General features: G+C 71.4%; 49 protein-coding genes and 3 pseudogenes (1 of these 52 cut by a window edge). 25 read left to right on the forward strand and 27 right to left on the reverse strand.

All coding sequences use genetic code 11. The features are described from left to right. Positions 1-181: 181 nt before the first annotated feature. The gene (locus tag ABZ622_RS16565) at positions 182-460 is read left to right on the forward strand and encodes a hypothetical protein (RefSeq protein ID WP_360543653.1); all 279 of its coding nucleotides are present in this window, start codon (positions 182-184) and stop codon (positions 458-460) included. 34 nt (positions 461-494) lie between these two features. Here ABZ622_RS16565 and ABZ622_RS16570 read toward each other — a convergent pair whose 3' ends face one another. Both ABZ622_RS16570 and ABZ622_RS16575 read right to left on the reverse strand, forming a co-directional pair. Then, positions 495-1,262 carry a hypothetical protein gene (locus ABZ622_RS16570; protein WP_360543655.1) on the reverse strand — a complete coding sequence of 256 codons (768 nt, stop codon included), beginning with the start codon at positions 1,260-1,262 and terminating at the stop codon, positions 495-497. Positions 1,263-1,373: 111 nt separating this feature from the next. Beyond that, entirely contained in the window at positions 1,374-1,952 is a 579-nt protein-coding gene (locus tag ABZ622_RS16575) for an ATP-binding protein (protein ID WP_360543657.1), read from the reverse strand. 259 nt (positions 1,953-2,211) lie between these two features. Here ABZ622_RS16575 and ABZ622_RS16580 point away from each other — a divergent pair, with 259 nt between their 5' ends. Beyond that, entirely contained in the window at positions 2,212-3,636 is a 1,425-nt protein-coding gene (locus ABZ622_RS16580) for a helix-turn-helix transcriptional regulator (protein WP_360543659.1), read from the forward strand. 32 nt (positions 3,637-3,668) lie between these two features. Beyond that, positions 3,669-4,858 (forward strand): annotated as a pseudogene (locus ABZ622_RS16585) (dihydrofolate reductase family protein). 298 nt (positions 4,859-5,156) lie between these two features. Here ABZ622_RS16585 and gcl read toward each other — a convergent pair. Next, positions 5,157-6,932, reverse strand: coding sequence for a glyoxylate carboligase (gene gcl, locus ABZ622_RS16590; RefSeq protein ID WP_360543661.1), 1,776 nt, complete (start codon positions 6,930-6,932; stop codon positions 5,157-5,159). Positions 6,933-7,302: 370 nt separating this feature from the next. Here gcl and ABZ622_RS16595 point away from each other — a divergent pair, with 370 nt between their 5' ends. The 3 genes from ABZ622_RS16595 (at position 7,303) to ABZ622_RS16605 (ending at position 8,881) form a co-directional block, all read left to right on the forward strand. After that, positions 7,303-8,013, forward strand: coding sequence for a hypothetical protein (locus ABZ622_RS16595; protein WP_360543962.1), 711 nt, complete (start codon positions 7,303-7,305; stop codon positions 8,011-8,013). A gap of 17 nt (positions 8,014-8,030) precedes the next feature. Further along, entirely contained in the window at positions 8,031-8,585 is a 555-nt protein-coding gene (locus ABZ622_RS16600) for a GNAT family N-acetyltransferase (protein WP_360543663.1), read from the forward strand. Between the two features lie 77 nt (positions 8,586-8,662). Beyond that, positions 8,663-8,881, forward strand: a complete 219-nt coding sequence (locus tag ABZ622_RS16605) for a hypothetical protein (RefSeq protein WP_124721328.1) — start codon at positions 8,663-8,665, stop codon at positions 8,879-8,881. A gap of 22 nt (positions 8,882-8,903) precedes the next feature. Here the strand turns inward: ABZ622_RS16605 and ABZ622_RS16610 are convergent, their stop codons facing one another. Both ABZ622_RS16610 and ABZ622_RS16615 read right to left on the reverse strand, forming a co-directional pair. Then, complete coding sequence (locus ABZ622_RS16610; protein ID WP_360543665.1) at positions 8,904-10,511, reverse strand: AMP-binding protein; 1,608 nt, start codon at positions 10,509-10,511, stop codon at positions 8,904-8,906. After that, complete coding sequence (locus ABZ622_RS16615; protein WP_360543667.1) at positions 10,508-12,184, reverse strand: AMP-binding protein; 1,677 nt, start codon at positions 12,182-12,184, stop codon at positions 10,508-10,510. The genes ABZ622_RS16610 and ABZ622_RS16615 overlap by 4 nt, the downstream gene beginning before the upstream one ends. 131 nt (positions 12,185-12,315) lie before the next feature. On the opposite strand from ABZ622_RS16615, the gene ABZ622_RS16620 reads away from it, so the two are divergent. Continuing rightward, a complete protein-coding gene (locus ABZ622_RS16620; protein ID WP_360543669.1) occupies positions 12,316-13,158 on the forward strand; it encodes a LuxR C-terminal-related transcriptional regulator in 843 nt (280 codons plus the stop codon). Between the two features lie 25 nt (positions 13,159-13,183). Here ABZ622_RS16620 and ABZ622_RS16625 read toward each other — a convergent pair whose 3' ends face one another. Beyond that, positions 13,184-14,326 carry a winged helix DNA-binding domain-containing protein gene (locus ABZ622_RS16625; RefSeq protein WP_360543671.1) on the reverse strand — a complete coding sequence of 381 codons (1,143 nt, stop codon included), beginning with the start codon at positions 14,324-14,326 and terminating at the stop codon, positions 13,184-13,186. A gap of 127 nt (positions 14,327-14,453) precedes the next feature. Here ABZ622_RS16625 and ABZ622_RS16630 point away from each other — a divergent pair, with 127 nt between their 5' ends. Further along, positions 14,454-15,329 (forward strand): DMT family transporter, encoded by an 876-nt coding sequence (locus ABZ622_RS16630; RefSeq protein WP_360543673.1) that lies wholly within the window; start codon positions 14,454-14,456, stop codon positions 15,327-15,329. A gap of 139 nt (positions 15,330-15,468) precedes the next feature. Further along, positions 15,469-15,894, forward strand: a complete 426-nt coding sequence (locus ABZ622_RS16635) for a cold shock domain-containing protein (protein ID WP_360543675.1) — start codon at positions 15,469-15,471, stop codon at positions 15,892-15,894. A gap of 13 nt (positions 15,895-15,907) precedes the next feature. On the opposite strand, the gene ABZ622_RS16640 is transcribed toward ABZ622_RS16635, so the two are convergent. Continuing rightward, positions 15,908-16,138 carry a DUF6296 family protein gene (locus ABZ622_RS16640; protein WP_360543677.1) on the reverse strand — a complete coding sequence of 77 codons (231 nt, stop codon included), beginning with the start codon at positions 16,136-16,138 and terminating at the stop codon, positions 15,908-15,910. Positions 16,139-16,374: 236 nt separating this feature from the next. On the opposite strand from ABZ622_RS16640, the gene ABZ622_RS16645 reads away from it, so the two are divergent. Together ABZ622_RS16645 and ABZ622_RS16650 are read left to right on the forward strand one after the other, a co-directional pair. Beyond that, positions 16,375-16,827 carry a DUF5709 domain-containing protein gene (locus tag ABZ622_RS16645; RefSeq protein WP_360543679.1) on the forward strand — a complete coding sequence of 151 codons (453 nt, stop codon included), beginning with the start codon at positions 16,375-16,377 and terminating at the stop codon, positions 16,825-16,827. A gap of 140 nt (positions 16,828-16,967) precedes the next feature. Beyond that, positions 16,968-17,336, forward strand: a complete 369-nt coding sequence (locus ABZ622_RS16650) for a nuclear transport factor 2 family protein (RefSeq protein ID WP_360543681.1) — start codon at positions 16,968-16,970, stop codon at positions 17,334-17,336. A 3-nt stretch (positions 17,337-17,339) separates the two neighbouring features. Here ABZ622_RS16650 and ABZ622_RS16655 read toward each other — a convergent pair whose 3' ends face one another. From ABZ622_RS16655 to ABZ622_RS16670, 4 genes are all read right to left on the reverse strand, one after another. Then, the gene (locus ABZ622_RS16655) at positions 17,340-17,840 is read right to left on the reverse strand and encodes an SRPBCC domain-containing protein (RefSeq protein WP_360543683.1); all 501 of its coding nucleotides are present in this window, start codon (positions 17,838-17,840) and stop codon (positions 17,340-17,342) included. A gap of 94 nt (positions 17,841-17,934) precedes the next feature. Then, complete coding sequence (locus ABZ622_RS16660) at positions 17,935-18,852, reverse strand: alpha/beta hydrolase (protein WP_360543685.1); 918 nt, start codon at positions 18,850-18,852, stop codon at positions 17,935-17,937. A gap of 30 nt (positions 18,853-18,882) precedes the next feature. Then, on the reverse strand, positions 18,883-20,133 hold the full coding sequence (locus tag ABZ622_RS16665; protein ID WP_360543687.1) for a beta-ketoacyl-[acyl-carrier-protein] synthase family protein: 1,251 nt from the start codon (positions 20,131-20,133) through the stop codon (positions 18,883-18,885). Then, positions 20,130-20,363: an acyl carrier protein gene (locus ABZ622_RS16670; protein WP_360543689.1), complete on the reverse strand. Its 234-nt coding sequence runs from the start codon at positions 20,361-20,363 to the stop codon at positions 20,130-20,132. The genes ABZ622_RS16665 and ABZ622_RS16670 overlap by 4 nt, the downstream gene beginning before the upstream one ends. Positions 20,364-20,665: 302 nt before the next feature. On the opposite strand from ABZ622_RS16670, the gene ABZ622_RS16675 reads away from it, so the two are divergent. The 9 genes from ABZ622_RS16675 to ABZ622_RS16715 all read left to right on the forward strand — a co-directional run bounded on the left by ABZ622_RS16675 (position 20,666) and on the right by ABZ622_RS16715 (position 32,065). Next, on the forward strand, positions 20,666-21,382 hold the full coding sequence (locus tag ABZ622_RS16675) for a nitroreductase family protein (RefSeq protein WP_360543691.1): 717 nt from the start codon (positions 20,666-20,668) through the stop codon (positions 21,380-21,382). A 221-nt stretch (positions 21,383-21,603) separates the two neighbouring features. Then, on the forward strand, positions 21,604-23,157 hold the full coding sequence (locus tag ABZ622_RS16680) for an N-acetylmuramoyl-L-alanine amidase (protein ID WP_360543693.1): 1,554 nt from the start codon (positions 21,604-21,606) through the stop codon (positions 23,155-23,157). A gap of 310 nt (positions 23,158-23,467) precedes the next feature. Then, positions 23,468-24,922 (forward strand): MFS transporter, encoded by a 1,455-nt coding sequence (locus tag ABZ622_RS16685; protein WP_360543695.1) that lies wholly within the window; start codon positions 23,468-23,470, stop codon positions 24,920-24,922. A gap of 100 nt (positions 24,923-25,022) precedes the next feature. Then, complete coding sequence (locus ABZ622_RS16690) at positions 25,023-26,594, forward strand: FGGY family carbohydrate kinase (RefSeq protein ID WP_360543697.1); 1,572 nt, start codon at positions 25,023-25,025, stop codon at positions 26,592-26,594. Between the two features lie 73 nt (positions 26,595-26,667). Further along, complete coding sequence (locus ABZ622_RS16695) at positions 26,668-28,341, forward strand: glycerol-3-phosphate dehydrogenase/oxidase (RefSeq protein ID WP_360543699.1); 1,674 nt, start codon at positions 26,668-26,670, stop codon at positions 28,339-28,341. Then, on the forward strand, positions 28,338-29,891 hold the full coding sequence (locus tag ABZ622_RS16700; RefSeq protein ID WP_360543701.1) for an FAD-binding oxidoreductase: 1,554 nt from the start codon (positions 28,338-28,340) through the stop codon (positions 29,889-29,891). Before ABZ622_RS16695 ends, ABZ622_RS16700 begins: the two co-directional genes overlap by 4 nt. A gap of 70 nt (positions 29,892-29,961) precedes the next feature. Then, positions 29,962-30,621, forward strand: coding sequence for a glycerol-3-phosphate responsive antiterminator (locus tag ABZ622_RS16705; protein WP_360543703.1), 660 nt, complete (start codon positions 29,962-29,964; stop codon positions 30,619-30,621). A 5-nt stretch (positions 30,622-30,626) separates the two neighbouring features. Next, entirely contained in the window at positions 30,627-30,929 is a 303-nt protein-coding gene (locus ABZ622_RS16710) for a putative quinol monooxygenase (RefSeq protein WP_360543705.1), read from the forward strand. Continuing rightward, a complete protein-coding gene (locus ABZ622_RS16715; RefSeq protein ID WP_360543707.1) occupies positions 30,926-32,065 on the forward strand; it encodes a zinc-binding dehydrogenase in 1,140 nt (379 codons plus the stop codon). Before ABZ622_RS16710 ends, ABZ622_RS16715 begins: the two co-directional genes overlap by 4 nt. A gap of 153 nt (positions 32,066-32,218) precedes the next feature. Here the strand turns inward: ABZ622_RS16715 and ABZ622_RS16720 are convergent, their stop codons facing one another. Both ABZ622_RS16720 and ABZ622_RS16725 read right to left on the reverse strand, forming a co-directional pair. Next, the gene (locus ABZ622_RS16720; RefSeq protein WP_360543709.1) at positions 32,219-32,650 is read right to left on the reverse strand and encodes a nuclear transport factor 2 family protein; all 432 of its coding nucleotides are present in this window, start codon (positions 32,648-32,650) and stop codon (positions 32,219-32,221) included. 106 nt (positions 32,651-32,756) lie between these two features. Next, positions 32,757-33,336, reverse strand: a pseudogene (locus tag ABZ622_RS16725) (dihydrofolate reductase family protein). Positions 33,337-33,517: 181 nt separating this feature from the next. Here ABZ622_RS16725 and ABZ622_RS16730 point away from each other — a divergent pair. Beyond that, a complete protein-coding gene (locus ABZ622_RS16730; RefSeq protein ID WP_360543711.1) occupies positions 33,518-34,564 on the forward strand; it encodes a hypothetical protein in 1,047 nt (348 codons plus the stop codon). Positions 34,565-34,630: 66 nt separating this feature from the next. Here the strand turns inward: ABZ622_RS16730 and ABZ622_RS16735 are convergent, their stop codons facing one another. After that, complete coding sequence (locus ABZ622_RS16735) at positions 34,631-35,152, reverse strand: DinB family protein (RefSeq protein WP_360543713.1); 522 nt, start codon at positions 35,150-35,152, stop codon at positions 34,631-34,633. 235 nt (positions 35,153-35,387) lie between these two features. Between ABZ622_RS16735 and ABZ622_RS16740 the strand changes: the two are divergent. Continuing rightward, a pseudogene (locus ABZ622_RS16740) lies at positions 35,388-36,614 on the forward strand (MFS transporter); the annotation flags it as partial. A gap of 20 nt (positions 36,615-36,634) precedes the next feature. Here ABZ622_RS16740 and ABZ622_RS16745 read toward each other — a convergent pair. The 12 genes from ABZ622_RS16745 to ABZ622_RS16800 all read right to left on the reverse strand — a co-directional run bounded on the left by ABZ622_RS16745 (position 36,635) and on the right by ABZ622_RS16800 (position 52,314). Further along, entirely contained in the window at positions 36,635-37,366 is a 732-nt protein-coding gene (locus ABZ622_RS16745; RefSeq protein WP_360543964.1) for an urease accessory protein UreD, read from the reverse strand. A gap of 89 nt (positions 37,367-37,455) precedes the next feature. Continuing rightward, positions 37,456-38,166 carry an urease accessory protein UreG gene (ureG, locus tag ABZ622_RS16750; RefSeq protein WP_360543966.1) on the reverse strand — a complete coding sequence of 237 codons (711 nt, stop codon included), beginning with the start codon at positions 38,164-38,166 and terminating at the stop codon, positions 37,456-37,458. 91 nt (positions 38,167-38,257) lie between these two features. Then, complete coding sequence (locus tag ABZ622_RS16755) at positions 38,258-38,923, reverse strand: urease accessory UreF family protein (RefSeq protein WP_360543715.1); 666 nt, start codon at positions 38,921-38,923, stop codon at positions 38,258-38,260. After that, positions 38,923-40,626, reverse strand: coding sequence for an urease subunit alpha (locus ABZ622_RS16760; protein WP_360543717.1), 1,704 nt, complete (start codon positions 40,624-40,626; stop codon positions 38,923-38,925). The genes ABZ622_RS16755 and ABZ622_RS16760 overlap by 1 nt, the downstream gene beginning before the upstream one ends. 44 nt (positions 40,627-40,670) lie before the next feature. Next, complete coding sequence (gene ureB, locus ABZ622_RS16765; protein ID WP_360543719.1) at positions 40,671-40,991, reverse strand: urease subunit beta; 321 nt, start codon at positions 40,989-40,991, stop codon at positions 40,671-40,673. Then, positions 40,988-41,290 (reverse strand): urease subunit gamma, encoded by a 303-nt coding sequence (locus tag ABZ622_RS16770; protein ID WP_360543721.1) that lies wholly within the window; start codon positions 41,288-41,290, stop codon positions 40,988-40,990. Before ABZ622_RS16770 ends, ureB begins: the two co-directional genes overlap by 4 nt. Before the next feature lie 244 nt (positions 41,291-41,534). Continuing rightward, the gene (locus ABZ622_RS16775; protein WP_360543723.1) at positions 41,535-45,293 is read right to left on the reverse strand and encodes a S8 family serine peptidase; all 3,759 of its coding nucleotides are present in this window, start codon (positions 45,291-45,293) and stop codon (positions 41,535-41,537) included. Between the two features lie 104 nt (positions 45,294-45,397). Then, positions 45,398-46,549 (reverse strand): XdhC/CoxI family protein, encoded by a 1,152-nt coding sequence (locus ABZ622_RS16780; protein WP_360543725.1) that lies wholly within the window; start codon positions 46,547-46,549, stop codon positions 45,398-45,400. A 54-nt stretch (positions 46,550-46,603) separates the two neighbouring features. Then, a complete protein-coding gene (locus tag ABZ622_RS16785; RefSeq protein ID WP_360543727.1) occupies positions 46,604-48,055 on the reverse strand; it encodes an NCS2 family permease in 1,452 nt (483 codons plus the stop codon). Positions 48,056-48,440: 385 nt separating this feature from the next. Then, positions 48,441-50,825 (reverse strand): xanthine dehydrogenase subunit D, encoded by a 2,385-nt coding sequence (gene pucD / locus ABZ622_RS16790; protein WP_360543729.1) that lies wholly within the window; start codon positions 50,823-50,825, stop codon positions 48,441-48,443. Positions 50,826-50,827: 2 nt separating this feature from the next. Beyond that, entirely contained in the window at positions 50,828-51,421 is a 594-nt protein-coding gene (locus tag ABZ622_RS16795; RefSeq protein WP_360543731.1) for a (2Fe-2S)-binding protein, read from the reverse strand. Positions 51,422-51,423: 2 nt separating this feature from the next. After that, positions 51,424-52,314: a xanthine dehydrogenase family protein subunit M gene (locus ABZ622_RS16800; RefSeq protein WP_360543733.1), complete on the reverse strand. Its 891-nt coding sequence runs from the start codon at positions 52,312-52,314 to the stop codon at positions 51,424-51,426. 261 nt (positions 52,315-52,575) lie between these two features. On the opposite strand from ABZ622_RS16800, the gene ABZ622_RS16805 reads away from it, so the two are divergent. Continuing rightward, positions 52,576-54,327: a PucR family transcriptional regulator ligand-binding domain-containing protein gene (locus ABZ622_RS16805; protein ID WP_360543735.1), complete on the forward strand. Its 1,752-nt coding sequence runs from the start codon at positions 52,576-52,578 to the stop codon at positions 54,325-54,327. A 162-nt stretch (positions 54,328-54,489) separates the two neighbouring features. Next, entirely contained in the window at positions 54,490-55,275 is a 786-nt protein-coding gene (locus tag ABZ622_RS16810) for a hypothetical protein (protein WP_360543737.1), read from the forward strand. A gap of 67 nt (positions 55,276-55,342) precedes the next feature. Here ABZ622_RS16810 and ABZ622_RS16815 read toward each other — a convergent pair whose 3' ends face one another. Beyond that, positions 55,343-56,092, reverse strand: a complete 750-nt coding sequence (locus tag ABZ622_RS16815) for a GntR family transcriptional regulator (RefSeq protein ID WP_360543739.1) — start codon at positions 56,090-56,092, stop codon at positions 55,343-55,345. Positions 56,093-56,238: 146 nt separating this feature from the next. Between ABZ622_RS16815 and ABZ622_RS16820 the strand changes: the two genes are divergently transcribed. Then, a protein-coding gene (locus ABZ622_RS16820; RefSeq protein ID WP_360543741.1) for a (2Fe-2S)-binding protein crosses the window boundary here: on the forward strand, positions 56,239-56,785 show its 5' portion. The gene runs 302 nt beyond the window's last position; the window shows 547 of its 849 coding nt (coding positions 1-547); the start codon lies at positions 56,239-56,241; the stop codon falls past the right edge of the window.

Consider the following 56,785-nt stretch of genomic DNA (forward strand, 5'->3'; position numbering starts at 1 on the left):
TCCACGGCGGCCTCCCCGGCCTCGATGTCACTCATCACGTCAGTCATCAACTGTCGCTTCCAGCTCGGGAGTTACACCGTTGACCGTACAGACCCGAGCTGGTTGCCGCCCTGGACTGCGATCGGCTGGGAGTCGCCCGTACGCGGAAGAAGTCGTTCGTACAGCGCAGGTGTAGTTCGGGGTGGAGGGCGTGTTCGACCTGGAGCGGGTGGCGACGTTCGTGGCCGGCTATCAGTCGGTGATGTCTTTGGAGTCGGCCCATCTGGCAGACACCGCGCGCCGCCTGTGGTGGAAGCGGATGACGGACTTCTGGCAGCTGGAGTTCCACTACGACCGGAACGACGACTCCTGCGATGAGCTGTACATCGCCGACGAGGCGCTTCTGCACTGGTGGACGGAGCGGCTCGACGTGGTGGAGCGGACGTTCGCCGGTTCTGCCCAGGTCCCCAACTCCCCATGAGAAGCGGGGAAGCGCGGCATCCACGATGTACCCATCAGTTGCCGGGCCGGACCGAGCCTGCCGATGCGGTGGTCCGGTGCAGCGTGTCCGCAAGGAGCAGCGCGTCGTCGGCATCCAGGTAGTCGAAGCGGATGCGGTTGCCGCCGTGCCGACCCAGACAGTGCCCGCAGGTGGGCACCGACTCGACAAGCAGCACATCGCCGGTCGCGGTAACCACGCGCTGCAGCTCCCGGGCGAACCGCTCGTGGTCGTGCCAGTCCCCGAGGTCCAGGTCGCACAAGACCGACTCGTTACCGCCGAGACTGCGGCAGAGGAGCGTGGCCGCGCCCGTATCGAACATGCCGATGTCGATGAGGGCCCGGCTCCCCATGGTCTGGATGTCCAGATGCCGCTCGACGCCGATGCGGGCAAGAGCGCGATGCAGCTGCAATGCCGCGTTCTGCACCTCGGTGAGACCAGTCTCCAACAGTCGCCCGAGGGCTCGGACTTCCTGTCCCGAAGGCAGGGTGAGAAGCAGCTCGTGGCCGGGGCAAGGCAGCGGCTCTTCGAGGCGTGCCACCTCGACGGTGATGCCTTCGGCGAGCAAGTGGGCCCGCACGTCTCCGTGCGTCCAGGGGTGAGCGGCCGAGGGTGTCAACCGCAGGCGGCAGCCACCCACCGCGGGGCCTTCCTCCAACTCGAAGCCGATACCGGCGTACTCCAGGACAAGCTTCAGCGCGCGAGCCGTGGCCACCGCGGCCGTCAGCGAGTTTGTCATCGAATAGTCCTCGTCAGGTAGGTCGAACACCTGCTTGTGGTTCACAGGGTCTTGGCTTGCTTATGTGGTGGTCAGTGGCTCGGGGACTTCCTGCGCGGGCGGAAGACGGTGTCCGCAGCTCGGTGGCGCAGTCGCCCAGGCAGTCGGTCGGCGCACTCAGAGATCTTTGATGCCGACGAGTACGCGACCGATCAAGTTCGGGTCGGCCCGTGCATCTTTGGACGCCGGGAGGCCATCCGTTGCGGGCTGGCCCGGGGACGACGCCGAAGCGTCGTGGTCCTCGTTCGGATCTGTGGCATCGAGCGCGATCTCGGCCCACACCACTTTCCCCGGCGCGCTACGAGCCGGGTAGTACCCCCAGGCCCTGCTCATCACCGCCACGATGAAGATTCCGCGCCCGCCAGTCGCGTCGACGCCGACCTCCTTCAGAACGGGCGGCCTCACATCGCGGTCCCACACCGACAACCTGACGGCGCCGGACACAGCCTCGAGTAACAGCTCGAAGGTCTGCACGCTGCTCTGCGACGAGAACGGAAGCGTCGACGCCTCGCCTTCCTCCGAGTGCCGCACAGCGTTGGTGGCCAGCTCCGACACCAGGAGTTGCGCCGTCTCGACAGTGTCGGAAGACACTCCCCAGCCCGAAAGAACATCGGCAGTGTGCAGCCGCGCCAGAGCCACGGCGTTGGGCGTATCCGCCAACGCGAGCCGGCATCTCCGGGGCTGTTCGTGGGGCATGGCAGACCTCCCGAGTTGAGCAAATGGGAATGACGAGCGACTACACGATCACCCATCGTGATGAGAAGAGGGATCGCCGCTTGGGTCGTTCGGATAGCGTGTGAACGACTCGTGCCCATAGTGAAATCGATGGGGCAGCCCACCGGGAGGCCCTGCGTGGGGCCCCACTTGATGGCCCCACGCGCCCCGTTGGGACTGGTCCGGCCCCATTGGCGTCGGTCCTCGCTCGGCAATGCACCGCAACGAGGGAGGAGGAGATATGGGGCAGCGGCCGAATGAACTGACGCCCGATGCTGGCCCGTGGCACTGCTGGGGTTACGAGCTACGTCAGTTCCGCGAGGCCCGCGGACTCGCTCAGCAGGTCCTCGCTCGGAAGGCGTTGATCGACCGCTCCCATATCGGACGCTTCGAGCGTGCCGAACGTCCCGTTCCACGCTCCGCTGCCGTGCGCCTCGACAAAGCCCTCGATGCCGCCGGCGCGCTGGTGCGGGGTTGGGACAGGGCCGAATTCGAAGCCCAGAGGAACGGGTCCGCTCCGGTGTCCAGAGCTGAGGCACCAGTTCATGGGGCCAAGGCAAGGGGTCATGGGGCCATCCATCCGGAGCCCCTGGCTCTGAGTCCCTTCGAGCAGGCAGGCTTAGGTGAGGGCGACACGGACCTGGTCGTCGTACCGGCTCGTATCAACGGAAGGATTCACTTCGTGCCCGTGCCCCGCCGCGTTGTTCTTGCCTCCGGGCTTGCCGGTCTGGCCTCAACGGCTCTTCCCATAAGAGCAGCAGCCGCCGACGAGCTCGCCGACATGGGGTCTCCCCTGGAGCACTTCTCCCAGCTCCGCCGAGTCATGATCCAGACGGACAACCTGATCGGCCCTCGACATCTGCTGCCCGCGTTGCAACAGCATCTCGTCTCTCTCGCCTCACGACGCCGAGCCGCTCGTGGCACTGACACCATAAAGCTTCTCGCTCTTGAGACGCGGTACGAGGAACTGGCGGGCTGGTTCGCCCAGGACATCGGTGACGACCGTGCCGCCCACGGCTATACCGCCAAGGCACTCGACGCCTCCCACATCACCGGTGACACCGCTCTCACCTCCTACATCCTCGGGCGCAAGGCCCAGCTCGCGGTCGATACCGGGTACGCAGCCGACGCCCTCGGACTCGCTGCCGCCGCCCGACGCACTGCTCCTGCCGGAAGCCGTCTCGAAGTCATCGCCGTTGTGCACGAAGCTCATGCGCATGCCGCGCTCGGCGAACGCGGCGAAGCACACAGGGCCTACGACACCGCACTCACGCTTCTCGGTCGTGCGGACAACGATTCCGTCTGGGGCTCCTGGCTCGATACGGCGTACATCGATACGGCACGAGCCCGCTCCCTTGCCGCCTTGGGCGACTACGAACAAGCGGCAGTCGGCTTCGACAACGCCATCGCGGGGCTCCCGGCGGCCTATCGACGTGATCGGGGGGTCTACCTCGCTCGCGCTGCCCGCGCACATGCGGGTACGGGCAACGTAACCCTGGCCGCTCGAATCGGCGTACAGGCTGTGGGGATCGCCGCCGAGACCGGTTCCGCACGCATCTTCAGCCAGCTCGACCGACTCGACGCGGCTTTGGCCCCCGCAGCCGATGAAGACGACGTGGCCGCGTTCCGAGCCGCGCTCGACCGCATCGTCCTGCAACCTGCCTGACCCATCGGCGCAACCATCCTGGAGAGACACCCATGGCACGCCCGTACGTCCTGCTGTCAGCGGCAGTATCGATCGACGGCTACCTCGACACCCGCCCGGGCGAGGACCGGCTCATGCTGTCCAACAAAGCGGACTTCGACCGGGTCGACTCCGTACGCGCCGGTGTCGACGCCATCCTCGTCGGCGCCGGGACGTTGCGCGCCGACAACCCGCGCCTGCTGGTCAACTCGGCACAGCGCAGGGCGGCCCGGCTGGCTTCCGGCCAGTCGGGATACCCGCTAAAGGCCACCGTCACCGCAACGGGAGACCTCGACCCGGACTGGAAGTTCTGGCATCACGGCGGGGACAAGCTCGTCCTGGCCGCAGGCGACGCGGCCACCAGCAAGGCCCGCGCCGATCTCGGCGACCTGGCGACGGTCCACACCGTCCCCACCGAGGCCGTGTGGCCGGCCGCTCTCGACGTCCTGGGCGATGTGTATGGCATCAAGCGGCTCATGGTGGAAGGCGGCGGCAGCGTCCACACTCAGCTCCTGGCGGCGGGACTGGCCGACGAATTGCAGCTCGTGGTTGCCCCGCTGCTCGTCGGCCAGCCGGACGCGGTACGCATGCTCGGCCCGGCCGACTACCCCGGCGGCCCCGCCGCGCGCCTACGACTGCTGGAGACGCGCCAGATCGACGACGTGGTACTCCTGAGGTACGCCCCCAAGGACACCTCGACGGAGCCACGATGAGCACAACGCCCCCCTCACCCGACGCCCCGGGCACAGGCCGCGAGCCGAACGCCGCCGACGGCAGATGGCTCGCCCGCGCCTGCCACTTGGCCGCCCTGTGCCCGCCCTCGGAAACCGCGTTCAGCGTGGGCGCGGTAATCGTCGCCGCCGACGGAACCGAACTCTCCCACGGCTACTCCCGGCAAACCGACCCACACGACCACGCCGAAGAGGCCGCCTTGGCCAAACTGCCGCCCCAGGACCCCCGCCTCACAACCGCCACGATCTACAGCTCCCTGGAACCCTGCGCAAAACGAGCATCCCGCCCTCGCCCCTGCGCCCAGCTCATCGAGGAATCCGGCTTGCATCGCGTGGTCACGGCCTGGACCGAACCGGACACCTTCGTCGCCGAAGCAAACGGAACCGAGACACTCGAAGCGGCCAACGTAAACGTCGTGACGATGCCCGAGTACGCAAGCGCCGCACAGTCCACCAACCGGCACCTGCTTTGAGCGCCGATCGTGACAGCGCGCCTGCTGCGCGTCGGCTGTAAATCCCCTCCTCCCAACTGCTGCTGTGCGCGTGGTCGGAACCAGCCCGTCCGAAGCCGCCGATCTATTCATCGAACCGAGTGAGCGAGCGTGAGGCATCCCCGAGTGGCTTGTCGGACGAGCAATGGAACTCGGCACTTCGAGGCTCACGCCGAGTGGGCCGGTTGACGCGACAACCGCTCTCCTAAAGCCGGTGTCGCAGAGCACCTACGGGGGTCGGTAGGTGCTCCTCGGGAGGCTGGCCGCAAGCCCTCCGACGTCAGGCCTCCGCGTACGGCCTGGTTGCCGTCGGTGCGTGGGACGGGTCCGTCGCGATGTCCTCGAACTCGGTGACGGACGCGATGTCCGTACCGCTCATCGCGATGTTCGTCACGCGTTCCAGGATCGCCTCGACGACCACCGGCACCCGGAACTCCGCGGCCAGCTTCTTGGCCTCCTCGAAGGCCGGCAGCAGCTGGTCCGGCTCGGTGACCCGGATGGCCTTGCAGCCCAGGCCCTCGACGACCTTGACGTGGTCGACGCCGTACACGCCGAGCTCCGGCGAGTTGAGGTTCTCGAACTCCAGGTTGACCTGGAAGTCGATGTCGAAGTTGCGCTGCGCCTGGCGGATCAGCCCCAGATAGGAGTTGTTCACCAGGACGTGGACGTACGGGATACGGTGCTGTGCGCCGACGGCCAGCTCCTCCAGCATGAACTGGAAGTCGTAGTCGCCGGAGAGCGCCACGACGGAGCCGTCCGGGTCGGCGGTGGCGACGCCCAGCGCGGCCGGGACGGTCCAGCCGAGCGGGCCCGCCTGGCCGCAGTTGATCCAGTGGCGTGGCCGGTAGACGTGCAGCATCTGCGCGCCGGCGATCTGCGAGAGGCCGATCGTGGTGACGTACCGGGTCTCCGGGCCGAAGGCGCGGTTCATCTCCTCGTAGACGCGCTGAGGCTTCAGCGGGACGTTGTCGAAGTGTGTGCGGCGCTGGAGGGTCGCCCTGCGCTCCTGGGTGGAGGCGGCCCACCGCGAGCGGTCCTTGAGCCTCCCGGCCGCCTTCAGCTCGCGCGCTACTTCGACGAACAGCTCCAGCGCCGCCTTCGCGTCGGAGGCGATGCCGAGGTCGGGGGCGAAGATCTTGCCGAGCTGGGTGGGCTCGATGTCGACGTGGACGAACTTCCGGCCCTCGGTGTAGACGTCCAGCCTGCCGGTGTGGCGGTTGGCCCAGCGGTTGCCGATGCCGAGGACGAAGTCGGACTCCAGGAAGTTCGCGTTGCCGTAGCGGTGCGAGGTCTGCAGGCCGACCATGCCCGCGTTCAGCTCGTGGTCGTCGGCGATGATGCCCCAGCCCATCAGGGTCGGGACGACCGGGACGCCGGTCAGCTCGGCGAACTCGACGAGGAGCCCGGACGCGTCGGCGTTGATGATGCCGCCGCCCGCGACGAGCAGAGGGCGCTCGGACTCGTTCAGCAGCTCCAGGGCCCGCTCGATCTGCTTGCGGGTCGCGGCGGGCTTGTGCACCGGCAGCGGCTCGTACAGGTCGGGGTCGAACTCGATCTCGGTGAGCTGGACGTCGATGGGCAGGTCGATGAGGACCGGGCCGGGGCGGCCCGTGCGCATCAGGTGGAACGCCTGTTGGAAGACGCCGGGGACCTGCGCGGCCTCCAGGACGGTCGTCGCGGCCTTGGTGACGGGCGCCGCGATCGAGGCGATGTCGACCGCCTGGAAGTCCTCCTTGTGGAGCACCGCGGTCGGGGCCTGGCCGGTGATGCAGAGGATCGGGACGGAGTCGGCGATGGCGGAATAGAGGCCGGTGATCATGTCGGTGCCGGCCGGTCCCGACGTGCCGATGCAGACGCCGATGTTGCCCGGGCGCGCCCGGGTGTAGCCCTCCGCCATGTGGGAGGCGCCCTCGACGTGACGGGCCAGCGTGTGATGAACCCCGCCGGAGGCCTTGAGGGCCACGTAGAAGGGGTTGATCGCCGCGCCCGGCACACCGAACGCGTTGCTGACGCCTTCGCGCTTGAGGATCTCAACTGCCGCTCGGGCAGCGGTCATTCGAGGCATTGAGTGCTCCTGCTCGGGCCTGGTGGAGTCGGGCTCTGTCGCGCCACCTGAGAGCACCAATTCCGCATTACGGAAATTTGATTCTGCTATACGAAAGTAAATCTAAAGTGCGCTCCCGCGACCGTCAAGAGAGGCCGCAGCCGGCCACCGACGCCCTCGGCCACCGATACGCGTGGCCACCGATACACGCGTCCGCCCGCGGAGTACGCCAAGTCCCTCCCCAGGACGTCGCTCTTGGTGGACGATGGGGTCCGGAGCGGAGCCGGCCCGTCACGGCCGGTGCGCAAGGGTTGCGGTGCGCCGGGAGAGCGACCGTCGGCACAGAACGCCGGGGCGCACCCGGGGCCGGAGGGAGAACATGGTGGAGTCGGTGCCGGTACGCTGCCCGGCCTGCCGCCGCGACCACGCCTACAGTCCGCCGTCCTACCCCTGCCCGTGCGGCGCGCCGACCGCCCCGCCCCTGCTCCCCGGCGCCCGGGCCGTGCCGATCACCCACCGCACCTGGAACGACGACTGGGTGACGGTGTGCTGTCCCTCCTGCGGGCGCCGGGACCAGTGGCCGCAGCCGGAGCTGTGCTGCCCGTGCGGGACGGTGCTGCGCGTCCCGGTCCGGCCGGTGACGGCGGCCGACGACGAGCCCGGCCCGGCCGGCCCCTCGCACATCCCGCTGCCGCGCACGGCCCCGGCGCCCCGGCCCGCGTTCCGCGCCGTCGCCATCCATGGCGCGGGCGACGCCCTGGCGACCGCGGCCCGGTATCTGAGTTGGCTGGGCTACCGCGACGTGGTGCAGTCCTCGAAGCCCTCCCCCGCACGGATCGACCTGCGGGCCTCCGGGGTCGTCGCCCGGGTCGACACGGTCGCCCGCCCGACCGCCCTGCGCGATGTCGAGTGCCTCTGGCTGAACGCGCTCAGCGCGTCGGTCACCGGCATCTTCTTCTCGCTCCCGGGTTACGCGCCGGACGCCTCGGCGCGCGCCGAGGGCCTGGGCATGCCGCTCTTCGTGATGGACCCGGCGGGAACCCCGCAGCCGGTCAACAGCCCGGCCGACGAGCTGCTCAGCACCGGGGCCTGAGGCGACATACTGGCGCCATGCGCATCCGTATTGCCCGCCGCACCGACCTCCCGCTGCTCCAGGACATCGAACGTGCCGCCGGCGAACCGTTCCGCACCCTCGGCATGACCGCCATCGCGGACGACGACCCTCCGGCACTCGGGCTGCTGGACGACTACCGCCGGGCCGGCCGCGCCTGGGTGGCCGCGGACCCGGACGACCGCCCGGTCGGCTATCTGATCGCCGACCCGGTCGACGGGGCGGCCCACATCGAGCAGGTCTCCGTGCACCCGTCCGCCGCGCGGCGCGGCCTGGGCGGCACTCTCATCGACCATCTCGCCGGGTGGGCGGGCGAGCGCGGTCTGGGCGCGCTCACGCTCACGACCTTCTCCCACGTCCCCTGGAACGCGCCGTATTACGCCCGCCTCGGCTTCCGCGCCCTTGACGACGGCGAACTCACCGACGGGCTGCGGAAGATCAGGGCACAGGAGGCCGAACACGGCCTGGATCACTGGCCACGGGTCTGCATGCGGCGCGAGATCCCGCACTCCGGGCACCTCCGGCAGCTCACCGGAGCCGACCGGCAACAGTGAGTGCAATCCGTCACGTTCGAGCCAGGGGGCCACAAATGTTCGACCCACTGTCAGTGGTGGGCCTTAAAGTGGTGCGCATGGCTTTAACTCCACGGAACACACCCGACGACCGACCGCGCACGACCCGCCCGGCACCCCCGTCCGCCGCCCGGGCGAACGAGGCGATACGGGCGTTCGTGGACGCGCGCGCCGGCCAGGACTGGTCCTCCGTGGAGTCCGCCGCCTACGAGGTCCTGCTGATCGAGTGGGCGGCCGCGACCCGGGGCGGCACCGGCGACATCATCGAGGCCGCCTGACCGCGCCCGGGGCGCTCCGGCTCTACTGCCCGTAGCCCTCCCGCAGTTCGATCTTCCGGACCTTCCCGCTGACCGTCATCGGGAAGGTCTCCAGGATCCGCAGCCGCCGCGGGATCTTGTAGTGCGCCAACTGCTCGCGGCAGTAGTCCGTCACCTCGTCCAGGGTCGGCGGGTCCGCCGGGCTCCGCGGGATCACGCAGGCCAGGATCTCCTCGCCGTAGGTGTCGTCCGGTACGCCCACCACCTGCACATCCGCGATCTTCGGATGGCCGTAGAGGAATTCCTCGATCTCCCGCGGATACACGTTCTCGCCACCACGGATGATCATGTCCTTGATCCGGCCGACGATCTGTACGTAGCCGTCCTCGCGCATCACCGCGAGGTCTCCGGTGTGCATCCAGCGGCCGGCGTCGATGACCTCCGCGGTCCGCTCGGGCTGCTCCCAGTAGCCGAGCATCACGCTGTAGCCACGGGTGCACAGTTCACCGGCCGTACCGCGCTCCGTCGTCACCCCGGTCACCGGATCGACGACCTTGACCTCGATGTGCGGCATCACCCGTCCGACGGTGCCGGTGCGGCGCTCCAGGTCGTCGTCGCGGCGGGTCTGGGTGGAGACCGGCGAGGTCTCCGTCATGCCGTAGCAGATGGACACCTCGTCCATGTGCATCTCGGCGACGACCCGCTTCATCACCTCGACCGGGCAGGGGGATCCGGCCATGATGCCGGTGCGCAGCGAGGAGAGGTCGTACGAGGCGAAGTCCGGCAGGTTCAGCTCCGCGATGAACATGGTGGGGACGCCGTAGAGCGCGGTGCAGCGCTCCTGCTGCACCGCGGCGAGCACGACGGCGGCCTCGAAGGCGGGGGCCGGGATCACGATGCAGGCGCCGTGCGAGGTGATGCTCAGGTTCCCCAGGACCATGCCGAAGCAGTGGTAGAAGGGGACCGGCAGGCAGACCCGGTCCTGTTCCGTGTAGGCGACCAGCTCGCCCACGAAATAGCCGTTGTTGAGGATGTTGTGGTGGGAGAGGGTGGCGCCCTTGGGGAAGCCGGTGGTGCCGGAGGTGTACTGGATGTTGATCGGGTCGTCACAGGACAACTCCGCCTCACGGGCGGCGAGTTGCTCCATCGTCACGGACCCGGCGGTGGCCAGCAGCTCGTCCCAGGAGGGGTCGCCGATGTAGTGCACGGCGCGCAGCACGGGGCAGTCGGCGCGGACCTGGCCGACCAGGGCGCGGTAGTCGCTGGTGCGGTGCGAGAGCGAGGAGACCAGGAGCGAGATCCCGGCCTGCTTCAGCACGTACGCCAGCTCGTGCGCACGGTACGCCGGGTTGATGTTGACCATGACGGCGCCGATGCGGGCGGTGGCGTACTGGACCAGCACCCACTCCGGGCAGTTGACCGCCCAGATCCCGACCCGGTCCCCCTTGGCCACTCCGGACGCCATCAGGGCCCGGGCCAGTTCGTCGACGGCGGCGCCGAATTCGGTGTATGTCCAGCGCCGGCCGGACGCGACGTCCACGAGCGCCTCGCGGTCGCCGAACGCCTCGATGGCGCGGTCCAGATTGCGGCCTATGGTGTCGCCGAGGAGCGCGGTGGTGCCGGTGCCGTGCGCGTAGGAGAGCTCGCTCATCGCAGATCACCCTCGGCGTACTCGGTGCCGGTGCCCTTGGCGGTCCGCTCGCGGAGCTCGATGCGGCGGATCTTGCCGGAGACGGTCTTGGGCAGCTCGGCGAATTCCAGCCTGCGGATCCGCTTGTACGGGGCGAGGACCGAGCGCGAGTGCTCGAACAGCACCTTCGCGGTTTCCGGGCCGGGCTCCCAGCCCTCCGCGAGCACGACGTACGCCTTGGGCACGGAGAGGCGGACCGGGTCGGGGGCGGGGACGACCGCCGCCTCGGCGACCGCCTCGTGCTCCAGCAGGGCGCTCTCCAGCTCGAACGGCGAGATCTTGTAGTCGGAGGCCTTGAACACGTCGTCGGCGCGGCCGACGTAGGTGATGTAGCCGTCCACGTCGCGCGAGCCGATGTCACCGGTGCGGTAGTAGCCGCCCGCCATGGCCTCGGCCGTGCGGTCCGGGTCGCCGTGGTAGCCGGTCATCAGGCCCACCGGGCGGCCGGACAGATCGAGGGAGATCTCGCCCTCGGCCGCGCCGGGTTCACCGGTGACCGGGTCCAGGAGCTCGACCTTGAAGCCGGGACTGGGCCGCCCCATCGAACCGGCCTTCAGCAGCTGGCCCGGGGTGTTGGCGACCTGGACGGCGGTCTCGGTCTGGCCGAATCCGTCCCGGATGGTGACGCCCCAGGTGCGCCGCACCGTCTCGATGACCTCCGGGTTCAGCGGTTCGCCGGCCGCCACGACCTCGCGCGGCGGGGTCTTCAGCTGGGAGAGGTCGGCCTGGATCAGCATCCGCCAGACGGTGGGCGGTGCACAGAAGCTGGTGATGCCCGAGCGGTCCATCTCGGCCATCAGCCGGCCCGCGTCGAAACGGGTGTAGTTGAAGATGAAGACGGTCGCCTCGGCGCTCCAGGGCGCGAAGAGGTTCGACCAGGCGTGCTTGGCCCAGCCGGGCGAGGAGATGTTGAGGTGGACGTCCCCGGGCTTGAGGCCGATCCAGTACATCGTCGCCAAGTGGCCCACGGGGTAGGAGACATGGGTGTGCTCGACGAGCTTCGGGCTGGCGGTCGTGCCGGAGGTGAAGTAGAGCATCAGCGGCTCGTCGGCGTCGGTCTCCCGGTCCGCCTCGAAGGTCTCCGGCTGCTCGTCGGCCCCGGCGTAGGAGAGCCAGCCGGGCACCTCGGCGCCGACCGCGATCCGGGTGTAGTCACCGGGCACCTCCTCGAACTTCGCGGTGTCGGCGTCCCGGACCAGGACGTGCCGGACCCGGCCGCGCTCCACCCGGTCGCGCAGGTCGACCGGGCCCAGGAGCGGGGTGGCGGGGATGACGACGGCGCGCAGCTTCATCGCGGCGAGGGCCGTCTCCCAGAGCTCGACCTGATTGCCGAGCATGACGAGGATCCGGTCCCCGGCGCGGACTCCCTGGGCGCGCAGCCAGTTCGCGGCCCGGTTGGAGCGGGCGGACATCCGGGCGAAGGACACCTCGGTGCGGCCGCCGTCCTCCTCCACGATGTGCAGGGCGGTGCGGTCGTTGTTCTCCGCGATGGCGTCGAACCAGTCGAGTGCCCAGTTGAAGTGGTCGGTCCTGGGCCAGCTGAAGCCCTCGTAGGCCGCGTGGTAGTCCTCGCGGTGCTTCAGCAGAAAGTCCCGGGCGGCCCGGAACGTCTCCGTCGCGCTCGTTGCCGACATGTGCCCTCCTCATTGCGGACCGGACCGGTCACTTAACATCATGTAAACAGTGACCCAGGTCTCACCACCCCCGAACGGGGGTGCAGCGAGGGGGTGGCCGAGCCCCCGGAGCCGGGCAGGAGGGCGTCAGCGTGCCGGAATCCGTCGATGCGGTCGAGATGCAGGCGGCGTTGCTGCGGCTGCGCCGGAGCAGTGGGCTGCCGGTGGCCTTCGGCGGGCTGCTCGCCGATGCCCGGCATGCCCGGATCGCCGAGCTGAACGGTGCGCAGACCACGGCCCTGCGCGGGCTCGTCATCTCGGCGGGCAGCGGGCTCGGCGGCAAGGCGATCGCCCTGTCCCGGCCGTGCGCGGTGACCGACTACCACTCCTCGCGCCACATCAGCCACGAGTACGACATCGCGGTCGCGGCGGAGGGGCTGCGCTCGGTGGTGGCGGTGCCCGTGGTGGTGCGGCGCAAGGTGCGCGGTGTGCTCTACGGGGCGCTGCGCGAGCCGATCACGCTCGGGGACCGCACGTTCGACGCGGCGGTCGCCGCCGCCCGCGACGTGGAGCAGGCCCTGGTGGTGCGGGACGAGGTGCAGCAGCTGCTGTCCGTGACCCGGGAGCAGGTCACGGACCCGAGGGCGGCCCCGGAGGCGTGGGAGGACGTCCGCGAGGCCCACCGCGAGCTGCGGGCCCTGGTCCCGAAGGTCGTCGACCCGGCCCTGCGCGACGAGCTGCTCACGGTGTGCGGGCTCCTCGCCTCGGCGGCCGGGGCCCGCACCCCCGGGCCCTCCGCGGTCCAGCTGGCCCCCCGCGAGCTGGACGTGCTGGCGTGCGTGGCGGCGGGGGCGACGAACGGGGTGGCGGCGGAGCGGCTCGGGCTGCGGCCGGAGACGGTGAAGGGCTATCTGCGGTCGGCGATGCGCAAGCTGGGGGCGCACACCCGGCTGCAGGCGGTGGTGGCGGCCCGGCGCGCGGGGCTGCTGCCGTAGCCGCGTCCGCGAATCCCCGCCCGCTTCACTCCCCGAAGTCGACGAATGTCCCGAACCGGATGTCGTGCCCGTCGGCACCGCCCGCCGAGGGTGCCATGACGCAGAGCATCCGTGCCGCCTCCTCCGCGACCGCGTCGCGCTCCGCCCGGCTCAGGGCGCCGAGCGGCTGCACGGTGAGGGCGGCCCGGCCGGCCCCGTCGCCCAGCCGCCAGACCGCCGCGAGGAACCCGTCGACGAGCACCGTCCCGTACGCCTGGTTGCCGTTCCCGTTGCGCCCCCGGTACTGCGGCGGGATCACCCGGGTACGGTCCGCGTGGCCGAGGAGCACATTGTCGAACTCGGGCAGGAAGCGCGGCGGGGCCGGGGTGTCCGGGTCCGGGCGCGGGGCGTCCGGCAGGTCGAAGAGTTCGACCCCGTTCTCGTCCCGGAAGGCGGCCAGCCGCGGCCGCAGCCGCTCGAAGACCTCCCGCAGCCGGGTCAGCCCGGCCCAGGTCTGCATGTCCCGCACCGAGGCCGGCCCGAAGGCGCCGAGGTAGCGCAGCACCGCGGCCTCGGGCGCGGCGGCCGGCTGCGACGGGGCACCGAGCCAGTGCTCGGCGGTGGTCAGCGCGACCTGGCCGCTCCTGCCCCACACCCCGCGAGGGGTCACCTGGACCAGTGGCAGCAGACAGCGGGCGGCCACACCCAGGGACTGCGGGTCCGCGTCGGGCCACTCGGCGAGCAGCGCCTCGCGGATCTCCTTGGGCGTACGGGGCCGCTCCTCGACGAACTGCCTGCCGAGAGACCTGAGCCGGTCCCGGTCCACCCCGACGAGCCCCTTGCGGAAGGTGTTGAGCTCCCGGTCGCGGGCCGGCTGGACCAGTGGGCGCAGGGTGAGCGCGTCGGCGGCGGTGTGCAGGTGGATGGTGGAGCGCAGGGTGACGATGCGGACCGCCTCGCGGGACTCCATCAGCCCGGCGAGCTCGGCCGGGTCGAAGCCTTCGAGGCGGGCGCAGAGCTGGTAGTAGGGCGGTCTGACGTTCTGCGCCTGGAGGCCGACCAGGTGCTCCACGGCGTCCTTCGCGGACATCGCGGCGCGGCGCAGCAGCAGCTGACGCTCCAGTGTGGCGCGGTTCAGCGCGCGCGGGGAGAGCACGGCGGGTGCGGCGGCGTTCTTCCTGACAACCATGGGTGCACGCTACGCGGCCTTGCGGACAGCTTCGGTCCTCTTCCGGGATCGAGCGCCGTCCGTGACCCGCCATGCCGCCGTGCCGCGGGACCCGGGATCGGCGGGCTGCCGCCCGCATCATGGTCCGGTGATCAGTGTCCTGTTCGCCGTCCTCACCGCGCTCAGCAATGGCGCCGCCTCCGTGCTCCAGCGCCGTGCCGCCCGCACCGTCCCCGACAGCGAGGCGATGCGCCTGTCGCTGATCGGACACCTGGTGCGCCAGCGGCTGTGGCTCGCCGGGATCGGCCTGGTGATCGTCGCGGCCGTCTGCCAGGCGGTGGCACTGGCCACCGGGCCGATCGCCGTGGTCCAGCCGATCTTCGTGATCGAGCTGCCCGCCACGCTGCTGATGGCCGCGTTCGTGATGCGCGTCCGGCTGCCCCGGCGGGTCTGGTACGGGGTGGCGGCCGTGACGCTCGGGCTGGCCCTGGGCATGGCCTCGGCGGCCCCCGGCGGCGGCAGTACGGGCGTGCACGGAGTTGCCTGGATCCCCGCGCTGATCCTGACCGGGCTCTTCGAGGCGGCGCTGATCGGCGCGGCCCTGGGCAGCCGGGGCAACCCCCGGGGCGCGCTGCTCGGCCTCGCCGCCGCGTGCGGGTACGCCCTGACGGCCGCGCTCATGAAGGACGCGATGGCCCGGCTCGAAGGGGGCGGCGGGGCGGCGGCGCTCCTGACCTCCTGGCAGCTGTACGCCACGGCGGTGGCCGGGGTGGGCGCCCTGTTCCTCCTCCAGAACGCCCTCCAGGCGGGCACGCTGGTCGCCGTGCAGCCGATGCTGACCCTCGGGGACGCGCTGATCAGTGTGGTGTACGGGGTGACGCTGTTCGGCGAGGAGCTGCGTACCGGGTGGTGGGTGCTGCCGGAGCTGGTCGCGCTCGTCCTGATCACGGCGGGCTGTGCCGAGCTGGCCCGCTCCCCGCTGGCGGCCGGAAACGCGGCGCCGCCCGCGCCCCGGGTCAGATGAGCGGGCCGCCGGCGTCCCGGCCCCGGGCGGCGGTGTTTGCTCCCGACCGGGTCGCGCCGCCCGGCCGCTCGGGGCTATTCTCCGGTCGGGCCATGTGTGGTGTACGGGCAAGGGGCCCGGTTCTTTTCTGGGGGTCGGTGTGGTTTCTGGTCGTGTTGTGCGGTTCGACGGAACTCGGGGTTACGGCTTCATCGCACCCGATCACGGGGGTGAGGACGTCTTCCTCCATGTGAACGACATGCTGATCCCCGAGTCCTACGTGCATACGGGTACGGCGGTCGAGTTCGAGATCGAGGACGGGGACCGGGGGCTGAAGGCGTCGTCCGTCCGGCTCGCCGAGGGGCCCGACGGGAAGCCGCTGACTCCGCCGAGGCCCGTGGCCGTCTCCGCTTCGGGGGTGCCCGACGACGACGCCCTGTGCGATGTGCTCAGCGCCGCCGAGTACACCAGGGACGTGACCGATGTGCTGCTGGAGTCCGCACCTTCACTGACGGGTGCTCAGATCCTGCAGATCCGGCGCGGGTTGCTCCAGTTCGCCAAGAACCACGGCTGGACCGAGGGCTGACCGGCGCGGGGGTTCAGCCGCTCGGCTCCCGCACCACCAGCGGGGTGCCGAGCACCTGGTGTCCGCCGGTGGCCAGCATGCGCACCTCGCCCTGGTCGCTGATCTCCGCGCGCACGATCCCGGTCTCGTCCTCGTAGATCGGGAAGCCGCCCGCCCCCGACTGTGCCGTGCGCCGGACGGTCACCGTGTCGTCCTCCACCGCGGACGCCTGAAATACCAACTGGTAGCTCTCCGGGTAATCCATGACCGTTCTCCGTTGCGGATGGGGCAGGGCATGTTCCGCCCGCATCTTCCATGGTCCCTCCGACCGGCCCTCGGCGCCCGAGCAGCGGCCCTCCCCGGCCGGAGACCGTTATCCTGAAGCCATACGGGCGGTTCGACAGCACTCGGGTGCATACCGCAGTAATGATCCCCTTTTCTCCCGAGCCGTGTGCACGGCATGCACGCCCGGGATCCCCTGATTCGGGAAGGGACAACGCCATGATGGATGCCGACAGGGGGGACGATGTCTACCAGCCCCAGCAGCCGGAGGCCTCGGACCTCGCCGAGCAGCTCGACATCGAGGACACCCTTGACGACCGGCAGCTGACCGACGCGCTCGACGAGGGCTACTCCCCGCCCGAGCGGCCGTGGGCGGTGGAGGACCGGGGCACCACGGCCGCCGAACAGCACGACGGCGAGTCGCTGGAGGGCCGCCTGGCCCGCGAACTGCCCGAGTCCTCCGACAGCGTCGGCGACGGCCTCGGGGACCTGCCCGGCGGCGACGGCGAGCTCTGGGACGCGGAGGTCGGCACGGTGCGCGCCGGCCGGCTCACCCGGCAGCTGGACATCGACGAGCCGGACACCATGGCGGGCGAGGACGTGGGGATCGACGGGGCCGCGGCGTCGGCGGAGGAAGCCGCCATGCACGTGGTGTCGGACGGCCGGATCTGAGACGGCGCCTCTCCCCGCCCCGGCCGCGCGGGCCATTACCCCGGAGGTAATCGACGCCCTGCGCGCCTTCGGACATCGTGTTCCTCACCAGCACACAAGGGCCCGGCCAGGGAGCCGGGACGCGAGGAGAGGGCAGCACGATGACCGCATACGACGAGGCCGTTCAGCGCTACTTCGCCGCCTGGAACGCGGCCACCGACGAGGAGTTGGCGAAGGCCGTCGCGGCCGCCTTCACCGAGGACGCCACGTACACCGACCCGCTGGCCGATGTGCGTGGCCACGAGGAGCTCACGGCCGCCGTCGACGGCGCCCATCAGCAGTTCCCCGGCTTCGAGTTCCGGCTCTCCGGCACACCGGACGGACACCACGACATCGTGCGCTTCGGCTGGGAGCTGGTCTCCACCGCCGACGGCTCGGCGCCGGTCGCCGGTTTCGATGTGATCACCCTCGCCGACGACGGGCGCATCACCTCGGTCAGCGGCTTCCTCGACCGGGTGCCCGGCGCCTGAGCGTCAGGCCGGCTCGTCGAGGAACCTGCCGCCCTCCAGCAGGGTCTTGAGCGTCGAGAGGATCATGATCCAGCCGCCGCTCACACCTTCCAGCATCCTGCTGTCGGCGCTGTCGAACCCGTCGTGGGTGAGGGTCAGCTTGATGCCCATCTCGGGTTCCTCGGCCGGCTCGATGTCGAAGGCGACCTTCGACCGCTCCCGGACGGCCCGCTCCCACTCCTCGTCCGAGGCGAAGTCGAACATCTGGCGGTGCATGGGCTGGAGGGTGTGCCAGGTGTACGCGAGCCGCTTGCCGGGGGCCGCTTCCAGGACCCGCTGACCGGTCTCCTCGAACTCGCCGTCCGGGTCCATCTTCCAGCGGACCGGCGCCCCGGTCTCCCAGCTCGATTCGGGGCCGTAACCGCCCATGTAGACCTTGATCGACTGGGGGTCGGTCAACGCCTGATAGAGCTTCTCGGCGGTGGTCTGGATGTAGATGACGTAGACGAACTCGGGCTTGCCCATGACCGTTCCTTCCGGAGTCCCTCTCCCGGACTCCACCGTAGGCAGCCGGGCAGTGTCCGTCGAACGGAGCGACACCCGGCGGGGCCAACCGGGCCTACGGGGTGTCGGCGAAGTCCCGGCCGGCCGGTGTGCGCGGGGTCCGCGACTGCGCCGGGAGCGCGGCGAGGCCGGGGGCCGGCTCCAGCGGGCGGTCCGTGAAGAAGCGGGCCGCGAGGTCCGCGACGTCGTCCGGACGCTCCAGGACCACCCAGTGGTCGGACTCCCCGATCGTGGCGAACCTGCTGCCCTCGATCGTGGCCGCGAAGGCACGCTGCCGCTCCGGCGAGGTCACCGTGTCGTGCTCGCCCGCGAAGACCAGGGCCGGTACGCCGGCCAGCCCGCCGGAGAAGTCCGGGCGGTGCCCCAGCGCCCGGTGCAGCGACCGGGCGGCGTGCGGGGAGTGGGTGAGGGCGTACAGGAACGAGCGCCTCACATAACGTCGCGCCAACTCGCCGCGGTGCACCTTGCGTTCGGGGTCCTGGCACATCAGCACCCCGGCGGCCAGTCCGGCCAGCCCCTCCAGGTCACCGGTCTCCAGCCGGTCGACGGCGCGGCCCCACCGGTTCCGCTGCTCTTCGGTGATGTGGGCGGGCACCCCGCCGAGCATCAGCCGGGCGATCCGGCCGGGATGCTGCTGTGCGCAGCCGAAGGCGATCGAGGTGCCGTAGGAGAACCCGAAGAGGTTGGCCCTCGGCACGTTCAGATCGTCGATGATCCCGGTGACGGCGGCGTGCAGCACGTCGTCGCCCGCACCGGGCGGAAGCGGGTCCGCGTCGCCCATGCCGGGCAGGTCTGCGGTGACCACGGAGGTGAGCGGGCCGAGGTGGTCGTCCATCTGCGGCCAGCCGTACATGCCCTGGAGCGCGCCGCCGAGGATGACGACCGGTTCGGTGCGCGGCGAGGGCTGCCTCAGGACCCGGTAGCCGTAGCGCAGCCCTTCCACCGTCAGGGTCCGGATGATCTCGTCGGCCATGGTGGTTCGCCTGCCTCTTGGGTTTCCGGGTCAGGCCCTGGTGAGAACGAGTGCGGCGTTGTGTCCGCCGAAACCGAGCGAGGTCTTGACGGCCGCGTCGAACGTTCCAGGCCGGGCCTCCTTGCTCACCACTTCGACGGGGATCGCGGGGTCCGGCGAGTCGAGATTCACCGTGGGCGGTACGAGCCGGTGTTCCAGCGCCAGCACGGTCAGTGCGGTCTCGATGCCGCCGGCGGCTCCCAGCGTGTGTCCGGTCATCGCCTTCGTCGAGGTGACCAGGGGGTGTTCGCCGAGGACCCGGTGCAGCATCGTTCCCTCGATGAGGTCGTTGGAGACGGTCGAGGTTCCGTGGGCGTTGACATGGCCGATGTCCCGGGCCACGACTCCGGCGTCCGCGAGCGCGAAGCGCAGCGCCCGCTCGATGCCCAGGCCCTCGGGGTCCGGGGCGACGGCGGAGTGGGCGTCGCTGGAGGCGCCGTAGCCGGCGATGTGCGCGCGGACGGTGGCGCCGCGGGCCAGGGCGTGTTCCGGACGCTCCAGTACCAGGAGCCCGGCGCCCTCGCCGACCACGAAGCCGTCCCGGTGGGTGTCGAAGGGGCGGCAGGCCGCCTCGGGGTCGTCGCGCCGGGTGGAGACGGCCTTGAGCTGGCAGGCGCTGGCGATCAGCAGCCGGGAGCAGACCGATTCGGCGCCCCCCGCGATGACGATGTCGCACGCCCCGGTGCGGAGCATCTGGTGGGCGGTGCCGATGGCGACGGTGCCGGAGGAGCAGGCGGTGGAGACGGCCTGGCTCGGGCCGAGGGCGCCGAGGTCGGTGGCGACGCTGCTGGCCGCGCCGTTGACGACGGTGAGCGGGGCGAGCTTCGGGGAGACCCGGCGTGCGCCGCGTTCCATGAGGGTGGTGTGCTGCTCGTCGTAGAAGGGCAGTCCGCCGTGGGCGGAGCCGATGACCACGGCGACCCGTCCGCCGTCCCAGACCGAGGGGTCGAGTCCGGCGTCGGCGACGGCCTCGCGGGCGGCGATGACGGCCAGTTGCGAGAAGCGGTCCATCAGCCGCGCGGTCGCCACTCCGAGCAGTGCCCGGGGGTCGAGGCCGGTGATGGTGTACATGAAGTCGCAGGGCAGGTCGCGGAGTTCGGACCGGTGCGGCACCGACGGGGCGGTCGACGCCTCGCACACCGTGCGCCAGGTCGCTTCGGCCCCGATGCCCGCGGCGGTGACCATGCCGATCCCGGTGACGGCGGCGGCGAACGGCTCGGGGCGGTACGGGCGGCCCGTCACGCGGCTGCCTTGCGGTGCACCACGTCGACGAGCCTGCCGATGGTGTCCCGCGAGGTCAGCTCGACATCGTCCAGGTCGACGCCCATCCGGTCCTCGATGATCAGCCGCAGCTCCTCCAACGCCAGTGAGTCGAGGCAGAGGTGACGGAGCGACACCTCGGGCCGGATTTCGAGCGGATCGGTGCCGAAGTTCGCCACCAGCAAGGTGCTGATCTCTTCTGCCGTGCTCATGCGGCGCTCCTGCGTTCTCGTACGCGGTGACGCCCTGCCGCGTGAGGTGTGAGTGCCATCGGGGGGACGCCGGCTGGTCTCCGGAGGAACCATTTATACGCCTTCGCGAAGGTGAAGCCGGTCCGCGTTCCCCCGTGCGGTGGGCTGCTGTCCAGGTGTGCGATTTCGGTGGTTCACGGCGACCGGCCCCGAGGGTCCGCGGCGGCCGCCACGACGGCGGGAGCGAACCAGCCCGGCCCCCTGCCTCGGGCCCGGCCGGCGGGCCTCCCGCGGCCGGTGCGCGGCCCGTACACTCCGCGATCATGACGATCGACACGCCCCCCGCCGACGGGCCCGCGCTCTTCCCGACGATGTCCACCATGCGCGCGATGCGCCGTCTGAAGCCGGAACCGGTGCCGGACGAGACACTGGAGCAGCTCATACAGGCCGCCGTCTGGGGCCCCAGCGGCGGCAACATGCAGTGTTACGAGTACGTCGTGGTGACCGACCGCGAGGTGATGGCCCGTCTGGCCCCGCTGTGGAAGCGGTGCGTGGACGCCTATCTGGCGACGACCGGGAAGTACGCCCCGAAGGGCATGGACGACGCGGCGTACGGCCGGATGGTCGCCGCGATCGAGTACCAGCGCGACCACTTCGCCGACACCCCGGCGCTGATCGTGCCCTGTTACCGGTTCCCGGAGCCGCGGCTGGACGAGGAGGGGCTGCTGGCCTCCGCGCAGGCGCTCGGTCCGGCCGCGACCGAGCGGATGGTGAGCACCCGGACACGCTTCCAGGCGCTCGCCGAGGGCTCCTGTGTCTACCCGGGCGTGCAGAACATCCTGCTCGCCGCGCGGGCCCTGGGGCTCGCGGCGAACATCACCATCTGGCACCTGATGCTGGAGCAGGAATGGAAGGAGGCCCTGGGCATCCCCGAGGACATGCACACCTACGCCGCCATTCCGGTCGGATGGCCGCGGGGCAACTTCGGCCCGGTGCGGCGCCGCCCGGTGGCCGATGTCATCCACCGCGACCGCTGGTAGGGCGGCCCCGCCGACGTCCTGCCCGGTGACGGTCCGTCCGTTCGCCGGGCAGGCCGTCGGCTTCCGCATCAACTCCGTTGGAGTGAACGGCAGTTCGACACGCCAGGCAAATGATTGTCATGCCCTGAACCGATGGATACGCTGAGCGGGCTTCACGGCCCTCGGCCCACCCCACTCGGCCCGGGGGCCGTCCTCTTTCCCCCCACCGAGCAGGAGCAGGTATGCCCAGCCGCGCCGCCGCCCACACAAAGGGCCGCGCATCCGTCCTGGCGGCCCTCACCGCCACCGTCCTGACCGTGACCGGCACGCCGGCCTTCGCCGCTCCGGACGACGGCCACCCGATGGACCGGGCGTTCGCGCGGGCCGCCGCGCGGTTCGACGTACCGCGCGATCTGCTCGCCGCCGTCGGTTACGGCGAGACCCGGCTCGACGGCCACTCCGGGCGCCCCAGCCAGGCGGGCGGCTTCGGCGTGATGCACCTGGTGAGCAACCCCACGAACCGGACGCTGGAGCGGGCCGCCGCCCTCACCGGCAAGCCGCTCGCCGAGCTGCGCACCGACACCGGGGCCAACATCATGGGCGGCGCGGCGGTGCTGCGCGGCTACGCGGACAAGCTCGGCCTCGACGCCCGGGACCGCGACGACATCGACGCCTGGTACCCGGCCGTCGCCCGGTACGGCGGTGCGCGCGGCCCCGCCGCCGCCCTCTACGCCGACACCGTCTACACCTTCCTGGCCGCCGGGCTCGACGCGGTCGTCCCCGGCGGCGAACGGATCTCGGTGACGAGCCGTCCGGTGGCCCCGCACAAGGGTGCGCTCGCCGCCTCCGACGTACGCACCCAGAGCCCCGACTACCCGTCCGCGCTGTGGGTGCCCGCCGACCCGAACAACTTCGCGGCGGGCCGCTCGGCGAAGATCGACAAGGTGGTCGTCCACGTCACGCAGGGCTCGTACGCGGGCTCGATCAGCTGGTTCCAGAACCCGGCCGCGGAGGTGAGCGCCCACTACGTGGTGCGCTCCTCGGACGGCGAGATCACCCAGACGGTGCGCGACAGCGACACCGCGTACCACGCCAAGAGCGCCAACGCCTCGGCGCTCGGCATCGAGCACGAGGGGTTCATCGACGACCCGTCCTGGTTCACGGACACGATGTACCGCTCGTCCGCGGCCCTGACCAAGTCGTTGTGCGACCGCTACGGGATCCCCAAGGACCGGGCACACATCATCGGGCACAGCGAGGCGCCGGGCAACGACCACACCGATCCCGGGCCCTACTGGGACTGGAACCGCTACATGGAGCTGGTCGGCGGGGCCGCCGGCGGCGGCAAGGGCGCCGACGGGCTGAGCTTCACCTCGTACGCGACCCAGCAGAGCGGCTCGACGGGCGCCCAGGTCAAGGCGGTCCAGACGCTGCTGAACGACCAGGGCTACTCCGCGGGGGCCGTGGACGGCAGCTTCGGGCCGGCCACGAGGACCGCGGTGACCGCGTACCAGGCGGCCCGCGGGCTGAACGCCGACGGTGTGGTGGACGCCAGGACCTGGACCGCGCTGCTGTCGGCCGGCGCTACACCGAGCCTCCGGCAGGGCGCCTCGGGCGACGAGGTCAAGCGGCTCCAGCGCGCGCTGACCGCCGCGCTCGGCTCGACGGTGGGCGTCGACGGCAGTTTCGGCCCGGCGACCGTGACGGCGGTGCGCGACTACCAGACGAGCCGGGGCCTGACGGCCGACGGCTTGGTGGGTCCTGGCACCTGGACGGCGCTGCAGACGGGCCGCTGACGGCCGTCCGCGCAGGTGGGGCGGGGCGGTGCCGGTACGGCCGCCCCGCCCCGCGCACACCCCCGCCACGCCGACGGCCCTGTTCCCCGGGAGCCATGTCACGTTCAAGTAACCTGCCGGAAACCCTTGACGTTTCTCCTGGCGCGTTCTTAACCTCACTGCGTAGTTCGCATTCCTTGCAGTTCACGTGCTGCGGCGCTTTCCGCAGTGTTTTGACAGGCACAGACATAGACCACCTGTCGGTGGTTTCGTCATGCCTGTTTTTTTGTGCTCCCCGTGCCGCCGATGGGTCTTCCTCGAAGGCGGATTCATGGCACAACGTCCGAGCGTCAAAGGCGTCGCCGACGTCGTTGCGCTCATCGATGGGCTGGGAAAGATCACCGGCCGGGCGCAGGTCATCTGGTTTCTCGTGTTCGGCGGGCTGTTCCTCGACGCCTACTCGAACGCCGCGCTGAGCGCCGGTCTGGGGCCGATGACGTCCCAGATGGAGCTCACCAGCACGCAGGTCTCGATCCTCACGGCCACCGCTCCGGCCCTGGCGATCATCTTCAACCCGGTCGGCGGCTGGCTCGCCACCCGGATCGGCCGCGTCCCCCCGCTGCTCATCGCCAAGGTGTTCGCGATCGCGGGCGCCCTGCTGGCCGCCTTCGCCGGTGACTTCACCGTGGTCTGGCTCGGCCGGGTCCTGGTGGGTGTCGCCTACGGCATCGACTTCGCAGTCGCCATGGCGCTGCTGGCCGAGTACACGCCCGCGAAGCTGGGCGGTCGGCTGAACCTGTGGCAGGCCGTCTGGTACGTCGCCACCACCAGCAATCTCGCGCTCGCCCTGGTCTTCTTCAACCTGGACGTCGGCGCGGACATCTGGCGCTGGTCGGTCGGCTCGGCCGCGGTCGTCGCCGTCGCCCTGCTGCTGGGCCAGTGGCTGATGCTGCGGGAGAGTCCCACCTGGCTGGCGAGCAAGGGCCGGCTGGACGAGGCCGTGGTCAACCTGGACCGGATCTACGGCATCGAGGCCGTCGCCGGGAAGCCGGACGAGGCGACTCGCGCCGCCACCGAGGCGCCCGCCATCGGCTTCCGTCAGGCCGGGGTGCTCTTCAAGGGCGAGTACCTGCCGCGGACGGTCCTCTCCTCGGTCATCTCGCTCGGGCAGTCGATGCAGTACTTCGCGGTCGGCTGGTACCTCCCGCTGATCAGCCTGACGATCTTCGGCGAGAGCTTCGAGAAGGCCACGATCGGCTCGATGGTCTTCAACGCCTTCGGCATCGCGGGCGGTCTGCTCTCCGCGTACTTCGGCCGCCGGCTCGGGCTGCGGCTCAGCTCCGCCGCCGGTTTCGCCGGGGTGTTCGTGGCGCTGCTCGCGATGGGTCTGACCTTCGAGAAGGTGCCCACCGCCGTGGCGTTCCTGCTGCCGGTGCTGTTCATCCTCTGCCACTCCGCGGGCCCCGGCGCCAACGGCAAGTCCATCGCCGCGCTCTCGTACAGCAGCGACGTCCGGGCGCTCGGCACCGGTGTCACCGGGATGGTCGGCAGCTTCGGCAGTGTCGTCGGGCTGTACGTCTTCCCGCAGATCAAGGACTCCCTCGGGCTCGCCGACACCTTCCTGGTGCTCTCCGTCGTGCCGCTGCTCGGCCTGATCACCTGTCTGGCGATCAAGTGGGACCCGACGAAGGCCGCCTCCCCCGACGAGGCCGCCGGGCAGGACCGGGGTGCCCGCTCCGCGCCGGCCGGTTCACCGGAATCCGCCGGGTCCGTGACCGCGCGCTGACCGGCCGCCGGGCCCGTCGCACCACACGATGGTCCCCTCCCTTCCCCTCCCCCGTTTCCTCGCACGGCTCGCTCGCGATGCTCGCAATGAAAGGGCTGCAATGACGCAGACGTTCCCCGGCGCCGCCGCACGGCGCGGTGTGCTGTCCATCGACGAGGGCACCACGGGCACCCGGGCCGGAGTCGTCCTCGACTCCGGCGCCGCGCACGAGGTGTTCTACCGGTCGATCAAGGTCGGCCATCCGGACGACCTGTCGGTCGAGCAGGACCCGATGGAGATCTGGACCGCCACCGTCGAGGTGGCGCGCCGGGCCGTCGGCCGGGCCCGTGAGGAGGGCATCACGATCACCGCGGTGGCGCTGTCCACCCAGCGGGCCACCGCGATGCTGTGGGACCGGGTGACCGGGCGGCCGCTGCTGCCCGCGGTGGTGTGGCAGGACCGGCGGTACGCGGCCGACCTCACCTCGTACGAGGCGGAGTGGGACACCGCCCTGCTGGCCCGCCAGGGCCGGCCGGTCGGCGCCCGCGCACCGTTCCTCTGGGCCGCCCGGCAGATCGCCGCGCACCCGGAGGTGGCCGCCGCGCACCGGGAGGGCCGGCTGCTCTTCGGCACCGTCGACACCTGGCTGATCTGGCGCCTCACCGGCGGTGCCGTGCACGCCACGACGCCGACGAACGCCGCCTCCACCGGTGGCTATCTGCTCCAGCGGCACGCCTGGGACGAGGAGTGGATCGGCCACCTCGGCTTCCCCCTCGACCTGCTCCCGGAGCTCCGCTCCGACGACGCCGGTTTCGGCACCACCGACCCGGCCGCCCTCGGCATCGCCGTCCCGCTGGCCGCCTCCATGGGCGACCAGCACGCCGCACTCGTCGCGCTCGGCGGTCTCGCCGCCGGGCAGGGCATGTGCGTCTACGGGACCGGCGCCTTCGTCGACGCGGCGACCGGCACCACGCCCGCCCTGCCCCGGCCGGACATCTCCGGGGTGCTCGCCCAGCCCGGCCGGCGGCAGGGCGACATCAGCCACTACAGCCTGGAGGCGTACACCTCCACGGCGGGTTCGGCGCTGAACTGGCTCTGCGACGACCTGGGCCTGTTCGCATCGCCGAAGGAGCTCGGTGAGGAGGCGGGCCGGGTCCCCACCCGGCCGGGCCGCACCCCGCGTTTCGTCCCGGCACTCGCCGGGGTCCGTACGCCGGTCTGGCACCCGGAGGCCACCGCCGCCCTCACCGGGCTCACCCTCGCCACCACCCGAGCCGATCTCGCCCGCGCCGTGCTCGACGGGATCGCGCACTCGGTGTGCGACCTGATCGACGGCGTCGCCGACACCATGGGCACTCCGTTCACCCGGCTCCGGGTCGGCGGCGGGGTCTCCGGCAGCGACCCGCTCATGCAGACCCAGGCCGACCTGACCGGCCTGCCGCTGGAGCGGGTCTCCGACTCCGCGACCGCCAGTCTGCGGGGCACCGCCTATCTCGCGGGTGTCGCGCAGGGCCTGTGGTCCTCGCTCGAAGAGGTCGTCGAGGCCCAGCCGCTCGGCCGGATCTTCGAACCCGCGATCACCGCGGCCGAACGCGCCGCCCAGCGGTCCGCCTGGCGCGACGTGCTCATCGCCCACCTGAACGACCCCGCGCTGCTCCCCCTGCGGGCCCCCGAACCTCACACCCCCCACTGACGGCCCCCGACCGTCACCCGGCGGCCGGTACCGACCACGCGGCCGCCGCACCGAAACACCAGGAGTTGATGTTGTGATCACCATGCCCGCCCGGAAGCCGCGGCGCAGCGCCGCGGCGACCCGCCGAACGCCCCTGCTGCTCGACCGGGCAGCCCTCAAGCGCCGGCTGGCCGACGACACGTACGACGTGCTCGTCATCGGCGGCGGCATCACCGGGGCGTACGCCGTGCTCGACGCGGCCTCGCGCGGGCTGCGCGCGGCGCTGATCGAGAAGGACGACTTCGCCTCCGGTACGTCGTCGAAGTCCTCGAAGATGGTGCACGGCGGCCTGCGCTACATCGAGCAGGGCAACGTCAACCTGGTCCGCCACTCGCTCCTGGAGCGGCACCGCTTCCGCAAGAACGCCCCGCACCTGGTGCACCGGCTGCCGTTCCTCTTCCCGATCCTGGAGAAGGAGGGCATCTTCGACGCCCGCCTGGCCAAGGGTTTCGAGGGTCTGCTGTGGACGTACGACCTGGTCGGCGGCTGGCGGATCGGGAAGCTGCACCAGCGGCTCACCGTTCCCGAGGTCCTCGCGCAGGCGCCGACGCTGCGTGCGGAGAACCTCAAGGGCGGGCTGATGTACTTCGACGCCCGCACCGACGACGCCCGGCTCGTGCTGACCATCGTCCGGACCGCCGCCGCGCTCGGCGCGACGATCCTCAACGGGGCCAGGGCCGAGGGTCTGCTGATGCAGATGGGCAAGGTGTCCGGCGCCCGGGTCTCGGCGGACGGCGACAGCTTCGACATCCGGGCGCGGGCCGTCGTCAACGCCACCGGCGTATGGACCGACGAGCTCGACGCGAAGGCGGACGACGGTCACAAGCCGCAGGTCCGCCCCGCCAAGGGCGTCCACATCGTGGTGCCGTGGGACAAGGTGCGGATCAACTGCACGGTCACCGTGCCGATCCCCGGCCGGGCCCGCCGCGCGACCTGCACCCGCTGGGGCAACAGCGTCGTGCTCGGCACCACCGACGAGGACTACCGGGGCTCCCCCGACGATGTGCACTGCACCCGCCAGGAGATGGACTTCCTGCTGGAGGGCGCCAACACCGCCTTCGAGGGGAAGCTCACCCCGGACGACGTGGTCGGCTCCATCGGCGGTCTGCGCCCGCTGGTCGGCGGCAAGGAGGGTGCCACGCTCGACATGCGCCGCGACCACCACATCACCGTGGGCCGCACCGGCATGGTGACGGTGACCGGCGGCAAGCTCACCACCAGCCGGCACATGGGCGAACTCGTCATCGACAAGGTGATGACGGTCCTCGGCCGCAGGGCGAAGAGCCGCACCTCCGATCTGCCGCTGCTCGGCGGCGCCGGTTACGACGCCGAGGCCGTCGCGGCCTCCGGCGGCATCGCCGCCCACCTCGGCGAGCGCTTCGGCACCGAGGCCCGCTTCGTCGGCGACCTGATCCAGGACGACCCGGCGCTGGCCGAGCCGATCGTCGCGGGACTCCCGTACACCAGGGCGGAGGTCGTGTACGCGGCCCGCGCCGAACTGGCCCGCTCGGTCGACGACGTGCTCTCGCGCCGGATGCGCGCCCGGCTGTTCGCCCGGGACGCGTCCGCCGACGCGGCCCAGGCCGTCGGCGCGATCCTCGGCCGGGAACTGAACCTCACCCAGGCCGAGGTGGAGCGTTCGGTCTCCGAGTACCTCGCAGCCGTCCGTCACGAAAAGTCCGTACTCCTCGAAGGGGCAGCAGCATGATCAGCCGTCAGACCATCACCCACCCGTTCAACCGGGGCAACTACACGATCGGTGCCCCCAGCTTCGCCAAGTGGGCGCAGAACACCCCGATCGGGGACGGCGAGGCCGCCCTCCAGGTCGACCCGGTCGAGGTACCCGAGACCGTGATCGAGGCGCTGCGCGAGGCCGCGCACGCGGTGCACACCGCCCGCGAGGAGGTCGTCACCCGGACCCGTGACTGGTGGGCCGGCTCGATGATCGGCGAGACCGAGGGCCGTCCCGCGACGCCGCACGCCGTGATCGTCGAGGCGGCCGACGCCGACCAGGTCGCGGCCGTGCTGCGGATCTGCCACGAGGCGGGCGTCCCGGTCACCCCGTCGGCCGGCCGCTCCAACGTCACGGGCGCGGCGCTGCCCGTCTTCGGCGGCGTCGTCCTGGACGTCTGCGGGCTGAACGGGATCACCGGCTTCGACGCCGAGTCCAACGTCGTGGACGTCCAGGCCGGCATGTTCGGCGACCTCTTCGAGAAGCAGCTCCAGGAGGAGTACGGCGTCACCACCGGCCACTGGCCGTCCGCGTTCGCCGTGTCCACGGTCGGCGGCTGGATCGCCTGCCGCGGCGCCGGTCAGCTCTCCACCCGGTACGGCAAGATCGAGGACATGGTCGTCGGCGTGGACGTCGTGCACGCGGACGGCACGCGTGCCACCTACGGCGACTACGCCCGTGCCGCGGTCGGCCCGGACCTGCGCCAGCTGTTCGTCGGTTCCGAGGGCACCCTCGGTGTCATCGTCTCGGCCCGGCTGCGGGTCCACCCGCTGCCGGAGTACGCCGACGCCGTCGCGTACGGCTTCAAGACCTTCGCCGAGGGCCTGGACGCCTGCCGCCGGATCATGCAGCGCGGCGCCACCCCGGCCGTGCTGCGGCTGTACGACGCCCTGGAGTCGGGCACCCACTTCGGTCACCCGGAGACCAACCTGCTGCTCGTCGCCGACGAGGGCGACCCGGCCGTCGTCGACGCGTCGATCAAGGTGGCCAGGGAGGTCTGCGAGTCGTACGGACCCGAGCTGGACAGCAAGGCGGTCTTCGAGCGCTGGCTGGACGAGCGGATGCTGGTCGGCAAGTCCGCCGACGGTTTCAAGCCCGGTCCCGGCTTCGTCGCCGACACCCTGGAGATGGCCGCGTCCTGGACCGATCTGCCGGTGATCTACGACGAGGTGGTCGCCGCGATCCAGTCGGTGCCCGGCACGCTGGCCGCGTCGGCGCACCAGTCCCACGCGTACACCGACGGCGCCTGCGTCTACTTCTCGCTGCGCGGCGACGTGGCACCGGAGTCGCGCCGCGACTGGTACCGCTCGGTGTGGGACGCCGCCAACGCCGTGCTGATCGAGCACGCGGCGGCGCTCAGCCACCACCACGGCTGCGGGCTGCTGCGCGGCCCCTACCTGGAGGAATCCCTCGGGGCGGGCTTCGCGACGTTCGTCGCGGTGAAGAAGGCCCTGGACCCGGCCGGCATTCTCAACCCTGGCAAACTGGGCCTTCCCAGCCGATTCGGTACGTCTCCGCTGAACTGACGCCGGGCCGTGTGACGACACGGCCCGGACCTCAGCAGCCACGAACCCCTTCCCCAGGCAGGCCCTTGCCATGAGCCCTTCCCCCTCCCGGTCCGGTGCCGCGCTCGACCCCCGGCTCACCGCGGCGTTCGCCGAGGTGCCGGTCGTCGCGTCGGTCGTCGGCACCCAGCCGCTGCGGCAGTTCCTGACCGCACCGGCCAAGGTGTGCATCCTCGCCTCGTTCGCCGTGGGGCAGTTGCCCCAGGTCGTACCGGCGCTGGGCCGGGCGGGGAAGACCGTGTTCGTGAACGTGGACAGCAGCCCCGGTCTGGCTCAGGACCGGGGCGCGCTGGAGTTCATCAAGAACATGGGCGCGCACGGCGTGGTCAGCACCCGGCTCTCCCTCATAGAGAAGGGCCGCCCGCTGGGCCTGCTGACGATGATGAAGGTGTTCGTCACCGACCGGTCCAATCTGCGCCGCTCCACGGACGCGATCTCGCGCGGGGCGCCGGACCTGGTCGAGATCATGCCCGCCCCGATCATCGCCCGGATGAGCGCGCAGGCACAGCGCGCGATGTCCCCATCGGTGGCCGCCGGCTTCGTGGAGACCCCCGCGGACGTGGCGCTCGCGCTGGCCCTCGGCTCGGCCGCGGCCGCCACGTCCGACCCCCGCCTCTGGCACCTGCGCCGCGACCAGCTGCCGCCGGTCCCGCCCGGCGCCCTCAAGAGGCCCGCCCCACCCCAGGAGTAACCCCCATGACATACGTGGTCGTAGCCCGCTACCGCACCAAGGAGGGCGAGGAGAACACCGTTCTCCCGCTGCTCGACACGATGGCCGCCGCCTCCCGCGAGGAGCCCGGCAATCTCGCCTACCGGGTCCACCAGGGCACCGAGGACCCGCGCGCGATCGTGCTGTACGAGGAGTACACCTCCGAGGCCGACTTCACCGAGCACTGCGCCACCCCGCACTTCCAGGAGATCGTGCTCGGCAGGGTCGTCCCGCTGCTGGAGAGCCGCGACGTGCTGCGCTGCGCCCCGCGTCCGGAGGCGGTCGCGTGAAGACCCGTGCGGTGGTGCTGCGCGGGACGTCGACGGCCCGTCCGTATTCCGAGTCCCGTCCGGTCGAGGTGGAGGAGCTGGAGCTGGGCGCCCCGCGCGAGGGCGAGGTGCTGGTACGCATCGCGGCCGCATCGCTCTGCCACTCGGACCTCTCGGTGGTCAACGGCGACCGGGTCCGTCCGCTGCCGATGGCGCTGGGTCACGAGGCGGTGGGCGTGGTCCAGGACACCGGGCCCGGCGTCGGCCGGGTCTCCCCCGGTGACCACGTGGCGCTGGTCTTCGTACCGAGCTGCGGCTTCTGCGGCGACTGCGCGGCTGGCCGCCCGGCCCTGTGCGCACAGGCCGCGGCGGCGAACGGTTCGGGTGCGCTGCTGCACGGCCCGTCGCTGCTGACCGACGCCTCCGGTGCCCCGGTCCACCACCAGCTGGGCGTCTCGGCGTTCTCCGAACACGCGGTGCTGGCCCAGGAGTCGGTGGTCCCGATCCCCAAGGACATCCCGTTCGCCGTCGCCTCGATGTTCGGCTGCGCGGTCCTGACGGGCGCGGGCGCGGTCATCAACACGGCGGCCCTGCGTCCGGGGCAGTCGACGGTGGTCTACGGCCTGGGCGGGGTGGGCCTGTCCGCGGTGCTCGGCGCCCGTGCGGCCGGCGCGTATCCGATCATCGCGGTCGATCCGGTCCGGGAGAAGCGCGAGCTGGCGCTCCGGCTGGGTGCCTCCCATGCGTACGCCCCCGACGACGCGGTGCGGCAGATCCGCGAACTCACCTCCGGCGGAGCCGAGTTGGCGGTAGAGGCGGTGGGCAGCCCCAAGGTCATGGCCGAGTGCCTGAGCGCGGTGGCCCGGGGCGGCAGGGTCGTCTCGGTGGGCCTGCCCGCTCCCGACCGGGTGCTGGAGGTACCGGCCCTGGCGTTCGCGGGCGAGGGCAAGTCCCTGCTGGGCTCGTACATGGGCGACGCGGTGCCGCGCCGCGACATCCCGAGGTTCCTGGAGCTGTGGCGGGCGGGCCTGATGCCGGTGGAGCTGATGCACACCGGCACGCTGCCGCTGTCCGACATCAACGCGGCGATGGAGGAGCTGGCCTCCGGCCGGGCGATCCGTCAAGTCATCGACACCTCGGGCCTGCTGAACGCCTGACGCCCGGGTCCTGCCACGGCACCGGGCATGCGGCACGCCCGGCGCGCGGGCCGGGCCACGGCGGGCGGGCCGGGCCACGGCGGGCGGGCCGGGCCACGGCGGGCGGCGCCCCTGCTCTTCCGAGGGGCGCCGCCGGCTGTCGGCCGCCCGCCGTCAGCCGCCGGCCCCTTCCGTGTCCGGTGCGCCGGCGGGCGTGAAGTGCAGGGTGATACTGCGCCGGCAGATGCGCCATCCGTGCTCTCCGCGCACGATCACGTCCTCGTAGGTCACGCTTCCGGACTCGCCGTCCGCGCCGACACCGATCCCCTTGGACCGCGCGTGGACCCGGCCGTCCCCGGCCTCGGTGAGGACGATGTTGCTGACATGGTGGCCGACGGGGGCGCCCGGCTTGCCCGCACGTGCCCGCGCCATGTCCCGGAAGGCGGCCAGCCCGCGCAGCTCTCCGTGCCCGAGGTTCGAGGTTTCGTAGACGATGTCGTCGGTGAACAGCTCGTCCAACCGGTCCAGTTCGTCGTTGTCGACCAAGTGTCCGTGCAGAGCGAGCAGTTCGGAGATGTCCAGCCGGTCCTCGACACTGAGCGTCATCGCCGGTCCTTTCGTGGGGTCTCGCGATGGTGCGGCCGTTATACGGGGAGAGGGTCCCGGTCCACGTGGCACAGCACCGGTCGGACACCGTCCCGGCCCGGCGAGTTCATTCCGCTGGAGCAACCGCGCGGCGGCCGTAACGGAGCAGCGCGACCCCGTTGCCGAACTCCCGGGTCTCCCGTCAGACGGAGTGCGGTTCGGTTCGCCGAGGCCGGAAGGAGGGGTTTGCCCCGGCCGATGAGGACCGGATGGACGTAGATGCGGTACTCGTCGACCAGGTCGAGCCGCATGAAGGTCGCGGCGAGATCGGCGCCCCCGAGACACACGTCCCCGCCGGGCTGCGCCTTCAGGGCCCTGATCTCCTCCGCGTCGACCTCCCGTCTGATCGTGGTGTTCCGGTCGGCCCGCTCCAGGGTCCGGGAGAACACGGTCCTGGGCATGTCCCGCCAGATGCCGGCGAACTCCGCCTCGGGGCCGGTGACCGCCGGATCGGAGTCGGCGGCCGGCCAGTGGTCCGCCATGAGCTGATGGGTCACCCGGCCGTCCAGGATGCCGCCCATGGCCCTGAGATCGTCATTGAAGTGACGGTGCAGTTCGTCGTTGACCAGGTGCCGGTCGAGCTCGCGGTCCGGCCCCTCCATGAAGCCGTCGAGGGACACCGACATCATCAGGATGACCTTCCGCATCGTGATCCTCTCCCGCCGGAGGCGTTGTGCCACACGGTTGCCCGGCGCCCCGGCAGTTGACGCCTCCGCCACGCGCCCGGCAACGAGTGACACGCTTCGCGGGCGCGGTCCGCGCCAGGACCGGCATACGGTGATACCCGGGAGGAAAGAGGTCCCGGACGAAAGAGATCCCGGAGAAAGGATGTTCCGAGTGAGAGTCGGTACGGCCCGATCGGCCGCGGTCCAGTGGGTCACCGAGCACGCCCGGCCCGATCCCGGTTTCCGTGGCGCCTTCTTCAGCGGCTCCACGGTGGGCCTGCCGGAGGACGCCGAACTCTCCCCGTACTCGGACGTGGACGTGGTGGTCGTCACCGCCGCACCGGGCCCGCCGGCCGGGCCCGGCAAGTTCCGCTTCCGGGGCGCGCTGCTGGAGGTCAGCCATCTGGCGTGGGACGAACTCGCCTCGGCGGACGGGGTGCTCTCCTCGTACCACCTGGCGGGCGGCTTCCGCCGGGACACGGTCGTCGACGACCCCACGGGCCGGCTGCGCGAGCTACGGGCGGACGTGTCGCGCCGGTTCGCCGAGCGGGGCTGGGTGCGCCGCAGATGCCTGGACGCCGAACGCCGGATCGAGACCCGCCTCGCCGCCTTCGACACCGCCGCGCCGTTCCACGAACAGGTGACCTCGTGGCTGTTTCCCACCGGGGTCACCACCCATGTCCTGCTGGTCGCCGCGCTGCGCAACCCCACGGTCCGGCTCCGCTACCCGGCGGCCCGCGAAGTCCTCGACACCTACGGGCAGGCGCGGCTGTACCCGGAGTTGCTGGAGCTCCTGGGGTGCGCACGGCTGTCGGCCACCAGGACGGGGCACCACCTGGACGAACTGGCCCGCACGTTCGACGCCGCGGCGGAGGTCGCCCGTACGCCGTTCTTCTTCAGCGGCGACATCACCGCCGGGGCCCGGCCGGTCGCCATCGATGGCAGCCGGCATCTCATCGAGCGGGGCGACCACCGCGAGGCGGTGTTCTGGATCATCGCGACCTTCGCGCGATGTCACACCGTACTGTCCGCGGACGCCCCCGAACTGCACCGGGCACGCCTCCCGGCCTTCCTGGAGGCGGTCGCCGACCTCGGCATCACATCCACCGACGACCTGCTCCGCCGGGGCGAGGCGGTCATCGGCTTCCTCCCCGAGCTCCGGCGGACCGCCGGAGCGATCCTGGCGGCCAACACCGGCATCACCGGCTGACGCGGGCGACGGACGAGAGGCCGTGGGGCCGTGGGGCCGTGGGGAGCGGCAAGGGCGGCGAGCGGATCAGTAGTGGCCGGTCCGGCCGTCCAGGAGTTCCCTGATCGCGTCCAGGTGGCCCGCGTGCCGGGCGGTCTCCTCGATCATGTGGAACATGATCCAGCGCAGGCTCGCGCCCGACGCCTCGAAGTCCGGGTGCCGGCCCACGTCGTCGAGCGACCGTCCCGCGAAGATCTCGTTCGACACCGCGACCTGCCGGTCGTAGTCGTCGAGGAGCTTCGCGAGCGGAACGCCCTCGACCCTCATGTCGGAGTCCTCCGGCTCGTCGAACGCCGGCCCCACGGCCGGACGGCCCAGCAGGACGACCTCGAACCAGAGGTGCTCGGCCCAGCGAAGGTGTGACATGACACCCGCCATCGTCATGAGCGGCGACGACGGCAGAACGGCGCGGTGCGCGTCCGCCTCCGAAAGCTCCTCGCACTTCCAGCGGGCCGTCGCGCGTTGTGTGTCGAGCCACCCGACGAGCTGGCCGCGCTCGTCCGCTTCGAAGTCCGGGCGCATGCGGGAGGGGTACGAGGAGGGTGACATGGGCGCCGACGCTACCCGAGCCGATGTCACACCTCACATCACCCGGCGGCGGATGCGGCCGCCGAACGCCACCTCCCTCCGGTCCTGTCGCCCTGATACCTTGGCCGCCATGTTCCTCTCCCGTGCGTAGGACCCCGTACCGACCGCACCCCCGCTTCCGGCCGGGTGCGGCACTTCGGTGTCCCCGCATGCCCGCAGCGCCCTCTGCCGCGCTGCCCTCACGAGGAACGAATCCATGCTTTCCCCATCACCCGTGCCTGCGCGCACGCCTTCGTACGCCGCAGTCCTGCGCACCCGTCATGCCGCCCGCACCTTCGGTGCCGCTCTGCTGGGGCGGCTCTCGTACGGGATGATCTCGCTCTCGCTGATGCTGGCGGTGAACGCGAGCACCGGCTCGTACTCCGTCGCCGGTACCGTCATGGCGCTCTACGGGGCGACCAGTGTTTTCCTCTCCCCCACTCGTGCCGCGCTGATCGACCGCTACGGGCCGCGCCGGGCCCTGCCGCCGATGGCCGGGGTCTACGCGGTGCTGCTGGCCGCCCTCGCGTACGCCACCTGGCGGCCGGGGGCCCCGGTGTTCCTGCTCGGGGCGTTGGTCTCCGCTGCGGGAGCCTTCACACCACCGCTGGGGCCGGTGATGCGGACCCTGTGGAGCGGTCTCGTCGCCGACCGGGACCTGTTGCGGCGCGCCTACAGCCTGGACGGTGTAGCCGAGGAACTCCTGTTCGTCAGCGGTCCGTTGCTGGTGGGAGTGGTGGTGGGGTGCGCCCCGCCCGCGGCCGGGATCGCGATCAGCGCCGGGCTGATCTTCGTGGGCACGATGGCGTTGGTGTCCTCACCGGCGGTGCGCGGCACGCACGCCGCTCCGCCGGACGGCACGGCGGACGACAAGGCGCACGACAAGGCGGCCGGGCGGGATGAGGCGCCGGCCGGGCAACGGCTGCTCGGCATCGTCGAACTGCGGCACGCGGTGTTGGTGACGGCGGCCGTGGGGCTGTGCCTGGGGGGCCTGGACCTGCTGGTGGTGGCGTTCACCGAGCAGCGCCATCAGGGCGCGGGGGCGGTGTCGTGGGTACTCGCCGCGCTCTCGGCCGGAAGCGCGGTCGGGGGGATCGCCTACGGCGCCGTCTCCTGGCGGGCGTCGAACCGGGTCAGGCTGCCGCTGCTGGCCGCCGGGCTGGGCGTCGCCGTGGTCGGAGCGGGGCTGTCGCCCGGTGTGTACGTGCTGGCCGCGCTCGCCGCGCTGGCCGGGCTGTTCATCGCGCCCGCGCTCACCACCGCGTATCTCATCGCGGACGAGTCGGTGGGCGCGGGCAGCCGCACCCAGGCGGGTGCCTGGGTGAACACCGCGGTCAACGCCGGGTCGTCGGCGGGCGCCGCGGCGGTGGGCCTGCTGGTGGACCGCCTGCCGCCGGGCGTCTGTTTCGCGCTCGCTGCGGTACCCGCCCTGTTGTGCGCGGCAGTTGTGGCGCGGGGGGGCGGTCAGGCGTTCGTGACCGTGGAGGCGGGCACACCGGGTTCTTCCGGTGTGCTCCAGTCCTCCCAGACCGCGGCCAGTTCCGCCTCGATCGCGGGTGCCACCGTGTCCAGCAGCCGTATCTGCGCCCCCGGCCCCGCCAGGTCCATGCGGTACGGGTGGGGCCGGACGCCCGGGTCGGTGCCCAGTGCGGTGACGGAGCCGATGATGCGGTTGGGGCCCAGGATGCCGGGGAGTTCCCGCATGTCCGGGTCCCTGAGGTCCAGGTCCTCGACCAGCAGCTCGCCGCCGTCGTAGGTGGCGTGCGTCGTCGCCCGGACACCGCCGCCCCGCTCGCCGGAGCGCCCCAGGACCAGGGTGTCGCGCCACAACATCCGTGCCCCGGCCGCCAGTGCGACCGTCATCGAGCGCTCGACCGTGGCGCCCGTGGAGATCACGAACGGCCGGGCGTCCCAGAACAGTTCACCGCCCTCCGCGATGTCGACCCGGGCCCGCCAGCTCGACGTGCCGCCGCGATGGTCGTACGCGACCAGGCCGGACGGTTCGACGAGCTCCAGCCGGGCGCCGGGGCCGACCGAGATGTCCAGCAGCAGATCGTCGCCCGCGAGCAGGCCCGCCCGGGTACCGACCAGGGCGATCCGCAGCCGGTCGGGGGACGGCAGCAGGGGGCGGGGCGCGAGGAAGGCGCCCGGGCGCAGTTCGCGGGCGATGTGGCGGCCCGAACCGTCGCGCTCCACTGCGACGACCGTGGGGCCGGTGGAACCGGCGTCGGGATCGGCGTCGGGATCGGCGTCGGGATCGGCGTCGGGATCGGCAGTTGTGAACGTCACGAGTGGTCGTGGCTGTGGCTGTGCGGAGCCATCGGGCCCGGGTCGGTGGGGACGTGGGTTCCGGAGCGGTGACGTACGAGCAACTCCCGTACCCAGTCGGCGAGTTCGGACACCGATGCCGGGTCGTGCCTGGACAGCGCGAGGACCGGCAGGCCGTCGCGGGCCCGCGACGCGTCGGCGACCATCGCCGCCACGTCGACCTCCACATGGGGCGCGAGGTCGGTCTTGTTGATGATCAGGAGGTCGGCGCCGGTGATGCCGGGGCCGCCCTTGCGGGCGACATCGCCGCCGCCCGCGACGTCGATGCAGAAGAGCTGGGCGTCGGCGAGGGCCGGGCTGAAGGTGGCGGTGAGGTTGTCGCCGCCGCTCTCGACGAGCACCAGGTCGAGCGGTCCGTACGCCTCCTCCAGATCCTCGACCGCGTCGAGGTTGGCGCTGACATCGTCCCGGATCGCGGTGTGCGGGCAGGCGCCCGTCTCGACGGCCCTGATGCGCTCGGTGGGCAGAACACCGGCCGAGCGGAGGAACCGGGCGTCCTCGTCGGTGTAGATGTCGTTGGTGACGACGGCCATGGCGAGTTCACCGGCCAGCTCACGGCAGAGGGTGGCGAGGATCGAGCTCTTGCCGGTGCCGACCGGGCCGGCCACACCGAGGCGCAGGGCGCGCGGCGGGTGGTCGTGCGGAAGGTGCGGGGTGTTGTGGTCGATGTGCCGGTCGGGCGTGGTGTCCGGGTGCCGGTCGGGCGTGGTGTCGCGCGTGGTGTCGGGGTGCCGGTCGGGCGTGGTGTCGAGGTACTGGTCAGGCAAGGAACAGTCTCCGTTCTCGTTGTGCGTGTTCGAGCGCCCACTGTTCGGTGAGCGGGGGCGTACGGGCGGGCAGTGCGGCCGGGGTCCGTACCGCGAGGGCCTCGGCCACCGCGGCCGCCGCGTGCGGCTCGGCGTCGAGGATCCAGGCGACCGAGTCCAGCGGGTCGCCGGGCAGCAGCTTGAGCGCCGCGGAGGTGATGGTCTGCAGTTCGTCGTAGACGACGCCCCGCGCCAGCTCCTCCTCCGTCACCCGCAGGACGGCCCCGAGTGCGCCGAGGGCCACCGGCCGCAGCGGGCGGGCGCCGATCCCGGCCAGGGCGGTGACCGCCGGGTGACCGGGATCGAGCCTGCGCGCAAGGCGCCGCACACCGCGGCCGAGCGTCGCCGATGCCTCGCGCAGGGGCGCGGCAGGGGTCCGGGCGCCGAGGGCCTGTTGCACGGGGCCGTAGTCCACCGGCTCCCGTCCGGCGGCCCGCAGGGCGAGTACCGCGGCGGCCGCCTCGGTGATGGCCGCGGTGTGCAGCCGGGCCCGCAGCAGGGCGGGTATCCGGTCACGGGTGAGGCCTGCCGCGACGGCCGGTTCGAGTCCCGCGCTGTAGGTGTACGCGCCGACCGGGAGCCGTCCGTCGCCGAGCAGCAAGGATGCCAGGCCCGCCATCAGAACATGGAGTACCGCTGGGCCAGCGGCAGTTCGGTGGCGGGTGCGGGCTCCACGAGCTCTCCGTCGATCCGGATGGCGAAGGTCTCCGGGTCGACGTCGATGTCGGGGAGCGCCGTATTGTTCGGCAGGTCTGCCTTGGTGAGGTGGCGGGTGGGGCGTACGGCGACCAACTCCCGTACCAGACCGAGTCGTTCGGCCAGTCCGTCGTCCAGGGCGGCCGGGGCAACGAAGCTGACCGAGAGATGCGGGGCGGCCTCGGCGGCGGCGGTGGGTCGCATGAGGACGGGCTGGGTGGTGGGGATCGCGGCGTTGGCATCGCCGAGCGGCGCGTACACCACCATGCCGCCCTTGATGACGGCGGCGGGACGGATGCCGAAGAAGGCGGGGTCCCAGAGCACCAGGTCGGCGAGCTTGCCCGGTTCGACGGAGCCGACGACATGGTCGATGCCGTGGGCGACCGCCGGGCAGATCGTGTACTTGGCGACGTAGCGGCGGGCGCGTTCGTTGTCGGCGGGCAGTTCGCTGCCGCGGTCGCCGAAGCGCTGCTTCATCACATGCGCGACCTGCCAGGTGCGGCAGATGACCTCGCCGATGCGGCCCATGGCCTGGGCGTCCGAGGAGGTGATGGAGAGTGCGCCGATGTCGTGCAGGACGTCCTCGGCGGCGATGGTGGTGGCGCGGATGCGGGACTCGGCGAAGGCCAGGTCCTCGGGGACGCGCGGGTTGAGGTGGTGGCAGACCATCAGCATGTCGAGGTGTTCGGCGACGGTGTTGACGGTGTGCGGGAGTGTGGGGTTGGTGGACGCCGGGAGGATGTTGGGGTGGGAGGCGACGGTGATGATGTCGGGTGCGTGGCCGCCGCCGGCGCCCTCGGCGTGGAAGACGTGGATGCCGCGTCCGGCGATCGCGTCGAGGGTTCCTTCGACGTAGCCAGCCTCGTTGAGGCTGTCGGCGTGCAGGGCGACCTGGAGGCCATGCGCGTCGGCGGCCTTCAGTGCCGCGTCGATGGCGGCGGGGGTGGCGCCCCAGTCCTCGTGGACCTTGTAGCCGCCGGCCCCGCCGAGCGCCGCCTCGCGCAGGGCCTCCTCGCCGACGGTGGAACCCTTGGCGAAGAGCATGACGTTGAGCGGGACGCGGTCCAGGGACCGGTGCATCATCGCGAGGTTCCAGGCGCCCGGGGTGACGGTGGTGGCCTTGGAACCTTCGGTGGCGCCGGTGCCGCCGCCGATGACGGTGGTGGTGCCGGTGGCGAGGGCCTCGTGCAGGGTCTGAGGCATGAGGAAGTGGACGTGGGTGTCGACGGCTCCGGCGGTGAGGATGCGGCCCTCGCCGGAGACCACGTCGGTGCCGGGTCCGATGACCAGGTCGGGGTGGACGCCGTCGCTGATGTCGGGGTTTCCGGAGCGGCCGAGCGCGACGATGCGGCCGGCCCGGACGCCCACGTCGGTCTTGACGATGCCCCAGTGGTCGAGGACGACGACATTGGTGATCACGAGGTCGAGGGCGCCGTCGGCGCGGGCGGCGGTGGACTGGGCCATGGATTCACGGATGGACTTGCCGCCGCCGAACACGGCCTCGTCGCCGCCGAAGCAGCGGTCCTCCTCGACCTCGATCCAGAGGTCGGTGTCGGCGAGGCGGACGCGGTCGCCGGTGGTGGGGCCGTAGAGCGACGCGTAGGCGGCGCGGGTCATTCGTGCCATGTCACATGCCATCCGTTCGGGCGGCGCGGGTGAGTTGCGCCATGTCACATGCCATCCGTTCGGGCGGCGCGGGTGCCCGGAACGACGATGCCGGGCACCCTGCGGCGGCCTCCCAGCTCGACGAGGGTGACCTCGGCGCCCACTCCGGGCTCGAAACGCAGAGAAGTACCGGAAGGAATGTCGAGCCGGAATCCTTCGGTCGCGGACCGGTCGAAATAAAGTGCCGGATTTGCGTCGGGGAAATGCAGGTGTGAGCCGATCTGAATGGGGCGATCGCCGTCATTCACCACGGTCACATGCAATTGAGTACGAGTGTCATTGATTTTCAGTTCACCGGACCCGGTCCGGATCTCACCGGGGATCACGGGATCGGCGAGGTGATCGTGACGAGCTTGCGCCCGTCAGGGAAGGTCGCCTCGACCTGGACGTCATGCAGCATCTCGGGGACACCTTCCAGCACGTCAGCGCGGGTGAGGACATTCCGTCCCGCGGTCATCAGGTCGCTGACGCGGGCACCCTCGCGGGCGCGTTCCACGGCCCAGCAGGAGAGCAGCGCGACAGCCTCGGGGTAGTTGAGCCGAACGCCACGATCCCGCCTGTCACGAGCGACCATTCCGGCGACGCTCAGCAGCAATTTCTCCGTGTCGGACGGAGTGAGAAACATTGGGAAACCTCCATGGCGGCAGTCCCCGGAATTCCCGGAATCGCCCTGGCCACGTTCCTCTTATAAGCCTCCCGACCGCGCCGTGGCAACTTGCACCGCTCCGCGATAAGTCCCTTTCTGCCCTTATCGCCCACCATATACGGGCAAAGTAGACAAATTTTGTCCATCAAGAAACAGTAAAGAGAGGCGGCCGCACAGCCCCGGCGTGGGGTGTGCGGCCGCCTCAAGAGCAGAGCTCAGCAGGTCACTTCAGGCCGAAGGCCCGGATGATCTCCTGGTCGACGCCCAGCCCGTCGGCCGCCTCGGCGTGCGCCTTCAGCGAGACGAACGCGCCGGCCTTCTTCGGGGTCTTGAACCGGGCGGTCCAGGAACCGGCCACGTCCTTGTGGAGCTGCACCGCCTCCCAGGTCTTCCCGTCGTCGTAGCTGACCGACAGCGAGGCCCCGGAGGCCTTCACCGCACCGTCCAGCCACTCCTGCGTACCAGAGGAGAGCCCGACCTCGGTCCACTTGCCGGCCTTGACGTCACCGGCCAGGTCGGTGTCGACCCGGTAGTCCAGCTGGAGCATCGGGATGTCGGCCTGGAACGGGCCGTTCTCGTCCATGGCACCCGAGACGAAGTTCCACTCCGTGTGAGTACGGGTCGACGTCCGCCACTGGTCGCCGTCGCGGGCGGAGTCGAGCACGAAGCGGTACGGCAGCTTCTCGGCCGAGACGTCCCATGCGAAGCCGGCCCGGCCCGCGACCTTCTTGATCAGGGTGTCGCCCTGGTAGAAGGCCGTGGTGGTGGTGTCGTACTCGTCCTGCGGCATGGCGCCCGTGTGGCCCGCGCCCGAGTCCGTCCACGGGGTGAAGTTGAACTGGATGTCGTTGTAGACGGAACGGAACGGGCCCCAGTAGCCGGTGCCGAGACGAGGCCGGGTGATCGGCGCGAACCATTGGGCCGGGTAGGTGCGGCCCGCCGTGTAGTCCAGCTCGCCACTGCGCATCTCCTGCGCGAAACCGCTCTCGTCGGCGTTCAGGACCGAGTGGTTCTCGTACCAGAAGGAGGCACCCGGCAGCGGGGTGACCCACTCGTCGCGGGTGCCGGGGAACTTCTCGTACTCCTCGAAGCCGATCCCCGGTCCGTAGTCCGGGATGTCGTAGCGGTAGCCGCCGCCGAGCACGCTCTTGTGGCCGTAGAAGGTGTTCTTCACCTTCGCCAGCTGACGGGCCGACGGGGTGTACGCCAGCGAGCGGTCCGGGACGACGCCGTCGTGGCGGTCGACCAGGTCGTACACGTAGCGGGCGAACCTGCGCTGCTCGATCGTCACCTTCGAGCCGTGCCGGGCCGACTCGATCAACTTCTCGCCCGCGAGGCGCTGGACCGAGGCGACCGGGACGGCGGTCTCGGTGCCGTAGGGGGCGTACGTCTCCATCGCGACGCCGTCGCCGTCGTTGACGACGAAGAGCGCCTTGGCGCCGGCGGCCACCGCGTTCGCGGCCCGGTCCTCGGGGGCGACCGCGTCGCTGCGGCGGACGACGACCGCCTTGCCCTTGACGTTCAGGCCCTTGTAGTCGGCCGCCGCGCCGTTGCCCGCGAAGACGGCGGTGAGCTTCTGCGTACCGCTCTCCGCGACCGGCGAACCGCCCTGCACGGCCACCGGGACATCACGGCCGCCGGCCGTCAGATCGATCAGCTTCTCGCCCTGCCGCCAGCGGGTCAGGAACGAGAAGCTGCCCTGGGTGACCTTCTTGGTGGGGCTCGCCCACAGCTGGTCGTACGTCAGCGGGATCTGGTACGCGTCGCGCTGGACGGTGCCGTCCGGTGCGGTACGTGCCATGTCATAGCGCAGCTGCCGGGTCTCGGTCTCCTTGGGCGTCCGCACGCTCACCTTGCGGGCCTTGGAGGCGTCGAGCGTGACCGTGGACGCCTTGTCCAGGATGATCTCGGGCGCCGCGAGGAAGGCGAGGGCCTTGGAGTCCGCGCGGTCACCGGCGATGTCGGCGGCCGTCCACGCGGTGTAGTTGCCCGGCGGGAGCCGGAGCGTGGTCTCGCCCGACACCTGGGCCGGCATCAGCTGGGGGTCGCCGAGAGCGCCGAGGACGACGAAGCCGTCCATCGGCTTGCCGCCCCGGTCGCGGAGCTGGAGCTTCAGGTCGTACAGCTCCTGCTCCTTGTTCAGGGCGAAGCCGGTGTGGGCGACGGTGGTGCCCGCCGCGTCCTTGGCGAGGACCTGGCCGGAGAACTGGGTGTTGTTCGCGACCTTCGACGGGTCCAGCGAGAGCACGGCCTCGGCGGTGGAGCCGGCCGGGACGGTGAGCTGCTTCGCCGAGAGGGTGTAGGCGTCGGCGTCCGTGTCCGTCGCCAGGTCGAGCGTGATGTCCTTCGTACCCGTGTTGCGGTACGTGACGGTCCGCTCGGCGACCGGGTCGGACGGGGAGTGCGGCCAGTCGTAGGAGGCGACCGGGACGGATCCGGTGGCCTCGATCGTGGTGTCGACCGCCGCCTTCACATCGAGCCGGCCGGTGCCCTGCTCGTACGGGGTGTACTGGGCCAGCTGCTTGGACGAGCTCATCAGCGCGTCCTTGATCCGCTGACCGGACCAGTCGGGGTGACGCTGCTTCAGGATCGCGGCCGCGCCCGCGACGTGCGGGGTCGCCATCGACGTACCGGACATCGACTGGTACATGCCTTCGATGCCCGGGACCGACTGGGAGGCGGCCGCGTTGATGTCCACGCCCGGTGCGGAGAGGTCGGGCTTGAGACCGTACGACCTGACCAGCGGGCCCATCGAGGAGAAGTCCGCGCGGTTGTCCTGCTTGTCGACGGCGGCGATGGTGAGCGCCTTCTGCGCCGAGCCGGGCGAGCCGATGGTGCCCGCGCCGTAGGCGTTGCCCGCGGCGATCACGAACAGCGGACCGCCATCGGCGGAAAGGGCGTCGACGGCCTGGGACATGGGGTCGGAGCCGTCGTCCGGGACGCTGGAGCCGAGGCTCATGGAGACGACGTCGGCGCCCTCGGCCTTCGCCCACTCCATGGCCTCGATGATGCCGGAGTCGGCACCGGAGCCCTCGTCGCTGAGCACCTTGCCGACGATCAGGCCGGCGCCCGGGGCGACGCCCTTGTTGACGCCCTCGGAGGCCGCGCCGGAGCCCGCGATCGTGGAGGCGACGTGGGTGCCGTGGCCGTTGCGGTCGACGACCTCCTCGCCCGGCACGAAGCTCCTGGTCTCCAGGATGCGGTCCTTGACGTCCGGGTGCGTCGCGTCGATGCCGGTGTCCAGGACGGCGACCTTGGAGCCCTTGCCGTCGTACCCCTCGGCCCAGGCCTGCGGGGCGTTGACCTGCGGCACGGAGTCCTTGAGCGCCGCCTCGGCCCGGCCGTCGAGCCAGAGCTTGGTGATGCCGCCGTCCAGCGAACGGGACGCGGGGGCGGTGGCTATGCCGTTCCAGAAGGTGCGGGCGGTGTCCTTGTCCGCCTTCAGCGCGGCGCCGTGGATGCTTTCGAGGGTACGGACCTTCTCGGCACCCCGCGGGGCGGCGGGCAGTGAACGGCCCTTGCCCTCCGGGTAGGTGGCGATCAACGGGATGCCGCCCGACCGCTTGTCGTCGTACCCCATCTTCGCGAGCGCGGAGACGTTGAACAGCCTGCGGTCCAGTTTCCCGGCCGCGAGCAGCGCGGTGGCCTCGTCGGGCAGTACGTAGATGTCGTCGCCGGCCTGCTGGACGTGCACCCCGCCGACCGCGCTGTCGGGGCGGTCCACGGTGACGGTGTCCTGCTTGCCTGCGCCGTCGGTGTAGTGCACGACATCGCCCGTGAGCAGGGTGATGTCGTACTCCTGGACGGAGGGGACATGGCGGTCGGCGGGCCGGGGCGTGTCCGCGCCCGCGGCGGAGGCGGCGCCGGCCGCGGGAACCAGAGCGCCGCTCATGAGGGCGACCGTGGTCGCCAGCAGCAGCGCTCTGCGCCCGGTACGGGCGGATCTCGCCCGGCCGGAGGCGGAGGAAGGTGAAGGAGTCATGCTGCTGATCTACCGGCAAAACCATGGCTACGGCTGAGTTAGCACCTGGCGTGAAACCGCCGTGGCGGCAACCCGCCCTGAGCGGCCGGGTTCCGGGGGTTGGTTCAGGCCACGGAAGTGATCACTCCGGCGGGCGGCGGGCCGGCCTCGTGATGGATCGGGGTGTGCGCGCCCTTGAGCGGTACGCCACTGCCGCCGCGCCGGTCGGCGACGATTTCCGCGGCGATCGACAGCGCAGTCTCCTCAGGGGTGCGTGCTCCGAGATCGAGGCCGATCGGAGAGTGCAGCCTGGCCAGTTCCAGCTCCGTGACTCCGATGTCGCGCAGCCGGTCGTTGCGCTCCAGATGGGTGCGGCGCGACCCCATCGCCCCGACATAGGCGACCGGCAGCTTCAACGCCAGTTCCAGCAGCGGGACATCGAACTTGGCGTCGTGGGTGAGGACGCACAGGACGGTGCGCGCGTCGACCTCGGTCGCCGAGAGATATCGGTGCGGCCAGTCGACGACCAGTTCGTCGGCCTCGGGGAAGCGGGCCTTCGTGGCGAAGACCGGACGGGCGTCGCACAATGTCACGTGGTACCCGAGGAATTTGCCCGCCCGGACCAGCGCCGAGGCGAAGTCGATGGCCCCGAAGACGATCATCCGGGGCGGCGGGACGCTCGATTCGACGAGCAGGGTGATCGGCCGGCCGCAGCGCGAGCCGTCGGTGCCGATGGTGACGGGGCCGGTGCGGCCGGCGTCCAGCATGGCGCGGGCGTCGGCCGCGGCGGTGCGGTCCAGCTCCGGATGACCGCCGAGCCCGCCCTCGTACGAGCCGTCGGAACGGACGAGCAGGGGGCGGCCGAGGAGTTCGGCCGGCCCGTCGGTGATCCTGGCGAGCGCCGCCGCCGTCCCCCGGGCGGCGGCGGCGAGCGCGGCGGCGAACACCACCCGAGCGGGGTCGTCCGCACCGACCGGTGTCACCAGGATGTCGATGACGCCGCCACAGGTCAGTCCGACCGCGAAGGCGTCCTCGTCGCTGTAGCCGAACCGTTCGCGCACCGCGGCGCCGTCGGTCAGCGCCCGCTCGCACAGTTCGTAGACCGCGCCCTCCACACATCCGCCGGAGACCGATCCGATCGCCGTGCCGTCGCGGTCGACGGCGAGCGCGGCTCCGGGCTGCCGGGGCGCGCTGCCGCCGACCGCCACGACGGTGGCCACGGCGAATTCGCGTCCCTGCTCGACCCACCGGTTGAGCTCCTCGGCGATGTCCAGCATGGCGTTTCTCCTTCTACGGGTGTGCGGAGGGGCGGGGCCCGGTGCGGACAGGTACTACTTGGCGCCGATCCAGCTCTCGATCGGGCTGAGCGCGAAGTACACGACGAACACTCCGGTCAGTACCCACATGAAGACGCCCACCTCACGGAACTTTCCCTGCGCCGCCTTGATCGCGGCGAAGGAGATCACCCCGGCGCCGACACCGGCGGTGATCGAGTAGGTGAACGGCATCAGCGCCACGGTCAGGAAGACCGGCACGGCGACGGCGCGGTCGCTCCAGTCGACGTGGCGGGCGTTCTGCATCATCATCGCGCCGATGACGACGAGCGCGGCGGCGGCGATCGGCCCCGGCACGATCTGGGCGAGCGGGGTGAAGAACAGTCCGGCGGCGAAGAGCACACCGGTGACGACGGAGGACAGGCCGGTGCGGGCGCCTTCGCCGACGCCGGTCGCGGACTCGATGAAGACGGTCTGGCCGGACGCCCCGGAGACGCCGCCGATCGCACCGCCCGCACCATCGATGAACAGTGCCTTGGACAGGCCGGGCATCCGGCCCTTGCTGTCGGCGAGTCCGGCCTCGGTGCCGACCCCGATGATGGTCGCCATCGCGTCGAAGAAACCGGCCAGCACCAGGGTGAAGACGATCACGCCGACGGTCATCACGCCGATGTCGCCCCAGCCGCCGAACTCGACATGCCCGAAGAGTCCGAAGTCGGGCATCGAGACCGCGCTGCCCCGCAGTTCGGGTGCGCTGCCGCCCCACGCCTTGGGGCTGATGTCGGTGACCGCGTTGACGAGGACGGCGAGGACCGTGCCGACGACGATGCCGATCAGGATCGCGCCGGGCACATTGCGGGCCTGGAGCATGAAGATGAGCAGCAGAGTGACGCAGAAGAGCAGTACCGGCCAGCCGGTGAGCTGCCCGCCGGTGCCGAGCGTGACGGGAGCGCCCTTGCCGACGAAGCCGGCGTTGACCAGGCCGATCAGCGCGATGAACATGCCGATGCCGATGGTGATGCCGTGCTTCAGGGCCAGCGGTATCGCGTTCATGATGATCTCGCGCAGCCCGGTGACGACCAGCAGCACGATCACTGCGCCGTACATCACGCACATGCCCATGGCCTGCGGCCAGGTCATGTGGGGTGCCACCTGGGTGGCGAGCACGCCGGAGACGGAGAGTCCCGCGGCGAGGGCGAGGGGCACCTTGCCGATGAAGCCCATCAGCAGGGTGGAGACGGCCGCGGCCAGGGCGGTCGCCGTGATCAGTCCGGCGTGGCTGAGCCGGTGGCCCGCCGCGTCCGGCCCGGACAGCAGGAGCGGGTTGAGCAGGAGGATGTAACACATCGCCATGAAGGTGGTGATGCCGCCGCGCACTTCGCGTGCGACGGTGGAGCCACGGTCGGAGATGTGGAAGTACCGGTCGAGCCAGGATCTTCCGGCGGGTACGCGCGAGCCTGAGCCCGCGTCTTCCGCACTTGTCCTGGGCTCCACTGACTGCTGGGTCATGATGCCTGACTCCCAAGGTTCACAGGGGCACCCGCGATGAAGAATCGATATGCGGGATTTGGGATGACTGCGCTGGCGGCACGACCCGGGGGACGGCCCGAGACGAACTGTTCATGCAGGGTGGAATGTGACGTGTGACGTAGAGCTGGCGGTGTGACGTAGCACTGGTGCTGGCGATGTGACGTGGTACTGGCCGTGTGGCGCAGCACGCACGGTGTGGTGTGACGTGTTACATGTGCGGCGTCACCCGCACTGCGGTGCGGCGTCACCCGCACTGCGGTACTGCCGTGTTGCGGTACTGCGGATCTCCGGGCGGTGCGGGCGACGGAAGTGCGACGTTCCTGGGAGGCACGCACCGCCCGGAGAGTTCGGTCGGAGCCGCGGCTCAGGTGCCGGTGAGGTGCTCGGGGCGTACCGGCGTCCGGTTGAGCTCCAGACCTGTCGCGTTCCGGATCGCCGCGAGGACGGCCGGGGTCGACGACAGGGTGGGGGCCTCGCCGATGCCACGGAGCCCGTACGGGGCGTGCTCGTCGGCGAGTTCGAGCACGTCGACGGGGATGGTCGGCGTGTCGAGGATCGTCGGGAGCAGGTAGTCCGTGAAGGACGGGTTCCTGACCTTCGCGGTCGTGGGATCGACGACGATCTCCTCCATCACCGCGATGCCCATGCCCTGGATCGTGCCGCCCTGGATCTGGCCGACGACGGAGAGCGGGTTGAGCGCCTTGCCGACGTCCTGGGCACAGGCCAGTTCGATGACCTTGACCAGGCCGAGTTCGGTGTCGACCTCGACGACCGCGCGATGGGCGGCGAAGGAGTACTGGACGTGGCCGTTGCCCTGTCCGGTGCGCAGGTCGAACGCCTCGGTGGGCCGGTGGCGCCACTCCAGTTCGATGTCGACCGCCTCGTCCTCCAGCACGTCGACCAGGTCGGCCAGCACCTCGCCGCCGTCGGTGACGACCTTGCCGCCCTCCAGGAGCAGTTCGGCGGTGGCCCAGGCGGGGTGGTACGTACCGAACTTGCGGCGCCCCATCTCCAGGACCTTCTCGCGGACGGCCTCGCAGGAGTGCTTGACTGCGCCGCCGGTGACGTAGGTCTGCCGGGAGGCGGAGGTGGAGCCGGCCGAGCCGACCCGGGTGTCGGCCGGGTTGATGGTGACCTGCGAGACGCCGAGTTCGGTACGGGCGATCTGGGCGTGCACGGTGACGCCGCCCTGCCCGACCTCCGCCATGGCGGTGTGCACGGTGGCGACCGGCTCACCGGCGATGACCTCCATGCGTACCCGGGCGGTGGAGTAGTCGTCGAAGCCCTCGGAGAAGCCGACGTTCTTGAGGCCGACCGCGTAGCCGATGCCGCGCACCACGCCTTCGCCGTGAGTGGTGTTGGAGAGTCCGCCGGGCAGCGCCCGTACGTCGGCCTGCTCTCCGGCCACCTCCCACTGCCGCTCGGGCGGCAGCGGCCTGGCCTTGACCCGGCGCAGCAGTTCGGCGACCGGGGCGGGCGAGTCGACGACCTGTCCGGTCGGCAGCAGGGTGCCCTGTTCCATGGCGTTGAGCTGCCTGAACTCGACCGGGTCCATGCCCAGTTCGGCGGCGAGCTTGTCCATCTGGGCCTCGTAGGCGAAGCATGCCTGTACCGCGCCGAAGCCGCGCATGGCGCCGCACGGCGGGTTGTTGGTGTAGAGCGCGACGGCCTCGATGTCGACGTCGTCGATGACGTACGGGCCGACGGAGAGTGAGGAGGCGTTGCCGACGACGGCCGGGGAGGCGGATGCGTAGGCGCCGCCGTCCAGCACAATGCGACATTTCATATGTGTCAGCTTGCCGTCGCGGGTGGCGCCGTGCTCGTACCAGAGCTTCGCCGGGTGCCGGTGGACATGGCCGAAGAAGGACTCGAACCGGTTGTAGACGATCTTGACGGGCTTGCCGGTGCGCAGGGCGAGCAGGCAGGCGTGGATCTGCATCGACAGGTCCTCGCGGCCGCCGAAGGCCCCGCCGACGCCGGAGAGCGTCATGCGGACCTTGTCCTCGGGCAGGCCCAGGACCGGTGCGATCTGGCGCAGGTCGGAGTGGAGCCACTGGGTGGCGACGTACAGGTCGACACCGCCGTCCTCGGCGGGCACGGCCAGACCGGACTCGGGGCCGAGGAAGGCCTGGTCCTGCATGCCGAAGACGTACTCGCCGCTCACGACGACATCGGCGCGGGCCGCCGCCGCGTCCGCGTCGCCGCGGACGATGGGCTGGCGGTGGACGATGTTGGGGTGCGGTACGTGCCCCGCGTGATGGTCGTCGCGGCCCTCGTGGACGAGGATCGCGTCGGGGGCGGTGGCGGAGGCCTCGTCGGTGATGACGGGCAGTTCGCGGTAGTCGATCCTGATCTTCGCGGCGGCGCGGCGGGCCGTCTCCGGGTGGTCGGCGGCGACGAGCGCCACCGGTTCGCCGTGGTGGCGGACCTTGCCGTGGGCGAGGACCGGGGTGTCCTGGATCTCCAGGCCGTAGTTCTTCACCGTGCTCGGCAGGTCGTCGTAGGTGAGTACGGCGTAGACGCCGGACGTGGCGAGCGCCTCCGAGGTGTCGATGGAGACGATCTCGGCGTGCGCGACCGTGGAGCGCAGGGTGTGGCCCCAGAGCATGTCCTCGTGCCACATGTCGGAGGAGTACGCGAACTCCCCGGTGACCTTGAGGATGCCGTCGGGGCGGAGCGTGGACTCGCCGATGCCGCCCTTGGTGCGGGTGCCCTGGTTGATGCTGGTGGGGTTGCCGGTTACGCCCATCGTCAGACCGTCTCTTCCGCGCGGGCGGCCGCGAGGCGGACCGCGTCGAGGATCTTCTCGTAGCCGGTGCAGCGGCAGAGGTTGCCGGAGAGCGCCTCGCGGATGTCCGCATCGGACGGTTCCGGGTTGCGCTCCAGCAGTTCGTCGGCGGCGACCAGCAGTCCGGGGGTGCAGAAGCCGCACTGGACGGCCCCGGCATCGATGAACGCCTGCTGGATCGGGGAGAGTTCACCGGTGTTCCGGCTCTCCTCGCCGACCGGCCCGGCCTCCCACCGCCGGGCCCTGTCGAGCGCCGTGCCGCACGCGCCGGAGGCACAGCCGCTGCCGGGGTGCTGCTCGGAGCGGTGGGCGGCGAAGTCCGCGAGGCCCTCCACCGTGACGACCTCGCGGCCCTCCACCTGGCCGGCCGCGACCAGGCAGGAGCAGACCGGGACGCCGTCGAGGCGGACCGTGCAGGAGCCGCACTCGCCCTGTTCGCAGGCGTTCTTCGAGCCGGGCAGGCCCATCCGTTCGCGCAGCACGTAGAGGAGAGACTCGCCCTCCCAGACGTCGTCCGCCTCGTGCCTGCGGCCGTTGACCGTGAAATTGACGCGCATGATCAGGCAGCTCCTTCGGTGCTGCGGCCGTTGCCGCGGTACGACTCCCAGGTCCAGCCGAGGGTGCGGCGGGCCATGATCCCGACCGCGTGCCTGCGGTAGCTCGCGGTGCCGCGCACGTCGTCGATGGGGTTGCAGGCGCCCGCGGCGAGCGCGGCGAACTGCTTGGCGACGGACGGTGTGATGATCGCGCGGCTGTCCCAGAACCCGCCCTCCTCCAGTGCGGCGTTCAGGAATTCCTCGGCCTCCTTGGCCCGTACGGGCGTGGGGGCGGCCGATCCGATTCCGGTGCGCACCGTGCGGGTCCCGGGGTGCAGTGCGAGGCCGAAGGCGCAGACGGCGATGACCATCGCGTTGCGGGTGCCGACCTTGGAGAACTGCTGCGGGCCGTCGGCCTTCTTGATGTGCACGGCCCGGATCAGCTCGTCCGGTGCGAGGGCGTTGCGCTTGACGCCGGTGTAGAAGGCGTCGATCGGGATCATCCTGGTCCCGCGTACGGACTCGGCCTCGACCTCGGCGCCCGCGGCGAGCAGCGCCGGGTGGGCGTCACCGGCGGGCGAGGCGGTGCCCAGGTTGCCCCCGACGCCGCCGCGGTTGCGGATCTGCGGCGAGGCGACGGTGTGCGAGGCGAGCGCCAGTCCGGGCAGCTCGGCGCGCAGGTGCTCCATGATGTGGCTGTACGGGACGGAGGCGCCGAGCCGTACGTTCTCCTGGCCCACCTCCCACTCGGTCAGCTCTCCGATGCGGTTCAGGTCCAGGAGGTACTCGGGCCGCCGGTGGTCGAAGTTGATCTCGACCATCACATCGGTGCCACCCGCGATGGGCACAGCCGTCGGGTGCTCGGCCTTGGCGGCGAGCGCCTCCTCCCAGCTGGCGGGGCGAAGGAAGTCCATGAGTGGCTCTCTTCTTCTCAATCGGGTCGTTCACTGGGGGGCGGTGTGCGGCCGGCCCTCGGCTTGTCGTTCATGTGTTGTTAACGCGGTGTGGGGCCAAGTACACAAGCCGTGCTCCACCCGGTGCAGTCACCGAAACCATGAAGGAGTTGGCTGGCCGATCTCCTCGTCTTGTAGATTCGAACGAATGGCGGGGTTCGGTGACCTCACCGCAATACCCAGTTTTCACCCGCACCAACGAAAGAGATCGGCGGCGACGAGATGCGGCTGCGCGCACTGCTGGAGACCGACGCGCTGGGCCTGCGGCTGCTCGGCGGCGAGGACGAGCTGGACCGTTCGGTCCGCGGCGTGATGACCACCGACCTGCGGGATCCCAGCCGCTATCTGTCGGGCGGCGAGCTGGTCCTCACGGGTCTGGCCTGGCGCCGGGACGCGGCGGACTCGGAGCCGTTCGTACGGATCCTGGCGGGTGCCGGTGTCGCCGGGCTCGCGGCGGGCGAGGCGGAGCTGGGCGACATCCCCGCCGATCTGGTGGAGGCCTGTGCGCGGCACCGGCTGCCGCTCTTCGCCGTCCATGAGACCGTCGCGTTCGCAACGATCACCGAGCATGTGGTGCGCCAGGTGTCCGGGGAGCGGGCCGGCGATCTGGCGGCGGTCGTGGACCGGCACCGCAGGCTGATGACCTCGGGCCCGGCGGGCGGCGGCCCCGAGGTGGTGCTCGATCTGCTCGGGACCGACCTCGACCTGCACGCCTGGGTGCTCTCCCCCACCGGCAGGCAGATCGCGGGCGCCGGTGAAACGTCACTGCCCGGCCCGGTCGGCGCCGCGCTCGCCGGCCACCATCTGGCCGCCACCCGCACCGGCCGCCGCGCTCCGCACCGGGCCACGGTCGACGGCACCGCGTATTCGCTCTTCCCGATCCGGAACACCGGCCGGGGCGCCCTCCCGGCCTCCCGCGACGTCCGTGAGTCGGTGCTCTCGGACTGGCTGCTGGCGGTCGAGGCGGACGCGAGCGACTGGCCGCCGGCCCGGCTGGACCTGCTCCAGGGCGTCACCCAGCTGATCGCCGTCGAGCGGGACCGCCGCGACGCGGCCCGTACGGTACGCCGCAGGCTCGCCCAGGAGGTCCTGGAGCTGGTCCAGACGGGCGCCCCGCCGGCCGAGATCGCCGCCAGGCTGCGCGTCGCGGCCCCGGTGCTGCTGCCGGGGCTCGGGAGCGCGCCGCACTGGCAGGTCGTGGTGGCGCGGGTCGAGTGGGGCGACGCGGAGGGCCGGGCCGCAGGCGGCGCCCAGGCGGGCTCCGGCGCCTCGGGCTCCGGGATCGCGGGCGGCCCGGTCGCCCAGGCGCTGCTGGAGGAGATCCTGGTCGACCCCGCGGTCACCGGCCCCGACTCGGCGGACCGGATCGCGGTCGCCCACACGGGTGAGGAGGCCGTCGCCCTCGTACCGCTGCCCGCGGTCGGCGCGCCCGCACCGGACCGGGACGGCGAGCGCGCCGAGGGACCGGACCAGGACCCGGCGCTCCACGCCGATGTGCTGCTGGCCGCGGTCCGCGAACCGCTCTCCGCGGGCCTCGCCGACGACGGGCGGCTGACACTGGGTGTCAGCGCGGCCGTCCATTCACCCGAGGGGCTGCGTGGCGCCCTGGAGGAGGCCCGGCACGCCCGACGGGTGGCGGCGGCCCGCCCCGGCCGGGTCTGCGCGGCCGGCCACCACGAGCTGGCCTCGCACGTGCTGCTGCTGCCGTTCGTGCCGGACGACGTGCGCCGCGCGTTCACCGCACGCCTGCTCGATCCGCTGCGCGACTACGACCGGCGCCACCGCGCGGAGCTCATCCCCACGCTGGAGACATTCCTGGACTGCGACGGTTCCTGGACCCGCTGCGCCGCCCGGCTCCACCTGCACGTCAACACGCTGCGCTACCGGGTCGGACGAATCGAGCAGTTGACGGGACGCGATCTTTCGCGGCTGGAGGACAAGCTCGATTTCTTCCTCGCCCTGCGTATGAGCTGATTTCCCGGCCCTGTCACGGCTGTTGGCCGCTCCGTTCGTTTGTGAAATCTTTCACCTGAGATTGAACGAACCCTTGGCCCGGCATACGGATCCGTGCTGAGATGCCGCCAGACCCAACAGCTCGATGGCGCGCTCGGGGAGGGCAATGTGGCGCATACCGCCATGTCTGGTTCCGGAACGACAGCAGATGACGATCCGCCGCTCCAGACAGCGGTATGGCGGCTGCGGTCACGCGCCTGCTGGACGGACGCCGCCGCGCTGCTCGAACCCGGCGCCGCCACCGATCCGGCCGCCGCGCTCCAGCGGACCGCCCTGCTGACCGAACGGTGCCTGTACACCGCGACGGGCTGGACCGACGCCGAGGACGCCCTGCGCACCGCGGAGGCGCTGGCCCACGACGACGCCGAACGCGGCGCGGCCGCCTGTGAACGCGGCCATCTGGCCTACGCGTCGACACTCCTGGGGGTACGGGACCGGGCCGACGAGGCCAGCGTCGCCCTGAGCCGGGCCGCGGCGCTGCTCGCCCCGTCCGCACCGGGCCGACCGCTGCTGGACTTCCGGCGGGGCCTGATCGCACAGAACATCGCCGATTCGCCGCAGGCGGCGCGCGCCGCGTACCGCAGGGCCCACGCCGGGGCCACCGCCCAGGGCGACGCGCTGCTGCTCTCCTCCACCTGGCGCCATCTCGCCCTGCTGTCCCTGCGCGAGGGCGAACTGGCGGAGGCCCGGCACGGCTTCGCGGAGTCCCTGCGGATAAGGGAGGAGCTGGGCTATCTGATCGGTACGGCCCCGGCCCTCATCGCCCTCGCGGACTCCGAGCCGGAGCCCGAGCTGGCGACCCGGCTGCGCGCCGAGGCGGGCCGGCTGTTCCGGCTGCTCGGCGGCGTACCGACGTGGCTGGCCCCGCATCTGGACCCGCCGCCCGCGGAGACCGTCGAGGCGAACTGAGGCCGATGTCCGGCCGGTCCTCGGGCGGCCGGACATCGCCCGGCCGGGACCGGCCGGTCCCGGACTGTCAGACCTCGGCGCCGGCGAAGTGCTCGCGCACCAGCGAGTGGACGACGGGCAGGTCCTGGGCGATCAGCGCGTCGAGCAGCGCGGTGTGTTCGGCGGCGTCGGCGAGGAGGTCGGCGCGGCGGGTGGCGGGGTTGTTCTCCAGCGGCCACTGGGAGCGGCGGTGCAGCTCGTCGGCGACCGTCACCAGCTGCTCGTTGCCGCAGAGCGCGAGTACGGCGCCGTGGAAGGCCCGGTCGGACTCGGCGTAGCTCGCCCGGTCGCCGACGGCCGCGGCGGCCACCGTGGCGTCGGCCAGCGGGCGCAGGGAGCACCAGGTGCCGGGCGGTACGGTACGGGCCAGCCGCAGCATCACGGGGACCTCGATCAGGGCCCGTACCTCGGCCAGCTCGGCGAGCTCGCGCGGGCCGCGCTCGGACACCCGGAACCCCCGGTTCGGCACGACCTCGACAGCGCCCTCGACGGCCAGCTGCTGCATCGCCTCGCGGACCGGGGTGGCGGAGACCCCGAACCGGGCACCGAGGGCGGGGGCGGAGTAGACCTGGCCCGGCACCAGCCGGCCGTCGACCAGGGCGGCGCGCAGGGCCTCCAGGACCTGGCCGCGTACGGAGTGCCGCTGCACCGCCGGCCGCGGGGCAGCCGGCTCGCTGTGAGTGTGCTCGCCGCGTGCCTGTTCGGGCACCCGGACGACCGCCGGGGCGGTCGCGGGCGCGGCGGTCCCGTACGCCTCACGCGCTCTGCGCTGCTCCACTCGGACCTCCTCGGCCTGCCGTGGGCGCGGCTCGCGTGCGCCATGCCCCTTGTGCACGATAGGCGCAGGGCGCCGCAGTTCAAACATCGATCCGTTCGGGTAAGGTAAGGCTAACCTGCAAACGGTCGCGATTCGGTGGTCCCTGCATGACACTCCCCGCCCTGCTCCCCGGCACCACGGCGTCCGCCGTGACGGACGCCTACGCGCGCCTCGCGGAGGTCTTTCCGGGCCTGCGTGCCCAGGTGCTGGCGGACGACGAGACCGCCCCCGGCGGTTCCGGCTGGGTGGGCGCGGCCGAGCTCGCCGCGGGGGGCCCGGCGCTCGACGCCTTCCTCGGCTGGGACCACGCCCAGGTGGTCCGGGACTACGGGCAGCAGCCCCGCCCCGACGTGGTCGCCAGCTTCGGACTGCACCGCTACGCCTGGCCCGCCTGTCTGCTGGTGACGGTGCCCTGGTTCCTGCACCGGCGGGTGCCCCGGGTCCCCGTCGCGGACGTGTCGTTCCAGCGGGCGCTGGGCCATCTGACCCTCCGGGTGAAGGAATTCGCCTGCCTGCCGGACGATCCGGCCGCGGTGCTGCCGGGCGCCCGGGTGGTGCCCGACGAGGCCGCGCTGCGGGCCGAGGTGCTGGCGGCGGTGGCCGACCACATCGGCCCGGTGCTCGACGGCTTCGGACCGCGGATGCGGCGCGGCC

The sequence above is a fragment of the Streptomyces sp. NPDC007164 genome, assembly GCF_040634135.1.
GTDB lineage: Bacteria > Actinomycetota > Actinomycetes > Streptomycetales > Streptomycetaceae > Streptomyces > Streptomyces sanglieri.

Excerpts from the sequence above, each read along its gene's own strand:
- ABZ622_RS16575 (WP_360543657.1), bottom strand. The coding sequence starts at position 1,952 with ATGCCCCACGAACAGCCCCGGAGATGCCGGCTCGCGTTGGCGGATACG.
- ABZ622_RS16580 (WP_360543659.1), top strand. The coding sequence starts at position 2,212 with ATGGGGCAGCGGCCGAATGAACTGACGCCCGATGCTGGCCCGTGGCAC.
- gcl (WP_360543661.1), bottom strand. The coding sequence starts at position 6,932 with ATGACCGCTGCCCGAGCGGCAGTTGAGATCCTCAAGCGCGAAGGCGTC.
- ABZ622_RS16600 (WP_360543663.1), top strand. The coding sequence starts at position 8,031 with ATGCGCATCCGTATTGCCCGCCGCACCGACCTCCCGCTGCTCCAGGAC.
- ABZ622_RS16605 (WP_124721328.1), top strand. The coding sequence starts at position 8,663 with ATGGCTTTAACTCCACGGAACACACCCGACGACCGACCGCGCACGACC.
- ABZ622_RS16610 (WP_360543665.1), bottom strand. The coding sequence starts at position 10,511 with ATGAGCGAGCTCTCCTACGCGCACGGCACCGGCACCACCGCGCTCCTC.
- ABZ622_RS16615 (WP_360543667.1), bottom strand. The coding sequence starts at position 12,184 with ATGTCGGCAACGAGCGCGACGGAGACGTTCCGGGCCGCCCGGGACTTT.
- ABZ622_RS16625 (WP_360543671.1), bottom strand. The coding sequence starts at position 14,326 with ATGGTTGTCAGGAAGAACGCCGCCGCACCCGCCGTGCTCTCCCCGCGC.
- ABZ622_RS16640 (WP_360543677.1), bottom strand. The coding sequence starts at position 16,138 with ATGGATTACCCGGAGAGCTACCAGTTGGTATTTCAGGCGTCCGCGGTG.
- ABZ622_RS16645 (WP_360543679.1), top strand. The coding sequence starts at position 16,375 with ATGATGGATGCCGACAGGGGGGACGATGTCTACCAGCCCCAGCAGCCG.
- ABZ622_RS16650 (WP_360543681.1), top strand. The coding sequence starts at position 16,968 with ATGACCGCATACGACGAGGCCGTTCAGCGCTACTTCGCCGCCTGGAAC.
- ABZ622_RS16655 (WP_360543683.1), bottom strand. The coding sequence starts at position 17,840 with ATGGGCAAGCCCGAGTTCGTCTACGTCATCTACATCCAGACCACCGCC.
- ABZ622_RS16660 (WP_360543685.1), bottom strand. The coding sequence starts at position 18,852 with ATGGCCGACGAGATCATCCGGACCCTGACGGTGGAAGGGCTGCGCTAC.
- ABZ622_RS16670 (WP_360543689.1), bottom strand. The coding sequence starts at position 20,363 with ATGAGCACGGCAGAAGAGATCAGCACCTTGCTGGTGGCGAACTTCGGC.
- ABZ622_RS16675 (WP_360543691.1), top strand. The coding sequence starts at position 20,666 with ATGACGATCGACACGCCCCCCGCCGACGGGCCCGCGCTCTTCCCGACG.
- ABZ622_RS16680 (WP_360543693.1), top strand. The coding sequence starts at position 21,604 with ATGCCCAGCCGCGCCGCCGCCCACACAAAGGGCCGCGCATCCGTCCTG.
- ABZ622_RS16685 (WP_360543695.1), top strand. The coding sequence starts at position 23,468 with ATGGCACAACGTCCGAGCGTCAAAGGCGTCGCCGACGTCGTTGCGCTC.
- ABZ622_RS16690 (WP_360543697.1), top strand. The coding sequence starts at position 25,023 with ATGACGCAGACGTTCCCCGGCGCCGCCGCACGGCGCGGTGTGCTGTCC.
- ABZ622_RS16700 (WP_360543701.1), top strand. The coding sequence starts at position 28,338 with ATGATCAGCCGTCAGACCATCACCCACCCGTTCAACCGGGGCAACTAC.
- ABZ622_RS16705 (WP_360543703.1), top strand. The coding sequence starts at position 29,962 with ATGAGCCCTTCCCCCTCCCGGTCCGGTGCCGCGCTCGACCCCCGGCTC.
- ABZ622_RS16710 (WP_360543705.1), top strand. The coding sequence starts at position 30,627 with ATGACATACGTGGTCGTAGCCCGCTACCGCACCAAGGAGGGCGAGGAG.
- ABZ622_RS16720 (WP_360543709.1), bottom strand. The coding sequence starts at position 32,650 with ATGACGCTCAGTGTCGAGGACCGGCTGGACATCTCCGAACTGCTCGCT.
- ABZ622_RS16730 (WP_360543711.1), top strand. The coding sequence starts at position 33,518 with ATGTTCCGAGTGAGAGTCGGTACGGCCCGATCGGCCGCGGTCCAGTGG.
- ABZ622_RS16735 (WP_360543713.1), bottom strand. The coding sequence starts at position 35,152 with ATGTCACCCTCCTCGTACCCCTCCCGCATGCGCCCGGACTTCGAAGCG.
- ABZ622_RS16755 (WP_360543715.1), bottom strand. The coding sequence starts at position 38,923 with ATGGCGGGCCTGGCATCCTTGCTGCTCGGCGACGGACGGCTCCCGGTC.
- ABZ622_RS16760 (WP_360543717.1), bottom strand. The coding sequence starts at position 40,626 with ATGGCACGAATGACCCGCGCCGCCTACGCGTCGCTCTACGGCCCCACC.
- ABZ622_RS16770 (WP_360543721.1), bottom strand. The coding sequence starts at position 41,290 with ATGTTTCTCACTCCGTCCGACACGGAGAAATTGCTGCTGAGCGTCGCC.
- ABZ622_RS16775 (WP_360543723.1), bottom strand. The coding sequence starts at position 45,293 with ATGACTCCTTCACCTTCCTCCGCCTCCGGCCGGGCGAGATCCGCCCGT.
- ABZ622_RS16780 (WP_360543725.1), bottom strand. The coding sequence starts at position 46,549 with ATGCTGGACATCGCCGAGGAGCTCAACCGGTGGGTCGAGCAGGGACGC.
- ABZ622_RS16785 (WP_360543727.1), bottom strand. The coding sequence starts at position 48,055 with ATGACCCAGCAGTCAGTGGAGCCCAGGACAAGTGCGGAAGACGCGGGC.
- pucD (WP_360543729.1), bottom strand. The coding sequence starts at position 50,825 with ATGGGCGTAACCGGCAACCCCACCAGCATCAACCAGGGCACCCGCACC.
- ABZ622_RS16795 (WP_360543731.1), bottom strand. The coding sequence starts at position 51,421 with ATGCGCGTCAATTTCACGGTCAACGGCCGCAGGCACGAGGCGGACGAC.
- ABZ622_RS16800 (WP_360543733.1), bottom strand. The coding sequence starts at position 52,314 with ATGGACTTCCTTCGCCCCGCCAGCTGGGAGGAGGCGCTCGCCGCCAAG.
- ABZ622_RS16805 (WP_360543735.1), top strand. The coding sequence starts at position 52,576 with ATGCGGCTGCGCGCACTGCTGGAGACCGACGCGCTGGGCCTGCGGCTG.
- ABZ622_RS16810 (WP_360543737.1), top strand. The coding sequence starts at position 54,490 with ATGTCTGGTTCCGGAACGACAGCAGATGACGATCCGCCGCTCCAGACA.